Annotated in this window: 50 protein-coding genes and 1 pseudogene (2 of these 51 running past the window's edge); 16 read left to right on the top strand and 35 right to left on the bottom strand. The window is 60.6% G+C overall.

The genetic code is table 11. From position 1 onward, the window contains the following. The 7 genes from FJD34_RS10915 to FJD34_RS10885 all read right to left on the bottom strand — a co-directional run. A protein-coding gene (locus tag FJD34_RS10915) for a fimbrial biogenesis chaperone (protein WP_032860242.1) crosses the window boundary here: on the bottom strand, positions 1-748 show its 5' portion. Its footprint begins 2 nt before the window's first position; the window shows 748 of its 750 coding nt (coding positions 1-748); its start codon is at positions 746-748; its stop codon straddles the left edge of the window (only 1 of its three bases is visible, at position 1). 73 nt (positions 749-821) lie between these two features. Then, a complete protein-coding gene (locus tag FJD34_RS10910; RefSeq protein WP_065943672.1) occupies positions 822-1418 on the bottom strand; it encodes a fimbrial protein in 597 nt (198 codons plus the stop codon). Between the two features lie 136 nt (positions 1419-1554). Then, on the bottom strand, positions 1555-2199 hold the full coding sequence (locus tag FJD34_RS10905; RefSeq protein WP_032860240.1) for a response regulator: 645 nt from the start codon (positions 2197-2199) through the stop codon (positions 1555-1557). 35 nt (positions 2200-2234) lie between these two features. Next, complete coding sequence (locus FJD34_RS10900; protein WP_090290815.1) at positions 2235-5411, bottom strand: hybrid sensor histidine kinase/response regulator; 3177 nt, start codon at positions 5409-5411, stop codon at positions 2235-2237. A 62-nt stretch (positions 5412-5473) separates the two neighbouring features. After that, positions 5474-6661 carry a response regulator cyclic di-GMP phosphodiesterase PvrR gene (gene pvrR, locus FJD34_RS10895; protein ID WP_032860238.1) on the bottom strand — a complete coding sequence of 396 codons (1188 nt, stop codon included), beginning with the start codon at positions 6659-6661 and terminating at the stop codon, positions 5474-5476. Further along, positions 6648-9470, bottom strand: coding sequence for a response regulator (locus FJD34_RS10890; protein ID WP_090290816.1), 2823 nt, complete (start codon positions 9468-9470; stop codon positions 6648-6650). The genes pvrR and FJD34_RS10890 overlap by 14 nt, the downstream gene beginning before the upstream one ends. Positions 9471-9524: 54 nt before the next feature. Beyond that, positions 9525-10496, bottom strand: coding sequence for a fimbrial protein (locus tag FJD34_RS10885; protein WP_050593347.1), 972 nt, complete (start codon positions 10494-10496; stop codon positions 9525-9527). A gap of 196 nt (positions 10497-10692) precedes the next feature. Between FJD34_RS10885 and FJD34_RS10880 the strand changes: the two genes are divergently transcribed. The 3 genes from FJD34_RS10880 to FJD34_RS10870 are packed head-to-tail and all read left to right on the top strand — an operon-like array spanning position 10693 to position 13916. Further along, the gene (locus FJD34_RS10880) at positions 10693-11169 is read left to right on the top strand and encodes a MarR family winged helix-turn-helix transcriptional regulator (protein ID WP_090290817.1); all 477 of its coding nucleotides are present in this window, start codon (positions 10693-10695) and stop codon (positions 11167-11169) included. 15 nt (positions 11170-11184) lie between these two features. Beyond that, positions 11185-12387 carry an efflux RND transporter periplasmic adaptor subunit gene (locus FJD34_RS10875; RefSeq protein WP_090290818.1) on the top strand — a complete coding sequence of 401 codons (1203 nt, stop codon included), beginning with the start codon at positions 11185-11187 and terminating at the stop codon, positions 12385-12387. Next, positions 12387-13916 (top strand): DHA2 family efflux MFS transporter permease subunit, encoded by a 1530-nt coding sequence (locus FJD34_RS10870; protein ID WP_032860234.1) that lies wholly within the window; start codon positions 12387-12389, stop codon positions 13914-13916. The genes FJD34_RS10875 and FJD34_RS10870 overlap by 1 nt, the downstream gene beginning before the upstream one ends. 54 nt (positions 13917-13970) lie before the next feature. Here FJD34_RS10870 and FJD34_RS10865 read toward each other — a convergent pair whose 3' ends face one another. Together FJD34_RS10865 and FJD34_RS10860 are read right to left on the bottom strand one after the other, a co-directional pair. Next, a complete protein-coding gene (locus tag FJD34_RS10865; protein WP_090290819.1) occupies positions 13971-15026 on the bottom strand; it encodes a permease in 1056 nt (351 codons plus the stop codon). A 114-nt stretch (positions 15027-15140) separates the two neighbouring features. Continuing rightward, positions 15141-15845, bottom strand: a complete 705-nt coding sequence (locus FJD34_RS10860; protein ID WP_032860232.1) for a hypothetical protein — start codon at positions 15843-15845, stop codon at positions 15141-15143. Between the two features lie 251 nt (positions 15846-16096). On the opposite strand from FJD34_RS10860, the gene FJD34_RS10855 reads away from it, so the two are divergent. The 4 genes from FJD34_RS10855 to FJD34_RS10840 all read left to right on the top strand — a co-directional run bounded on the left by FJD34_RS10855 (position 16097) and on the right by FJD34_RS10840 (position 20000). Continuing rightward, the gene (locus tag FJD34_RS10855; protein ID WP_065943676.1) at positions 16097-16795 is read left to right on the top strand and encodes a glutathione S-transferase N-terminal domain-containing protein; all 699 of its coding nucleotides are present in this window, start codon (positions 16097-16099) and stop codon (positions 16793-16795) included. A gap of 3 nt (positions 16796-16798) precedes the next feature. Beyond that, on the top strand, positions 16799-17641 hold the full coding sequence (locus FJD34_RS10850) for a PhzF family phenazine biosynthesis protein (RefSeq protein ID WP_032860228.1): 843 nt from the start codon (positions 16799-16801) through the stop codon (positions 17639-17641). A 121-nt stretch (positions 17642-17762) separates the two neighbouring features. After that, entirely contained in the window at positions 17763-18737 is a 975-nt protein-coding gene (gene hemB, locus FJD34_RS10845; protein WP_032860226.1) for a porphobilinogen synthase, read from the top strand. Between the two features lie 177 nt (positions 18738-18914). After that, entirely contained in the window at positions 18915-20000 is a 1086-nt protein-coding gene (locus tag FJD34_RS10840) for a DUF1615 domain-containing protein (RefSeq protein WP_090290820.1), read from the top strand. A 2-nt stretch (positions 20001-20002) separates the two neighbouring features. Here FJD34_RS10840 and FJD34_RS10835 read toward each other — a convergent pair whose 3' ends face one another. Continuing rightward, the gene (locus FJD34_RS10835; RefSeq protein ID WP_090290821.1) at positions 20003-20782 is read right to left on the bottom strand and encodes a DUF4349 domain-containing protein; all 780 of its coding nucleotides are present in this window, start codon (positions 20780-20782) and stop codon (positions 20003-20005) included. A 170-nt stretch (positions 20783-20952) separates the two neighbouring features. On the opposite strand from FJD34_RS10835, the gene FJD34_RS10830 reads away from it, so the two are divergent. Beyond that, positions 20953-21363 carry a PaaI family thioesterase gene (locus tag FJD34_RS10830; RefSeq protein WP_032860221.1) on the top strand — a complete coding sequence of 137 codons (411 nt, stop codon included), beginning with the start codon at positions 20953-20955 and terminating at the stop codon, positions 21361-21363. Between the two features lie 123 nt (positions 21364-21486). Here FJD34_RS10830 and FJD34_RS10825 read toward each other — a convergent pair whose 3' ends face one another. Genes FJD34_RS10825 through FJD34_RS10815 form a run of 3 tightly spaced genes read right to left on the bottom strand, consistent with a single transcriptional unit; the run spans position 21487 to position 24069 of the window. Next, entirely contained in the window at positions 21487-22668 is a 1182-nt protein-coding gene (locus FJD34_RS10825) for an acetyl-CoA C-acetyltransferase (protein WP_032860220.1), read from the bottom strand. 11 nt (positions 22669-22679) lie between these two features. Further along, positions 22680-23339, bottom strand: coding sequence for a CoA transferase subunit B (locus tag FJD34_RS10820; RefSeq protein WP_032860219.1), 660 nt, complete (start codon positions 23337-23339; stop codon positions 22680-22682). Between the two features lie 31 nt (positions 23340-23370). Then, positions 23371-24069 carry a CoA transferase subunit A gene (locus tag FJD34_RS10815; protein WP_010211319.1) on the bottom strand — a complete coding sequence of 233 codons (699 nt, stop codon included), beginning with the start codon at positions 24067-24069 and terminating at the stop codon, positions 23371-23373. A gap of 132 nt (positions 24070-24201) precedes the next feature. Here FJD34_RS10815 and FJD34_RS10810 point away from each other — a divergent pair, with 132 nt between their 5' ends. Continuing rightward, positions 24202-25104 (top strand): LysR family transcriptional regulator, encoded by a 903-nt coding sequence (locus tag FJD34_RS10810; RefSeq protein ID WP_032860218.1) that lies wholly within the window; start codon positions 24202-24204, stop codon positions 25102-25104. A 60-nt stretch (positions 25105-25164) separates the two neighbouring features. Here the strand turns inward: FJD34_RS10810 and FJD34_RS10805 are convergent, their stop codons facing one another. The 5 genes from FJD34_RS10805 to FJD34_RS10785 form a co-directional block, all read right to left on the bottom strand. After that, complete coding sequence (locus FJD34_RS10805; protein ID WP_029296579.1) at positions 25165-25494, bottom strand: hypothetical protein; 330 nt, start codon at positions 25492-25494, stop codon at positions 25165-25167. Between the two features lie 621 nt (positions 25495-26115). Further along, positions 26116-26556 (bottom strand): CBS domain-containing protein, encoded by a 441-nt coding sequence (locus tag FJD34_RS10800; protein WP_032860217.1) that lies wholly within the window; start codon positions 26554-26556, stop codon positions 26116-26118. A gap of 125 nt (positions 26557-26681) precedes the next feature. Next, positions 26682-28631 (bottom strand): DNA topoisomerase III, encoded by a 1950-nt coding sequence (locus FJD34_RS10795; RefSeq protein WP_032860216.1) that lies wholly within the window; start codon positions 28629-28631, stop codon positions 26682-26684. A gap of 229 nt (positions 28632-28860) precedes the next feature. Then, positions 28861-30486, bottom strand: coding sequence for an MFS transporter (locus tag FJD34_RS10790; protein ID WP_090290822.1), 1626 nt, complete (start codon positions 30484-30486; stop codon positions 28861-28863). A 172-nt stretch (positions 30487-30658) separates the two neighbouring features. Next, positions 30659-32305 carry a GMC family oxidoreductase gene (locus FJD34_RS10785; protein ID WP_090290823.1) on the bottom strand — a complete coding sequence of 549 codons (1647 nt, stop codon included), beginning with the start codon at positions 32303-32305 and terminating at the stop codon, positions 30659-30661. 129 nt (positions 32306-32434) lie between these two features. On the opposite strand from FJD34_RS10785, the gene FJD34_RS10780 reads away from it, so the two are divergent. Continuing rightward, positions 32435-33325: a LysR family transcriptional regulator gene (locus tag FJD34_RS10780; protein WP_032860213.1), complete on the top strand. Its 891-nt coding sequence runs from the start codon at positions 32435-32437 to the stop codon at positions 33323-33325. A 72-nt stretch (positions 33326-33397) separates the two neighbouring features. Here the strand turns inward: FJD34_RS10780 and FJD34_RS10775 are convergent, their stop codons facing one another. The 5 genes and pseudogenes from FJD34_RS10775 to FJD34_RS10755 all read right to left on the bottom strand — a co-directional run bounded on the left by FJD34_RS10775 (position 33398) and on the right by FJD34_RS10755 (position 40823). Then, entirely contained in the window at positions 33398-35257 is a 1860-nt protein-coding gene (locus tag FJD34_RS10775; protein WP_090290824.1) for a DUF3857 domain-containing transglutaminase family protein, read from the bottom strand. 151 nt (positions 35258-35408) lie between these two features. Further along, positions 35409-36505, bottom strand: a pseudogene (locus tag FJD34_RS10770) (DNA alkylation repair protein). 114 nt (positions 36506-36619) lie between these two features. After that, positions 36620-37966 (bottom strand): glutamine synthetase family protein, encoded by a 1347-nt coding sequence (locus FJD34_RS10765; protein WP_032860211.1) that lies wholly within the window; start codon positions 37964-37966, stop codon positions 36620-36622. A gap of 22 nt (positions 37967-37988) precedes the next feature. Next, complete coding sequence (locus FJD34_RS10760; protein ID WP_032860210.1) at positions 37989-38546, bottom strand: helix-turn-helix domain-containing protein; 558 nt, start codon at positions 38544-38546, stop codon at positions 37989-37991. 111 nt (positions 38547-38657) lie between these two features. Beyond that, the gene (locus FJD34_RS10755) at positions 38658-40823 is read right to left on the bottom strand and encodes a WG repeat-containing protein (protein WP_090290825.1); all 2166 of its coding nucleotides are present in this window, start codon (positions 40821-40823) and stop codon (positions 38658-38660) included. Between the two features lie 176 nt (positions 40824-40999). Between FJD34_RS10755 and FJD34_RS10750 the strand changes: the two genes are divergently transcribed. Then, on the top strand, positions 41000-42205 hold the full coding sequence (locus FJD34_RS10750) for an MFS transporter (protein WP_032860208.1): 1206 nt from the start codon (positions 41000-41002) through the stop codon (positions 42203-42205). A gap of 106 nt (positions 42206-42311) precedes the next feature. Here the strand turns inward: FJD34_RS10750 and FJD34_RS10745 are convergent, their stop codons facing one another. The 3 genes from FJD34_RS10745 to FJD34_RS10735 form a co-directional block, all read right to left on the bottom strand. Then, positions 42312-42560 carry a DUF1652 domain-containing protein gene (locus tag FJD34_RS10745; RefSeq protein WP_090290826.1) on the bottom strand — a complete coding sequence of 83 codons (249 nt, stop codon included), beginning with the start codon at positions 42558-42560 and terminating at the stop codon, positions 42312-42314. Between the two features lie 11 nt (positions 42561-42571). Further along, positions 42572-42823 (bottom strand): CsbD family protein, encoded by a 252-nt coding sequence (locus tag FJD34_RS10740; RefSeq protein ID WP_032860206.1) that lies wholly within the window; start codon positions 42821-42823, stop codon positions 42572-42574. Positions 42824-42955: 132 nt separating this feature from the next. Further along, a complete protein-coding gene (locus FJD34_RS10735; RefSeq protein ID WP_032860205.1) occupies positions 42956-44452 on the bottom strand; it encodes a PAS domain S-box protein in 1497 nt (498 codons plus the stop codon). Positions 44453-44764: 312 nt separating this feature from the next. Here FJD34_RS10735 and FJD34_RS10725 point away from each other — a divergent pair, with 312 nt between their 5' ends. After that, entirely contained in the window at positions 44765-45733 is a 969-nt protein-coding gene (locus tag FJD34_RS10725) for a hypothetical protein (RefSeq protein WP_090290827.1), read from the top strand. A gap of 87 nt (positions 45734-45820) precedes the next feature. Continuing rightward, positions 45821-46441, top strand: a complete 621-nt coding sequence (locus tag FJD34_RS10720) for a transglycosylase SLT domain-containing protein (RefSeq protein ID WP_223232698.1) — start codon at positions 45821-45823, stop codon at positions 46439-46441. Positions 46442-46479: 38 nt separating this feature from the next. Here the strand turns inward: FJD34_RS10720 and FJD34_RS10715 are convergent, their stop codons facing one another. Together FJD34_RS10715 and FJD34_RS10710 are read right to left on the bottom strand one after the other, a co-directional pair. Further along, positions 46480-47649 (bottom strand): hypothetical protein, encoded by a 1170-nt coding sequence (locus FJD34_RS10715; RefSeq protein WP_090290828.1) that lies wholly within the window; start codon positions 47647-47649, stop codon positions 46480-46482. A 14-nt stretch (positions 47650-47663) separates the two neighbouring features. Beyond that, a complete protein-coding gene (locus FJD34_RS10710; protein ID WP_090290829.1) occupies positions 47664-48551 on the bottom strand; it encodes a nitrilase family protein in 888 nt (295 codons plus the stop codon). Between the two features lie 181 nt (positions 48552-48732). Between FJD34_RS10710 and FJD34_RS10705 the strand changes: the two genes are divergently transcribed. From FJD34_RS10705 to FJD34_RS10695, 3 genes are all read left to right on the top strand, one after another. Continuing rightward, the gene (locus tag FJD34_RS10705; RefSeq protein ID WP_090290830.1) at positions 48733-49077 is read left to right on the top strand and encodes an FKBP-type peptidyl-prolyl cis-trans isomerase; all 345 of its coding nucleotides are present in this window, start codon (positions 48733-48735) and stop codon (positions 49075-49077) included. Positions 49078-49189: 112 nt separating this feature from the next. Beyond that, positions 49190-50410: a putative DNA modification/repair radical SAM protein gene (locus tag FJD34_RS10700; RefSeq protein ID WP_032860186.1), complete on the top strand. Its 1221-nt coding sequence runs from the start codon at positions 49190-49192 to the stop codon at positions 50408-50410. Then, positions 50407-51240, top strand: a complete 834-nt coding sequence (locus FJD34_RS10695) for a TIGR03915 family putative DNA repair protein (RefSeq protein WP_032860185.1) — start codon at positions 50407-50409, stop codon at positions 51238-51240. The genes FJD34_RS10700 and FJD34_RS10695 overlap by 4 nt, the downstream gene beginning before the upstream one ends. Before the next feature lie 71 nt (positions 51241-51311). On the opposite strand, the gene FJD34_RS10690 is transcribed toward FJD34_RS10695, so the two are convergent. The 7 genes from FJD34_RS10690 to ctlX form a co-directional block, all read right to left on the bottom strand. Then, the gene (locus FJD34_RS10690) at positions 51312-51809 is read right to left on the bottom strand and encodes an Lrp/AsnC family transcriptional regulator (RefSeq protein ID WP_029296543.1); all 498 of its coding nucleotides are present in this window, start codon (positions 51807-51809) and stop codon (positions 51312-51314) included. 14 nt (positions 51810-51823) lie between these two features. Continuing rightward, positions 51824-52666 (bottom strand): ABC transporter ATP-binding protein, encoded by an 843-nt coding sequence (locus FJD34_RS10685; protein ID WP_032860184.1) that lies wholly within the window; start codon positions 52664-52666, stop codon positions 51824-51826. Between the two features lie 3 nt (positions 52667-52669). Continuing rightward, on the bottom strand, positions 52670-53383 hold the full coding sequence (locus FJD34_RS10680) for an ABC transporter permease (protein WP_065943687.1): 714 nt from the start codon (positions 53381-53383) through the stop codon (positions 52670-52672). Then, positions 53380-54081, bottom strand: a complete 702-nt coding sequence (locus FJD34_RS10675) for an ABC transporter permease (RefSeq protein WP_065943688.1) — start codon at positions 54079-54081, stop codon at positions 53380-53382. The genes FJD34_RS10680 and FJD34_RS10675 overlap by 4 nt, the downstream gene beginning before the upstream one ends. Before the next feature lie 155 nt (positions 54082-54236). Next, a complete protein-coding gene (locus FJD34_RS10665; protein WP_032860181.1) occupies positions 54237-55016 on the bottom strand; it encodes an ABC transporter substrate-binding protein in 780 nt (259 codons plus the stop codon). 257 nt (positions 55017-55273) lie between these two features. Next, the gene (locus FJD34_RS10660) at positions 55274-56320 is read right to left on the bottom strand and encodes an ornithine cyclodeaminase (protein WP_032860180.1); all 1047 of its coding nucleotides are present in this window, start codon (positions 56318-56320) and stop codon (positions 55274-55276) included. 11 nt (positions 56321-56331) lie between these two features. Next, positions 56332-56848 carry the 3' portion of a citrulline utilization hydrolase CtlX gene (gene ctlX / locus FJD34_RS10655; RefSeq protein WP_032860179.1) on the bottom strand. 410 nt of this gene lie beyond the right edge of the window, so 517 of the gene's 927 nt are visible here — the last part of the coding sequence; its start codon lies beyond the right edge, outside the window; it ends in the stop codon at positions 56332-56334.

The raw sequence follows: 56848 nt of genomic DNA, 5'->3' as shown, positions 1-56848 counted from the left end.
AAGGCGACTCTTTGTCTGGTGTGGCCTGGGAGTCGGCAGTGTTGGACAGTTTCGCGGTATATCGATCTTGTGCGCCGTAATCGTTGATGCTGCTAAATAGCAATGTGGCTGTGTGGGTGCGATCTAGCTGTTTCAGTGCAAACTCTTTTTGTTCGCCGGGTGCAATCATCGTTGAATCAAAAGGCTTATCTTTTAGTTGCCCTGACTCAAGTGTTATATCCGCGATTGAAACGTGATAAAGCCCCGGATTATTGACACGCAGGACGGTTTTGCCAGCACGCTCTTCCAGGCGCCATAACAACGCTACTGGGGCCTGATAGGCGTTGGATTCCAGCCCGGCAGGGCGGAAGAACACCTTGATGCGCTGGCGCACTGCAAGCTGCAAGGTGTTTTGTGTTTTCGAGGCCTGGGGGATTTCCTGGACGTTGAGCCAGACCACCGACTCTTTGTCGGTTGGCATGCCTTTGCCTTCGTAGATCACCCGCAGTAACTGCTGCTCCTGGCCACTGACCCGGGCCAACGGCGGGGTGACTGCAAAAGGCACTGAGTTTGCATCAGCGCTGTCGGTATCGATCCAGGACTGGATCAGCACGGCGTCACCGCTGTTGCGCACGGTAATGCCGGCTTCCTTGTGCTGGCCGTCGAACACCAGGCGGGTGGCGCTCAGGGAAATGCTGGCATGGGCCTGGCTGATGGCGAACAGGCCAAGCAGGCCCAGGCACAATGACCGAGAGGAATGAGAAAACATGATGAGTACCGCTGGTTTGGAAGAAAGGGCGGGGCTGTAAAGCCCCGCACCAGGGTTCAGGCGTGTTGCAGGTTTATTCGTATTGCAGGGTGAACGGCAGGGTAGCGTCAGCACGACCGGCAACCACGGTGTCCAGTGCAGCAGTGGTGACGTAGGCTGCGGAGAACTTCAGCGTTGCGTTGCTATCTTGCAGATTGCTCTCGATCTTGGCCGCGGCTGGCGAGCTCAGGTCGATGATCGCGCCATTGGCGTCGAGCAGGGCAATACCGACGTTCTTGGCAGCGCCCAGACCACCAATCACGTTCAAGACCTTGGTGCCGGCCACGATGCCCGTGCCTGCGCCTCGGGTGGGTTCAAAGAGCATCGCCACTTTGGTACCCGCGTTGCAGTTGATCTTCATGTCGAAGTTTTCAGCGCTCAGTTTGCCGCTGCCAATCGGTGCAGCAGCAGTGCCCATGTCCTTGATGGACACTTCACCCATTTCCACGGAAATGTTTTTGTTGAGGCCAGCGCCTTCAACGGAACATGCGTCGTTGTTGATCACGCCGGTGAAGTTGATGGTGCCGCTGCCAGCCTTGACAGGAGCTACCGGATCACCTCCAGCTGCATAAGCGGCGCCAGTGGCGGCGAACATCGAAAGGGTCAGAAGTGCGAGGGAAAGCTTTTTCATGCTCAATTCCATTGTTTGGGTTAAGAGGTTCTATGAAGTGCCAGAACACGATATAGAACCCCCCCAAAGGGAGGAATCAGACGATCCTTAGAAGCGCGGATTTGAGCGCTGCCGCAGGGTTTTTTAGTTGTTATTGTTAGTTGAAAAGTTTGCGCTCGATACAGTAAGCAAGTAACGCCTGGTCGCTGGTAACTTCCAGTTTGCGCATGGCCGATACTTTTTGCGTACTGATGGTCTTGGCGCTTCTATTCAACCCCCGTGCAATCTCATTGACACTTTGCCCGCTGATGAACAGGCGCAATATTTCGTGTTCCTTGGGCGATAACAGGGTGAAGCGTTCGTCCAGGTCGACGGATTCAATGACCGAAGTCGATTGTGGCCCGGCACTGTGGAAAGGCGTGCCATTGGCGATGGACTTGAGCGCTACCTGGATTTCGTCGTGCAGTTGGTTCTTCTGGATCACCCCGACCACCCCGAGCTCCTGCAAGCGGGTCAGGATCAGCGGGTTGGAGATCATCGTCAGCACCAGGATATGCACCGCAGGAAAGTGCCGCGTCAGGTACTCCACCAGCTTGAGGCCGTCGCCGTAGGGGGAGTCGGCCGGCATATTGAAGTCGGTGATCACCACGTCGACCGACTGCTGCTCAAGCAGGTTGACCAGTTCGGTGGAGTCCAGGGCTTCGCCCACCACGTTGAAGCGCTTATCGCGCTCTACCAACTCGCGAACGCCCACCAGTACGATCGGATGATCGTCGGCAATGACTACGTTTAACTTTTCCATGACGCAATATCCATAAGGGCGAAAAGACGGTGAAGTTACCCAAGCGTATTGATTAAAGCCTCCAGGCGTTCGAGCTGCCCCCGAACCTCCTGTGCCAGGGCGGGGGTGACGCTCAAGCCCATCAACCGGCACTCAAGGTCAACAAAGGCCGTGGCCAGGTTTTCTGCCCGCACCGCGCCCAGGGCGCCGGCCATGCTGTGCAGTTGCTGGGCAACGGCATTGGCATCGGCACGCTCCAGTGCTGCGCGCACACCCTGTATATCGACCTGTAGGGTGCTGGCAAACAGCTCACGCATTTTCGGCGATAACTGCACCTGGTCCATCACGACGATGCCAGGCTCTGCCACGTTTGCCTTGCAATGCAGCAACAGTTGCTTGCGCAAGGTAGACAAGCTCAGTGGCTTGACCATCCAGGCGTTCATGCCGACCGCCGCGCAGTGCTCGCCTTCCTCGCGCAAGGCGTTGGCCGTGACGCCGATGATGGGTATATCGGCATCTTGTTGGCGCAGGGCCTGGGCCAGTTCATAGCCATTCATCAGCGGCATATTGACGTCAGTCAGCACCAGGTCGAACTGCCCAGGCCGCCACTGCACCAGAGCCTGCTCGCCGTTGACGGCGGTCACCACCGAGCAGCCGAGGGCTTCGAGTTGTTCCTTGATGATCGCTGAATTGATCGGGTTGTCTTCGGCCACCAGGACCTTCAGGTTCAGGCGTTGCGTGTGTTCGGGCTGCGCTGGCCGGCTCGGTCCTGTGCTGCCAGCCTGCGCCAGGCACACGGCCCAGGCAATCGCGCGTACATCATAGGCATCGACCTGCCAGGCGCCGCCCGCGTAGGCCGGCGGGTTTGGCCCGTCGGCGCTGGCGATGACCCGTGATCCAGGCCAGGGCGCATCTTTGGCGCTCGGCAATACATCCACCCACACGGCTGACGACAGGGCTGGTGGCAACTGAGGGCTGGCTTCCACGCCCAGGCGATTGAGCCAGGCGCACAGGTGCTGCGCCAACTCCGGCACTGGTGCGCGCACATAAATCGCAGGCGCCTGCGGCGCGAACTCGGGGCAGTCGGCCAGTGTGCCGGCTACCGGTTCAAGGTCCAGTTGCAGGGTAAAGCTGCTGCCCAGGCCAGGCTCGCTGACGACGGTCAGCGAGCCTGCCATCAACTCGCACAACCATTTGCAGATCGCCAGGCCCAGCCCCGCACCGGTTTGATGGCCGGTGCCGTGGACCTGATAGAACGGGTCGAACAACTGCACCTGCTGGGCCTGTGAAATGCCCACGCCCGAGTCGCTGACCTGCCATTGCAGGCGCGCCCGGTCGGCATCCAGTGAGCGTAGCCGCAGCACCACTCGCCCGTGGTCAGTGAACTTGATGGCATTGCTCAGCAGGTTGTTGAGAATCTGCCGGATCCGCAACGGATCGCCCCGCACCCGGTCCGGCACCGTCGCGTCGATGCAGGCATAGAGTTGCAAGCCTTTGGCCCGGGCAAAGGCGCTGTAGGTGCGCACGGTGTCCTCGGTCAATTCCAGGGGGCAGAAGTCCTGGGCTTCCAGGGTCATTTGCCCGGACTCGATCTTCGACACATCCAGCACATCGCTGATCAGTTGGAACAGCGTGGCGGAGGAGCGCTGGATGGTGTGCAGGTAATCCTGCTGGCGCGGTTGCAGCGGCGTCAGTCCGAGTAATTCCAGGGTGCCGAGTACGCCGTACAAAGGCGTGCGGATTTCATGGCTCATGGTCGCCAGGAAGCGGGTCTTGGCTTCATTGGCCGAGTCGGCGGCGTGGCGGGCGTCTTCCAGGGCAATCGCATCTTCGATATGCCGCGTCACATCATGGAAGGCACACAGCCAGGCGTCCTGGCCTTGATAGCGGGTATTGATGAAGGCCACTTGCAGATGGCGCCCGTCGATCTCCAGGTCGGCCTGGCCGGACTCGCTGAGGTTGCAGTGCTGGCACAGGGCATTGATCAGCTTTGGCGTGCCTTGCCACTGCCGCGCGCGCTGGTTTTCCAGCAGCACGTGATGGTCGCTGCGGCGTATCACGCACAGGCCGGCCGGTGCGGTATCGATCACGGCACGGCTGAAGGCTTCGCTTTCGGCAATGCTGGCGTGGGCCTGGTGGGCGGGCAGGATTACATGGTTTTTGTACCAGCGATTGAAGGCTCGGCCGCCGCCCAGGCCTGCCAGTATCAGCACGGCCAGGCACAGCAGCGGCCACAAGGCATAGCTCAAGAAACTCTTGAAACCGATGACATAGATCGCCGTCCAGGGTTGTGCATCGGGGCTGGTCAGCTTGAACACCAGCCCATCACGGGTGAAGTTCACCCCGTTTTCCAGGACTTTTCCTGCGTTCTGGGCCCCGGCCAGCACTTCGCCGGACGGTGCGATCAGGGTGAAGTGGTCGTAGATCGACCACTGCATGAGGCGCTCGATGTTATTGACCTGGGACGGTGCCAGCAGCGAGGCGACCAGTACATGGCTGCTGGCGCCCTGGATATGCAGGCTTGTCGGGGCCAGGTCAATGTGGATATAGGCGAGCAAGGTGGGGGTCACCGCGCTGCTGGAGGCGTCACCGAAGGCTTTCCAGTGGACTTGGTTGTCCGGCGGTTGGCGAGGGTTTTCGTGCAGGCTGGTTTCTACCCGGTGCACCACATCGGCAAAGGCCCCGCCCTGGATCTGCCCTGCATCACGCAGGGCACCGGCTGAAGGTACCGAAATATCAAAGTTGTCCGGCCCGTTGAACAGCAGAACCTGGGGTGACTGATAGTGCGAAGCCGACCAGAAGGCGCTGTAGAAAGCCGTCAGGTGGGCGGCCAGGTCAAACACCTTGGTGCGTTGGCTGGGGGCAATACGTGCCGGGTTGAGCTTCACGCTGTAAGGCAGGGAATAGCTGAACTCCCGGCCTTCATAAATATTCGGCCCCTGCTCGGGCAACGCCCTGGGTGTGGGCTGTGCAGAGGTCAACGGTGGCAACAGGTCGCCCTGGGCACTTTGCTGGGAAACCGTGGCAAGAAAGGCCTGTTGTTCCGCGATGTTTTCCATCAACCGGGCAAAGTGAAAACGCGTGGTGTCGCTCTGTTCGCCGATCATGCGTTGCACGCCCACGTAGCTGATCCCCGCCAGCACCAGCACCAGGGCGCCGAGCACCATCAAGCCTTTGTTCAGGCGCAGTGAACTGCTGGCCAGTTTCTCCAGGAAGGCATTGGGCTGATTCATTACGCGACCCGGCAGGCGGGAAGGGGAAAACGGTCGGACACAATGGCCTCTGAAATAAAGTCTCAATAGGTGCTTGCCGGACCGTCCTGGTTCAGCAACTGCTGGAACTGGTCTGAAGAGACCGCGTGGGAAATCAGGAAGCCCTGGACCTGAGTGCAGTCGATCTTACGCAACAGCGCAAGTTCTTGCGCGGTTTCCACGCCTTCGGCCACTACGGTCAGGCCCAATTGTCGGCCGAGGGCGACAATGCTGGTCAGTGCCTGTGCCAGTTCTTCGTTGTCGTTGCAGCCCTGGACCAGTGCGCGGTCGATCTTCAGTTCGGTAAACGGCGTCGACACCAGGTTCATGTACGAACTGTAGCCCTTGCCGAAGTCATCCTGGGACAGGCCAAAGCCCTTGATCCGCAAACGGCAGGCGCCGGCGTAGAAATTACTGATGTCCTGGGGCACCGAGCACTCCATCAACTCGAAACAAATGCGCCCGGGAATGCCCTGGTGTTCCAGGACGAAAGCGAGGATGCGGTCGGCCAGGTCATAGCTGTTGAGCAGGTGCGTGGGCAGGTTGATCGACACCGGGATGTCATAGCCCTGTACCCGCCAGCGGGCCTGGGCGGCGATGGCCTGTTCCAGTACCCGCCACAGCAGGCGCTCCTCCAGGCTGTAGGCCTTGAGTGCGGGCAGGAATGCACCGGGCAGCAACACGCCGTACTCGGGGTGGATCCAGCGCACCAGGGCTTCGGCGGCGACAATGCGCGCGTTGGCCAGGGCTTTCTTGGGTTGGAACCAGGCTTGCAACTCGCCGTTGTCCAGGGCTTCAAGAATGGCCTGGCGCTCGATGCCCGGCGCCGTTTCGGGCAGTACCACCTGGCGCAGGCCCAGCAATTGCTCGGTGAGGTTGCGCAAGGCTGCGATGTTCACCGGCTTGGATATCAGCCCGATCACATTCACTTGCAGGTTACTCGCCACCAGGCTTGCGCTCATCAGCATGCGTCGGGAGGCGGCGCTCATGATCGCCAGTGCCGGCTTGGCGCGCAGAGTGGCCAGGCCCTGGATAAATTGCACACCGTCCATGCCGGGCATCAGCAGGTCGGTCAGCACCAGGTCGAAAGTGCGCCGGCGTAGACAGGTCAATGCCTCTTCGCCATCGCGCGCCGATTCCACATGGAAATCCCCCAGCTCACTGAACAGATGCTGCAGGTACTGATGCTGGAAGGGGTGGTCTTCGACGATCAAAATGCTACAGCGATTCATGGAGGGCTCGTTCATAGGGAGCCAGTTCATTGAACAAGGCTCGCAGGGTGAAGGGTTTGACCAGGCAGTGATTCATCCCGGCCGCCAGGCATAAGGCTGCTTCGCCACGCATGGCGTTGGCGGTGGCGCCGATGATTGGCACGTTGCAGCCCAGGCGTCGTAGTTCCTGGGCCAGTGCGTAGCCGTTGAGCTTGGGCATGTTGACGTCGCTCAGCACGATGTCGAACGTTCCAGCGCGCCAGCGTGACAGGGCTTCTTCGCCGTCCGAGGTGAGTTCCACGGTGCAGCCCAGCTCTTCTAATTGATCGCGCAGGATCAGTTGATTGATGACGTTGTCCTCGGCCACCAGGATATGCAGGTGCAACTTGCGCAGATGGCGCTGCTCATGGCTCGCCTGGGGTGTCGCCACCGGTATGCCCTGGGCCTGGCTCACCGCGTGGTGAATGGCGTGCAGGTCATTGAGGTTGACTTTGCAGCCGCCCAGCATGATCTGCGGCACTGTGCAGCCGTCGCTGCTGGCCAGCACCAGTGGCCCGTTCCACTGCGGTGCCAGGCGTAGCTCGGCCTGGCCGGGGTGCAGCTCGATCAACAGGCCCGCGCCGGCCGGGTCCATGGCCGATGGCAAGCCGATCTGCGGGCGGGCGCCCCAGCGGCGCAACCAGCCGCTGACGGCCTCGGCCAGTTCGCGGACCGGCGACACCACGTAAATGACGTCTGGCAACAAGGCCGTCATGCTGGCGGGCAACACGTCTTTGGCGCACTCCACCAGCGGCAGGGTCAGGGAAAAACTGCTGCCCAGCCCGGTCTCGCTGACCATGCGCAGGCTGCCATTCATCAAGTGTGTGAGGCGCAGGCAGATCGGCAGGCCCAGGCCGGTTCCGGCCACTACATTGGTGTTGCCGGCGGTCTGGTAGAACGGGTCGAAAATAAACGGTTGATCGTCACCGGCGATGCCTTTGCCGGTGTCCGAGACCTGCCATTGCACGCTGGCGCGTTCGCCATCGCGGCTCAACAACGTGGCCCGCAAGACGATGCGCCCGGAGTCGGTGAACTTCACGGCATTGCTCAACAGATTGTTGAGGATCTGGCGGATCCGGCTGATGTCGCCGATGACCCGGTCGGGCATCTGTGGGTCGATGCAGGCATACAGGTGCAAGCCCTTGCTCTGGGCCGCCGCGGCATAGCCGTGGACCACTTCCTGGACCAGGGCCAGGGTGGAAAACTCGCTCAGTTCCAGGGCCAGTTGCCCGGCCTCGATCTTGGACACGTCGAGCACGTCGCAGATCAATTGCAACAAGGTAGCGGAGGAGCCTTCTATGGCTTGCAGGTAGCTTTTCTGTTGCGGGTCCAGATGGGTGCGGGCCAGCAGTTCCAGGGTGCCCAATACGCCATACAGCGGGGTGCGGATTTCATGGCTCATGGTCGCCAGGAACAGGGTCTTGGCCTCATTGGCGGCGTCGGCCAGTTGCCGCGCCTGCTCCAGCGCCGCTTCGATCTCGGTGCGCGTACTGATGTCGCTGAAGGCGCACAGCAACACGTCCTCACCTTTGTAGCGGGTGGGCGCACAGCTAAGGTACAGGTGGCGGCCGTCGGCGGTTTCAAAGTAATCGGAAAGCGTCGGCGCCTGGGTATCGAAGGCTTGGCGGATCCAGCCAGGGCTCAGCTGTTCGCGTTCACCGCTCTGGCCCAGCCATTGCTGGCACAGGGTGTTTTCCAGCACCACTTGGCCGTCGGTGCGGCGCAATACACACAGGGCCACAGGGGCGGTCTGGATCACGTCACGGCTGAACAGCTCGCTTTCCACCAGGGCCTGGATACGGTGGATCGCGGGCGCAATGAAGCGGTGTTCAATGCGGCGGGTCAGCAGCCACACCAGGCTGATACCAAACACACAGAACGCCAGGGCGCCGAGCAGTTGTGGCCACAACGATAACAGCACCGCACGCAGGTCGATGGAGTAGGTCAGTTGCCAGTCCGAGGACTTCAGCTGTTTGCGCAGCACCAGTTGCTCGGGCAGCCATCCATTGCCGACAAAACCAAAGAAATCATGTTGCAGCAGGCGCGGCAAGGCCTGGCTGGCCTGGGGCCGGGCGCTGTTGCTGAACAACGGCAACCCTTGGGAGTTGAACATGGTGAACTCCCCGGCGCTGTGATCGCTCAGGGTGTTGGAGACTTCGCGGTCATCCATTTCCAGGCCCAGCCAGCCGGAGTCCGCATCGCGCTCGTCCAGGCGAATGAAAATGTACAACTGGGAGTGGCCTTGGGTGCTTTGGGTCAGCCACAGTTCTTGCAGGGCGGGAGGGTTTACCTGTTTCAGGTGGTCCAATTGCTTGAGCAGGTCCTTTGGCAAATCACTCGCTGGCGGGGTGGCGTTGTACAGGCGCAGCACCTTGGCCTCGGCGCCACTGGTGACGTAGATCAGGTTGAGTTGCTTGTCCTTGAGGTAATCGCGCATGCGCTGGGTCAGCCAGATACTCCATTGCTTGGCGGGGCGGGTGCCCAGCAGCAGGTGGATTTCTTCGGCGGACACGGCGCTGTCGGCATTTTTAACGCGCCGGGTGGCCGACAGGCTGAGGCTTTCGAGCAGGGATTCTCGGGTGGTGAAAAACGTATGAGCTTCGGCAATGGCGCTGCTCATATAGCTGCGCCGCTGGGAAATTTCATTGTTGAACGTGAACAGCAGGAAGCTGTACACCCCACCCAGGATGCCCACCAGCACCACCAACGCAAAAATGCGCAACAGGCGGCGGGCGGCGTCGGGGGTAGACAGAATCGGGCTGATCTGGTGCAGGTAGGTCTTCAATCGCATGCCGGCACTTTAGGTGTCGCCGGGTGTAGGGAAAATCAGACGATCCTTAGTTTGCTACAGGTAGTTCACGATAAACGTCACGCTGGTGTTGCCGTTGCCGGCCTTGAGTTCAGTGCTGCCCAGGCGGTAGTAGGCCGCCGACAGCGGGATGTTGAAGCTGGTGCCGCTCGTGGTGAAAGCGTTGAAGGGATAGGTGGTATCCAGTGCCAGGGGCTGTCCGGCCTGATTCATCAATTGCAGGGCGATGTCCTTGGCGTTGGTCTTGTCGTTGCTGAGCGCAACAATGCCTTTGGCTGCGTCGATGACCGGGGTGTTGGCCTTGATCGAGTAGGTCACCTTCTTGATGCCGGTCTGGCACTGTTTCAGGGCAATGTTGAAGGGTACTCGACGTTGGGTGGGACCAGTCCGGGGGAAGTCTTCGAGGGTGTAGTCGATCCCCATGTCCACCGGGACGGAAGGGGTCTGGCAGGAGGCGCTGTTCAAGACGATGGCATTGGTCAGGTTGAATCTTTTCAGGATCAGATCATCGTCTTGCAAAGTGCCCAGGAGGCCTGCACTGATCCTGACTTTATCCGTCAGTTCGCCAGTCTTGATGATTTCCAGGCGCACCGACCCTGCACTGATCCCGTAGTTGGCGTTTGAGGGGATTGGCTGCAAGGAGAGTTCGTAGCGGTTTAACGAATCCATCCAGATACGGTAGGAGAGCCCGCTTTTGCCCAGGGGGAAGATCGATTCCCTGCCAGTGATCGTCCCGTGCGACGGATTGAGGAGTACGCCGTACTGCGAGGTTGCCGTGCATCTCCAGAGGTGAGCGCTTGCGGACAGAGTGTCTTGGTAGACCACGGTGCCATTGGGAGTATCGGCGGGTATCGTCAGGCCGGCGCTGGCCAGGCTGGCGCCGAAGTTGAGGGTTTGCGTGACGGAATCGGTGGCCGTGCAACTGCCCGCCATGGCGACTGAGGAGCAAGCCAGCGTCATCATGACGATGAAGGTGAGCAAGGGGCGCGGAAGTGTTGAACGCTGCATGAGGGGCTATACGTGCTGGCAAAGGAGGGCTACACGGTAATCACGCCATCCGCTGCTGCCTATCAGGTGATCCTTAGAACATACCGTTGAGTAGTCAATTGCCAAGCAAGCTAAGCATTTTGTTTGACATTCACTGCCTAGGCAGTAATATTTAGTCACATATTCGCTGCCTAGGCAGTAATAAGGTGACTTGCCGATGGATCACTTCACCCCGAAAAACTTCCACAACTGCCACCTCGGCCTGTTGCTGGGCCGCGCCGCGATCCTCAAGGACCGCATCATCGATACCCACATGGAACCCCACGGCATCACCGCCGCGCAGTTCAAGGTGTTGATCATCATGGCCCAGTTCGGCGTCGATACCCCGGCAGAACTGTGCCGCAACCTGTCCCTGGACAGTGGCTCGATGACCCGCATGCTCGACCGCCTGGAGCAAAAGGACCTGCTGGCGCGCAAGCGTTCCGAACAGGATCGGCGCCAGGTGCAGCTTGTGCTCACTGCTGAAGGCCAGCGCCTGGCAGACCTGTTGCCGCAGATCGGCGCCCAGGCCCTGAACCAGTTGGCCGGCGTGCTGGAGCCCGGCGAGTTGCAGACCCTGGAACGCATCCTCAAGAAAATCCTTATCGCGGCAGGTGATCCCATCACGCTGCAGCGCGTAGGGCGTACTGATTAACCCAAGGTACTTGTCATGGCGACTGCCCAAGCAAACAACACCGCTGAACCCCAACCCAACGACAGCAACCCGCGCAAACGCAAAATCATGCTGCTGGGCCTGACCCTGATCGTGGTCCTCGGCATCGTCGGTGTGTGGGGTTGGCACGAACTGTATGGCCGTTGGAGCGAAAGCACTGATGACGCCTACGTCAACGGCAATGTGGTGGAAATCACCCCGCTGGTCACCGGTACCGTGGTCAGCATTGGTGCCGATGATGGCGACCTGGTGCATGAAGGCCAGGTGCTGATCAACTTCGATCCCAACGATGCCGCCGTCGGCCTGCAAAGCGCCCAGGCCAACCTGGCGCGTACGGTGCGCCAGGTGCGTGGCTTGTACAGCAATGTCGATGGCATGAAGGCTCAGGTACTGGCGCAAAAAGCCCAGGTGCAAACCGCCCAGGACAACTTCAACCGCCGCAGAATCCTTGCCCAGGGTGGCGCGATTTCCCTGGAAGAACTGTCCCATGCCCGCGACGCCCTGAGCGCGGCGAGCAACTCCCTGGCCAACCTGCAACAGCAACTCAACACCTCCACCGCGCTGGTGGATGACACGGTGATTTCGTCCCACCCGGATGTGCAGGCCGCCGCTGCGCAATTACGCCAGGCCTATCTGGCCAATGCGCGCAGTACCCTGATCGCACCGGTCACCGGCTACGTCGCCAAGCGCACCGTGCAACTGGGTCAGCGTGTCGAACCGGGCACCGCATTGATGGCGGTGATTCCCCTGGACCAACTGTGGATCGACGCCAACTTCAAGGAAACCCAACTGCGCAATATGCGCATTGGCCAGCCGGTAGACATCGAGGCCGATCTCTACGGCAGTGATGTGAAGTACAGCGGCACCGTCGACAGCCTCGGCGCCGGAACCGGCAGCGCCTTTGCCTTGCTGCCGGCGCAGAACGCCACCGGTAACTGGATCAAGATTGTGCAGCGGGTGCCGGTGCGCATTCATATCAATGCCGAGGAGCTGGCCAAACACCCATTGCGGGTGGGTTTGTCGACCCAGGTGGAGGTCAATCTGCACGACCAGAGCGGCCCGGTGCTGGCGCAACAGCCGCCGCAAAAAGCCTCGTTCAGCACCAATGTGTACGACCGCCAGTTGAGCGAAGCCGACGCGATGATCACCCAACTGATCCATGACAACAGCGTGGCCGTGCCCAAGGCAGCGCAACGCTAATGAGCGATAACGCCTCCTTCACACCGCCCAGCTTGCTGATGGCCACCATTGGCCTGTCCCTGGCGACCTTCATGCAGGTGCTCGACACCACCATCGCCAACGTGGCGTTGCCGACCATTTCCGGCAACCTGGGGGTGAGTTCGGAGCAGGGCACCTGGGTCATCACCTCGTTTGCGGTGAGCAATGCGATTGCCTTGCCGCTGACCGGCTGGTTGAGCCGGCGCTTTGGCGAAGTGAAGTTGTTTTTGTGGGCCACCCTCCTGTTTGTGCTGGCCTCGTTCCTGTGTGGTGTCTCCACCTCGATGCCCGAGCTCATCGGGTTTCGGGTGCTGCAAGGCCTGGTGGCGGGGCCGTTGTACCCGATGACCCAGACCCTGCTGATTGCGGTGTATCCGCCCGCCAGGCGCGGCATGGCCCTGGCGTTGCTGGCGATGGTCACGGTGGTGGCACCGATTGCAGGTCCCATTCTCGGTGGCTGGATCACCGACAGCTACAGCTGGCCGTGGATCTTCTTTATCAACGTGCCCATCGGGATTTTTGCGGTGATGGTGGTGCGCTCCCAGCTCAAGAAGCGCCCGGTGGTGACCAGCCATCAACCGATGGATTACGTCGGGTTGTTGAGCCTGATCGTCGGGGTCGGGGCCTTGCAGATCATCCTCGACAAGGGCAACGACCTGGACTGGTTCGAGTCCAACTTCATCATCATCGGCGCGGCCATCTCGGTGATCGCCCTGGCGGTGTTCGTGATCTGGGAAATGACCGATAAACACCCGGTGGTCAACTTGCGGCTGTTTGCCCACCGCAATTTTCGCATTGGCACTATTGTGCTGGTGCTGGGCTACGCCGGGTTTTTTGGCATCAACCTGATCCTGCCGCAGTGGCTGCAGACGCAGATGGGCTACACCGCGACCTGGGCCGGGTTGGCCGTGGCGCCGATCGGGATTCTGCCGGTGTTGATGTCACCGTTTGTCGGCAAATACGCGCACAAGTTCGACCTGCGCCTGCTGGCCGGCCTGGCATTCCTGGCGATTGGCCTGAGCTGCTTTATGCGCGCCGGGTTCACCAATGAAGTGGACTTCCAGCACATCGCCATGGTGCAACTGTTCATGGGCATCGGTGTGGCACTGTTCTTTATGCCGACCTTGAGCATCCTGATGTCTGACCTGCCACCCCACCAGATCGCCGACGGCGCAGGCCTGGCGACATTCCTGCGGACCCTGGGCGGCAGCTTTGCGGCGTCGCTGACCACCTGGATCTGGATTCGCCGGGCCGATCAGCATCATGCCTACATGAGTGAGAGCATGAGCACCTATGACTCCGCCACGCGGGATGCGCTCAATGCCCTGGGCGGTGCCGGGCACAAGGCCTATGCGCAACTGGACCAGGTCCTCACCAGCCAGGCCTATATGATGTCCACCGTGGATTACTTCACGTTGCTGGGGTGGATGTTCATGGGCTTGATCCTGCTGGTGTGGCTGGCCAAACCGCCGTTTACCGCGAAGGCGGGGCCGGCGGCGTCAGGTCACTGATCTTGCAGTGCATGCGGTCAAACATGTGGGGGTGCCCCAACATTCACTGAGTCACTAAAGAACCACCACCGCGACCAACCCACACACCACCCCCATCAGCATGGTCAGCCCAGCCACCGTCACCAGCACCCGCGCATCGAAATCCTTGCGCAGCATCAACAGTGACGGCAGGCTCACGCTCGGCAGGGTCATCAACAGTGCCACCGCCGGCCCGGTCCCCAGCCCGAGGGCCATCATGGTTTGCACAATCGGGATTTCCGCCGCCGTCGGGATCACAAACAAGGTGCCGACAATCGCCAGCGGCACCAGCCACAGCAAGCTGTCGGCCATTGCGCCATCCACATGGGGAAACAGCCACACCCGCGCCGCGCCCAGCAGCAACACCGCCAGGATGTACACCGGGATGGTGCTCCAGAACAACTGCCACAGGGTGCGCAACCAGCGGCTGAGGAACGGCTGGGTCTCGGTGCCACTGACGTCGGCCACGGCCTCCAGCGCCACCTGTGGCACTTGCTCAGGACGAGCGATACGTTGGGCGATCAACGCTACCCCGATCACCAGCACGATCCCGGCCACCAGCCGCAGCGCGGCAAAGTCCCAGCCCAGGACAAAGCCCATGAACACCAGCGTGGCCGGGTTGAGCACCGGGTTGGCCATCCAGAACGCCAGCGCGGCCCCCACCGAAACCTGTTGGCGGCGCATGCCGGCCGCCACTGGCGCGGCGCAGCAACTGCACATCATGCCCGGCAGGGCGAACAGCCCGCCGCGTACCGTGGAGCCAAGCCCGGCGCGGCCGAACAAGCGCAACAGCCAGTCCCGTGGAATCAAGACCTGCAGCAACGAGCCGAGAATCACCGCCAGCACGGCGGCTTTCCAGATCGCGAGGAAATACACCTGGGCATAGGCCAGGGCCGCCGCCAATGGCGAGCCTTGCTGGTCATTGAGAATCGAGTTACCGATGCTATGGCTGTCGGCCGCGACGAAGGCCTTGAAGTAGTAGGGCGACCACTTCACGTAATACAGGCCGACGCAGGCCACCAACAGGAACAGCGCCGGTTTCCACCAGAAGGACCAGCCGCGTGCAGGGCTGGCAGAGGTGAGGTTAGACATGGTCAAGATCCGCAGATAAGTCGATAGCGACGCATCATACGCGGTCATGAACCTTGTAGGAGCCAGCTTGGTGGCGATAGCGGCCTGTCAGACGGGACGCGATCGCCGGCAAGGTCATGCATCGGCGTTGTTTACGTGCGTCGCATCCGGGCACGTGTGCAAGCCGTTATCCAGCCCTTGCTTGTAGTTGCGGCTGAGCAGGCTGGCCTTGCCGTTGTGCCAGGTCAGGGTCAGCACGTACAACGTGTCGAAGTCACCGCCGGACCAGTCTTCGGTGATGGTGTATTTCTCACCGACCGCTTCGCTCGCCACCTTATTGATCAACTCCGGCAGGTAGCCGTGGGACCAGGCCGTGTAGATGGTGGAGTTGTGGTATTTGTCTTCCATCAATTCGTCAGCCAGGTCGCTGGTATCGTTGGCCGAAAACTCGATGTTGACTGGTAGCCCAAGTTTGATCGCGCTGGGGCTGATGGTCATCAATGGACGAATATAGCTGTAGGAATTGTCGAACTCGCCTTCCTCGACATTGCGCGTCGGATTGGCGGCGAACACGAAATCGGCGGCGCCGAATTTTTCCGGCAGCACCGTGGCCAGGTTCATCGCGCGGTTGAGGCCCTGGCAATTGAGCTGGCCCAGGCCGCCGGCGGGTTTTTCGCCATGGCGCAGGAAGACCAGGGTCTGTACGCCGTTCTTCGGCTCGGCACTGCTTTCGCGAGCTTCGAAGGCCAGCATCAAGGCGCCGCCTACGAAGAACATCGGTAGCAGGTAGTAAGCATATCGTTTAAAGCGTTTACCAAGGCACAGAGGCTTGATTGTCATGAGGTTTCGAGTCTTCAGTGCTTCGGATCAAGACCGCAAGGCCCAGCCACAGCGACGCTCCAAGCATCGTGCGGTTTTCCATGAGTATGGCGGTATGCCTCCATTCAACCGTTCAAGCGCTTCTAAGAGTGCGCCATAGCGTTTTGGTTCGCTGAAATCCGAGATTAGCGCGCCGATGTTGCGGATTGAAGACCAATGCAGCCTGGCCGCTAGATGGCTATCATGGGTTTTTCTCAGCTTGGGGTATATCGATGATTTCACTCGCAGCGTTTCCGATTATTACCAAATGGCCAGCCCAGCATCCCGAGCGTTTGCAGTTGTACTCGCTGGCGACCCCCAATGGCGTCAAGGTATCGATCATGCTCGAAGAGGTGGGCCTGGCGTATGAGGCGCACAAGGTCAGCTTCGACACCCAGGACCAGCTTTCCCCGGAGTTCCTGTCCCTGAACCCCAACAACAAGATCCCGGCGATCATCGACCCCAATGGCCCGGGCGGCGAACCGCTGGCGTTGTTCGAGTCGGGTGCGATCCTGATCTACCTGGCTGAAAAAACTGGCCAACTGCTGCCCCAGGCCCCCGCTGCGCGCTATGAAACCCTGCAATGGCTGATGTTCCAGATGGCCGGGATCGGGCCGATGTTCGGCCAGGTCGGTTTCTTCAATAAGTTCGCCGGCAAGGCCTACGAAGACAAACGCCCCCGCGACCGCTACGCCGCTGAAGCCCGGCGCCTGCTCGGCGTGCTGGAAAAGCACCTGCTGGGCCGTACCTGGATCATGGGCGACGAGTACAGCATTGCCGATATTGCTACCTTCCCCTGGATCCGCAACCTGATTGGTTTCTATGAGTCGGGCGATCTGGTGGGCATTACCGACTTCCCTAATGTACTGCGGGCGTTGGATGGCTTTGTCGCCCGGCCAGCGGTGATCCGTGGCCTGAATATTCCGAGCTGACCCATGCCGACTTTCGATTTCAAGCAACTGGACGTGTTCAGCAGGGTCGCACTCAAGGGCAACCCACTGGCTGTAGTGCTGGGCGCCGATAGCCTCAGCGACCAGCAGATGGCCGACTTTGCCCAATGGACCAACCTCAGCGAAACCACCTTCCTGCTCCAGCCCCGGGACCCACGTGCCGATTACCGAGTGCGGATTTTTACCACTGTGCAGGAACTGCCCTTCGCCGGCCATCCGACCCTGGGCAGTTGCCAGGCATGGCTGCAAGCCGGTGGTGTGCCCCGGGGCAGCGAGATCATCCAGGAATGCGAGATCGGCCTGGTGCGCATCCGCCGCGAGGGTGACGAGTTGGCGTTTATCGCCCCACCCTTGATCCGTTCGGGCCCGTTGGATGTTGAGTTGCTGGAGCGTGTACGCCTGGCCCTGAACCTTGAGCCCGAGGCGATCCTTCGCAGCCAATGGGTCGATAACGGCGCGGGCTGGCTGGCCCTGATGTTGACTGATCGGCAGGCGGTACTGGCCTTGCAGCCGGACTATTCAAAGTTGCTGGGGCTGGCGGTGGGCGTGATTGCCCCGTGTGATCCTGCCCGCGATGAGGTTGATGCGCAGTTTGAGGTGCGGGCGTTCATTGCTGGTGATGGGGCGCCGGAAGATCCGGCCACTGGCAGCCTGAATGCCGGCCTGGCGCAGTGGTTGCTGGGCGAAGGCTTGGCGCCCGATGCGTATGTGGTCAGCCAGGGCACTACCATGGGGCGTGTAGGGCGAATCCGTGTCGCCCGGCAAGGTGATGAAGTCTGGATCGGTGGTGCCGTGACGCTCTGCATAGAGGGCTGTCTACGGCTGTAGGTCAATGCAATTGTTACCGCCAGGGGAATAAACTGTTGTTCCCCAGCGTTTGTTCTGATGGGTGCGTAGGGCATAAGCTTTCGCCCCTAGGTTTTTTCGCCTGTTTTTTTCAGGAGCATTCATGTCCAGCCAGTTCCCCGAAACCCGTCCTCGCCGCCTACGTCGTTCCCCCGAGTTACGCAGCCTGTTCCAGGAAACCGAATTCACCCTCAATGACCTGGTGTTGCCGATTTTTGTCGAAGAAGAAATCGACGATTTCGTACCGATTACCAGCATGCCCGGTGTGATGCGCATCCCTGAATCGAAACTGGCCAGTGAAATCGAGCGCTTTGCCCGCGCCGGGATCAAGTCGGTGATGACGTTTGGCGTGTCTCATCACCTGGACGCCAGCGGCAGCGACACCTGGAACGAGCGTGGGCTGGTGTCGCGCATGTCGGCGATCTGCAAGGACGCGGTGCCGGAGATGATCGTGATGTCCGACACCTGCTTCTGCGAATACACCGATCACGGCCATTGCGGCGTGATGCACGGTAATGAAGTGGACAACGACCGCACCCTGGCCAACCTGGGCAAGCAAGCAGTGGCGGCCGCCCGCGCCGGTGCCGATGTGATCGCGCCGTCGGCGGCGATGGACGGCCAGGTCCAGGCTATTCGCCGGGCCCTGGATGCGGCCGGTTTCAACCATATCCCGATCATGGCCTATTCCACCAAATTCGCTTCGGCCCTGTATGGCCCGTTCCGCGAGGCGGGCGGCAGTGCGCTGAAGGGCGATCGCAAAAGCTACCAGATGAACCCGATGAACCGCCGCGAAGCCGTGCGCGAATCCCTGCTCGACGAGCAGGAAGGTGCCGACTGCCTGATGGTCAAGCCGGCCGGCGCCTACCTGGACATCATCCGCGATATCCGTGAAGCCTCGCGCTTGCCCGTGGCGGCCTACCAGGTCAGTGGCGAATACGCGATGATCAAGTTCGGTGCCCAGGCAGGGGCCATTGATGAAGCACGGGTGGTGCGTGAGACCCTGGGCTCGATCAAGCGTGCCGGTGCGGACTTGATCTTCACCTACTTTGCGATGGACCTGGCGCTTTCCGGGATCTGATCCTGACGCTACACCCCTGTAGGAGCCGGCTTGCCGGCGAAAAACTCACAAACAACGCGTTCATTCAGGTGGTACGCGTTACCGTTGACGTTCTTCGCCGGCAAGCCGGCTCCTACAGGGGTGGGTGTGGGTTTGTGAGATAGTGGGTGCTTTCATCGGCTTACAGGACACCCTCGCATGCTTTCATCCCGGCTGATTCTCTGCCTGGCCGCCTTGTTGGTCATGGCCGGCTGTTCAACCCAACGCAGCCAGCAACAGCCCGAGCGCAGTGAGGCCGAGGTCAAGGCGCAGATCGTGCGGCTGATGCCGGCCAAGGTGTCGGATCGCGCCGGTTGGGCCCAGGATATCTACACCGCCTTCGACAGCCAGGACATCTACCCCAGCACCGAGAATATCTGCGCGGTACTGGCCGTGACCGAGCAGGAGTCCACCTACCAGGTCGACCCGCCGGTGCCGAACATGGGCAAGATCGCCCAGGATGAAATCCTCCGTCGTGCAGGCAAAGTGCATGTGCCGGCCGTGCTGGTGCGTACCGCGTTGCAACTGCGTTCGCCCACGGGCAAGTCCTACGCCGAGCGCCTGAGCGCTGCGCGTACCGAAAAAGACCTGAGTGGTATCTTTGATGATTTCATTGGCACTGTGCCGTTGGGGCGCACTTTGTTTGGCAGTTTCAACCCCGTGCATACCGCAGGCCCGATGCAGGTGAGCATTGCCTTTGCCGAGAAACAGGCCAGGGGCTATCCCTACACCGTGGACGGCAGCATTCGCCGGGAAGTGTTTACCCGACGGGGTGGCATGTACTTCGGCATCGCCCATTTGCTCGGCTACCCGGTGAACTACAGCCAGCCGCTGTACCGTTTTGCGGATTTCAACGCCGGTTGGTACGCCAGTCGCAATGCGGCGTTCCAGGCTGCCGTCAGCCGCGCCTCGGGCACGCGTCTGGCGCTGGATGGGGATCTGATCCTGCATGGCTCCATCATGCCCGGCACCACGGAGCTGGCGGTGCGTTCATTGGGCAAGAAGCTGGACATGCGCAACCCGAGCATTCGCAGCCAGCTAGAGCAGGGCGATCGCCTGGATTTTGAAGAGACCACCCTGTACCAGCGGGTGTTTGCCCTGGCCGAGAAAGCCGAAGGCAAACCGCTGCCGCGGGCGATCCTGCCGGGTATTGTGCTCAAAAGCCCGAAGATCACCCGCAACCTCACCACGGCCTGGTTCGCCCAGCGCGTGGATGAGCGTTACCAGCGCTGCATCAAGCGCTGAGGTCAGGGGCGACGCTTGACCAGCTTGCGCCACAACCAGACCCACAGCCACAACACCGGGAACGCGAGGATCACAAACGGCAGCACATAGCTGGAGCGCTCCAGGGCATCGGCGGTGCCATCGACCAGGTTGTCGCCCAGGTTGCCGAACATCCTGGCAAAGCGCGATTGCTGATGTTCGCCGTCTGAGGGTTGGAAGTTCAGGGTCACGCGGTTGGTGTCCAGGCGCCGCTGTTGGCCGGCGGCGATCTGTGCCAGTTCCTGCAGCTCGTTTTCGATGGCGGCCTGTTCCTTGCTGAGGGTGATCAGATCGCCCACGGTGATGTCCTTGCGCGCAGCCAGTTCATCCAGGCGTTTTTGCTGGGCCTGCAAGCGTTCCTGGCGACGGCGCACATCGGCCACGGCGTCGGCCAGGTCCTCGGCGCTGGTGATACGCTGGCCCAGTTGACCGCCCTCGGCCGCCATGCTCACCAACGGCTCGACACCGTTTGGAACAATGCGTAGCACGATCATGCCGCCGTCGCTGTTCTCTTCGATACGCAGGATATTGCAAGCGCCGAACTGCGCCGACTCACAGGCTTGGCGAGTGGCCTGCATGCGCAGTGCCAGCAGGGCTACTGGCATCGCCAGGCTCAACTCATGCTCATAGGCCAGCAGCGCGCCGGCCCGGCCCTGTTCGCCACTGATGGCCGTGGCCTCGGAGTACTCCTTGGGCGAGCAGCCGCCGAGCAGCAGGCCAGTCAATAACAACAGTGCAGTGAATCTGCCTTCCAGATGGCGCATTACAGTTCCTTCAAGTGTGCGGGATAAAGTGCGCGGCGATTAAAGCGGGTTTGCCCGGCGAACGCAAAGCGGGCGTAGGCTTATCGCCACAGATTTGCCGCATTGATCTTGATGGCTGCAACGCGCGCCCAGGGTTAAACCTTGTGTCTGCACACAAGGACGATCCGACCATGACTGTTATTCCTGAAGGTTTTATCCCATTGCCCCGCAGCAGCCCGCTCCTGGACTTGCTTGGTCCGGTGTATTGCCGTGGCGAAGGCCTGCACTTGCAACTGGGGCTGCGCGCCGACAATCGCCATGCCAACGGACGCGGCACGGTCCACGGTGGCGTGCTTGCGACCCTGGCGGATGTTGGCATGGGTTACGCCATGGCGTTTTCCAGCGACCCGCCGTTGCCGTTGATTACCGCGAGCATGACCCTCGATTATCTGGGGGCGGTACAGGTAGGGGAGTGGATCGAGGTGCACTTGGAGCATCACAAGCGCGGGCGGCAGATGGCGTTTGCCACGGTCAGTTTGCAGGTGGGAGAAAAGGTCGTGGTGCGGGCCAATGCGGTCTTCGCCGTACCCCAACCTGGCTGACGATGGCGATCTATTGTAGGCGCTGGCTTGCCAGCTCCTACATTGAAGGACGTTCGCAAATCAGATAGGCAAAAAAAGGCCCGGTTTTCGTGGAACCGGGCCTCTTTCATGTTGCTCGTTGAATCAGTCGCGCTCAAGGGCCAGTGCCACGCCCTGACCGCCGCCGATGCACAAGGTGGCCAAGCCTTTCTTGGCATCGCGCTTGATCATTTCATGCAGCAGGGTCACCAGCACGCGGCAGCCTGAAGCGCCAATCGGGTGGCCGATGGCAATCGCGCCGCCGTTGACGTTGACCTTGCTCGCATCCCACTCCAGTTCCTTGCCCACCGCCAGTGCCTGTGCGGCAAACGCTTCGTTGGCTTCGATCAGGTCCAGGTCGGCCAGTTGCCAGCCGGCCTTGTCCAGGCAACGGCGGGTCGCAGACACCGGGCCAATGCCCATGATTGCCGGGTCGACACCTGCGTTGGCGTAGCTGGCAATACGCGCCAGGACCGGCAGGCCGAGGGCCTTGGCTTTGTCGGCGCTCATCAGCAGCACCGCAGCGGCGCCGTCATTGAGGCTCGACGCGTTGCCGGCGGTGACGCTGCCGTCTTTCTTGAAGGCTGGCTTGAGCTTGCCCAGGGATTCGGCGGTGGTGCCGGCACGGGGTTGCTCGTCCACGGCAAAGGCAATCGGGTCGCCTTTGCGCTGGGGAATCAGGATCGGCGTTATCTCGTCGGCAAAGCGCCCGGCTTCAATCGCGGCGACGGCTTTTTGCTGGGAGGCGGCGGCGAACGCGTCCTGGGCTTCACGGCTGATACCGTATTTGTCCACCAGGTTTTCCGCAGTGATACCCATGTGGTAGTCGTTGAACGCATCCCACAGGCCGTCGGTGATCATGCTGTCGACCATCTTCGCGTGGCCCATGCGCAGGCCGGTGCGGGCGGATGGCAGTACGTAGGGGGCCAGGCTCATGTTCTCCATGCCGCCAGCGATGATCACCTCGGCGTCACCGCAGCGGATGGCTTGCGCGCCCAGGTGCAGGGCCTTGAGGCCCGAGCCGCAGACCTTGTTCAAGGTCAGGCTCGGCACCGCATGCGGCAGGCCGGCGAGGATCGACGCCTGGCGCGCCGGGTTCTGGCCACTGCCTGCGGTCAGCACCTGGCCGAGGATCACTTCATCCACTTGCGCAGGATCGAGACCCGTCTGCTCCAGCAGGCGGCGGATCACCGCAGCGCCCAGTTCCGGTGCCGGGATGCTCGCCAGGGCACCTTGGAAGCTGCCCACGGCGGTGCGGGTGGCAGCAACAATCACGACGTCTTGCATGGAATCTGTCCTCACTGGAAATGCATTTCTGGAACGTGGTCCGGGACGATCAGTTTACCGGCGGTCTTGCTGACAATCTCTTCAACGCTGACGCCAGGTGCGCGTTCCTTGAGGACAAAAGCGCCATTTTCGATTTCCAGGTAGGCCAGGTCCGTCAGCACGCGCTTGATGCAGTTGGCACCGGTCAGCGGCAGGCTGCATTGGCTGAGCAACTTGGACTCACCGTCCTTGGAGGCGTGGGTCATGATCACGATGATGTTTTCTGCGCCGGCCACCAGGTCCATGGCGCCGCCCATGCCCTTGACCAGCTTGCCTGGGATCATCCAGGACGCGATGTTGCCATGTACATCCACCTCAAAGGCGCCGAGTACCGTGAGGTCGACATGCCCGCCACGAATCATGGCGAAGGATTCGGCGGAAGAGAAAATCGAGGCGCCGATGCGTGCGGTAACGGTCTGCTTGCCGGCGTTGATCATGTCGGCGTCGATGGTGTCTTCGGTAGGAAACGGACCCATGCCCAGCAGGCCGTTTTCCGACTGCAGCATCACTTCCATGCCGTCGGGGATGTAGTTGGCCACCAGGGTCGGGATGCCGATGCCGAGGTTGACGTAGAAGCCGTCCTGCATTTCGCGGGCGACGCGTTGAGCCATTTGTTCGCGGGTAAGAGCCATTTTATGTGTCCTTATTATTCGGGCTAGAGGATTACTTGCGGACGGTGCGCTGTTCGATGCGCTTCTCGAATGTGCCGCAGATGATCCGGTCGACGTAGATGCCAGGGGTGTGGATCTGCGCCGGGTCCAACTCGCCCGGTTCGACGATTTCCTCGACTTCAACCACGGTGATCTTGCCGGCGGTGGCCGCCAGCGGGTTGAAGTTTTGCGCCGTGTGGCGGTAGATCACGTTGCCGAAATGGTCGGCTTTCCAACCTTTGACGATGGCGAAGTCGCCGGTAATGGATTCTTCCATCAGATACGGGCGACCGTTGAATTCACGGGTTTCCTTGCCTTCGGCGACCGGGGTACCGACGCCGGTGGCGGTAAAGAAGGCCGGGATGCCGGCGCCGCCTGCGCGCATTTTTTCCGCCAGGGTGCCTTGGGGCGTCAACACCACTTCGATTTCGCCGCTGAGCAGTTGCTTCTCGAACAGGGCGTTTTCACCGACGTAGGAGGCGATGACCTTACTGATCTGTTTTTCTTCCAGCAACACGCCCAGGCCGAAACCGTCGACGCCGCAATTGTTGGAAACCACCGTCAGGTCGCGGGTGCCTTTGCGCTTGATTTCGGCGATGAGATTTTCCGGGATGCCACACAGGCCAAAACCACCGGAGAGTACGGTCATGCCATCTTCCAGGCCTGCCAGCGCTTCTTCATAGGACGCCACGCGTTTATCGAAACCTGCCATATGCACCTCTTTTATTGTTTGTGGTCCAGCCAGTGAACCGAGTGTTGCGCCGACGGATTGATTTGTTAAGTTGTTTTTTAAGGTTGATTGATTTAAAAAACAGCACAATTACCCATGCGTTGGAGCAGCGTCATGACAGTTAAACAGATGCGGGCCTTCCTTGCCGTGGCCCAAAGCCTGAGTTTTGCCGCCGCCTGTGAGCGCCTGCATTTGTCCCAGTCGGCCCTGAGCCTGACCATCAAGGGCCTGGAAGAGGGCTTGGGCGGGCGCCTTTTCAGCCGCAATACCCGTAACGTGGCACTGACCCCTGAAGGTGAATCCTTGTTGCCGCTTGCGCGTCGTCTGATTGCCGATTGGGACAATGCCGAAGATGAATTGCGCCAGCGTTTTACCCTGCAACGTGGGCGGGTAACGGTGGCGGCGATGCCGTCGTTTGCCGGCAACCTGCTGCCGCCGATCTTGAAGATCTTTCGCGCGTGCTTTCCTCAGGTCAACGTGACGGTGCATGACCTGATCAACGAACAAGTGCTGGAAATGGTCCGTGATCGCCAGGTGGAGTTGGGGGTAGCGTTCGAACCGGCGCCGGGGTCGTCGCTGGCATTCACCCCGCTGTACCTGGACCGCTTTATCGCCGTCGTGCCCGGCGATTCGCCATTGGCGCAAATGGCCGAGATCGATTGGAAAACCCTGCTGGTGCAACCTTTTATCACCCTGCAGCGGCCTTCCACTGTGCGGGTGATGCTGGAAGAACACCTCGGTGCCTTGCAAATGAAGTTACCCGTGGCCCTCGAAAGTCATCAACTGGCCACAGTGGGCAAGATGGTTGCCAATGGCTTGGGGGTCAGCGCGGTGCCGGCGTTATGCGCGCAGCAGATGGAGGAGGCGGGCGCTCATTGCATCACCTTGACCGGGCCGGTGATCGAGCGGCCGATTGGTGTGCTGACCAAGCCGGGGCATGAGCTGTCGGCGGCGGCGCAGGCACTGTTCGATATCTTTCTGGCTGAGGCGGGGAAGGGGCATTACCCCAACAGTTGAAGTTGCACATAAACAAATGTGGGAGCCGGCAAGCCAGCTCCCACAAAGGTAGCGTTATTCTTAGTAGTAGCGGTCGATTACTTTAACTTGCGAGTTGTCCTTGAAAGACTCCCAGGCATTGTTAAGTGTATCGAACACTTGCTCGATAAAGTTGCGATCGGCTGCCGCTTTCTTGCCGACATAACCCTGGCCGCGGCGGTACATCTTCAGGCGCGCCGCCAGTTCGCGGTTATTACGGTCGAACTCGGCTTCTTCGGTATGGGGCGCCAGGCAGTCAATTTGCACTTCGCCCGATTTTCCAATCCACAGGATATGGTCGTCGAGTGTGTCTTTCTGCGCTGCGAACATCTCAGCCAATTCGTCGATAGTTGGTTGGTTGTTCAGATTCATGTGTAAGCCCCTTGACCAGTTGGCGATCTTCAGTTGATTCGTTAATACACTTTTAAGTTGTCTCCGGTTCCGAAAACCGGGCGTCAGTAACGGTCTGCCGAATACGGGCAGGGTCTTGAACCTGATGCATGTAGTGTTGCTGATGACCTGCTACGCAATGGTTTCATAACGAAGACAAGCAGCATTTGAGCTTCTTGTACCGATCCTTGCGGGCCGGTCAGCTTCATCAATCTGCCTTGTGGGCAGTGCACATCCGGAAAAACAGCTCGGCGGTCAGACGAGCCTGTTCAAAACGCTTGTTGCCAACGCTCCCGATCCGGGAGACGTCTGAATCATGCAAGGTCAAAATGGTTACGTCAACGGTTATGTAGTGATTATTTTTACTCACTACATAATTTTTTTTGTGCAGGGGAGGATGCGGGGAAAGGTGACTTGTGCGTCACTTTTTGTGCCGGTGGGTCGCATGCAAGGCCGGGTTCAGCAGTGATCCATGTAGGAGCTGGCTTGCCTGCGATGCAGGCGCCTCGGTGCATCAGTTACACCGAGGTGATGCCATCGCAGGCAAGCCAGCTCCTACATAAGCCAGTTCTCACCGGGGGCGTGGTGGTGTCGAGAGTAGGGTCATTCGCCGCGGATGTATTGCTCCAGTTGCTGGATCAGGGCCGCCTGCTCAGCGATGGCTTCCTTGACCAAGTCACCGATGGACAGCAGGCCCAGCAGTTCTCCGTCTTCCACCACCGGCAGATGACGCAGGTGGCCGTCGGTCATGATGCCCATGCAGTCTTCGACGCTTTTGTGGGTGTCCACGGTGATCGCCGGTGAGCTCATCACTTGGTGTACCTGTGTGCTCGTCGAGGACAGTCCGTGGAGAATCAGTTTGCGCGCGTAGTCGCGCTCACTGATGATGCCGACGACTTTGTTGTCCTTGACCACCGGCAAAGCGCCGACGTTCTTCGCTGCCATCACCACCAGCGCTTCAAACACGGTGTGATTCCACTGGATGGTATGCACTTCCTGATTCTTCTGGTCCTTGGACTTGAGCAACTGTGCGACGGTTTTCATGGCGGCCACTCTGGTGTTGTTATTAGGGCTGTGCCTACAGAATCCTAGACCGCAGGCGCTGGAGCAAGACCCAAAGCGGCGTATATCCCGTCAAAAAGCGTCATTTTATGGATTTTTTCACCCAATTAGCCCTTGCTTGCCGGTTTTGCCGCCCGTTTCGGGCTGGTGCCAGTCTTGCGCTTGGCCGGCTTGCGTTTGTTTTTCCAGGGCGTGGCAGCACGACCTGCCGGGCTGGCCGGGCCGCTGATGGTCATTTGCAGGCCATTGCAGCGCGCCACTTGTTTACTCATCCAGGCTGCCTGTTTGGCGACGAATTCCTCCAGGCTCATCTCACCGCTTTGCACCATATCCAGGGCCTGTTCCCAAATGGCGGTGGTGCCAGGGTCGGCAATGGCCCTGGGCACCGCGTCGATCAGGCTGAAGGCCGCCGGTGTGGCTGACAATGCCTTGCCATTTTTTACCAGGTAACCGCGGTCCAGCAGGCCCTGGATAATCCCGGCCCGTGTCGCTTCGGTGCCGATGCCGGTGGTGTCCTTGAGTTTCTGCTTGAGCAGCGGGTCGTCCACCAGCTTGGCGACGTTTTTCATGGCCTTGATCAAGTCGCCCTCGGTGAAGGGTTTGGGCGGCTGGGTCCACAAGTCTTTGAGGTTGACCTTGGCCACTGCGTAGTCCTGGCCTTGCACCAATGGTGGCAAGGGTTGTGGGGCCGGCGCCTCGCGACCCTTGCTTGGCGCCAGGGCTTCGGGCAAGGCCCGCTTCCAGCCTGGCTCCACCACCACTTTGCCCACGGCGCGCAAGGCTTCGCCGGCACAGTTGAAGTCCGCCTGGGTGCGGTCGTATTCGTGGTTGGGCAGGAACTGCGCCAGGTAACGGGCGCGGATCAAGGTGTAGACGGCGCGGTGCTTGCCGGCCAACTGTGCCAGGTCCTTGCCGGCCCCAGTGGGGATAATGCCGTGGTGGGCACTGACCTTGGCGTCGTTCCAGGCGCGGGAGCGGCGTTGCGCATCGATGTGCGGCATCAGCGCATTGACCGCCGGATCGGCCCGGCCCAATGCCGCGAGAATGCTTGGTGCGTCGCCATGCTGGCTGACGGGCAGATAGCCGCAGTCACTGCGTGGATAGGTGATGACCTTGTGGGTTTCGTAGAGGGACTGGGCGATATCCAGGGTTTCCTGGGCGCCGAGGCCGAGTTTTTTCGAGCAGATTTCCTGCAGGGTGCCCAGGTCGAAGGGCAGCGGCGCCACTTCGCGCATGCGCTCTGTGCGCAACTTCACCAGCCGGGCGCTGGCCGCGTTGCTCATCGCGCTGGCGGCCTGTTGCGCGCGTTGCGGGTTGAGGCAGCGGCCCTGGTCGTCGCAGATATCGTCGGCGGCGCGCCATTGCGCGATAAAGCTCATCGACTGATGGCGCAATTCGACATCAATGGCCCAGTACGCCACGGGGACAAAGTCGGCAATGCTACGGTCACGGTCCACCACCAGGCGCAGGGTCGGGGTTTGCACCCGACCCACCGGCAGCACGCCCTGGTAGCCGGACTGGCGGCCGAGCAGGGTAAACAGGCGGCTCATGTTCATGCCGATCAGCCAGTCGGCGCGGGAGCGACCCAGGGCCGAATGGTAGAGGTTGAAGGTCTCTGCGCCAGGCTTCAACGACGCCAGCGCCTTGCGGATCGAGGCATCGTCCAGCGCCGACAACCACAACCGCTGGATCGGCCCGCGATAGCGGCAATGTTCGACCAGTTCCCGGGCGATCATCTCGCCTTCGCGGTCGGCGTCGGTGGCAATCACCAGTTCCCGGGCCTCGCCCAGCAGGCGCTTGACGGCCTTGTACTGGCTGGCGGTCTTGGGCTTGACCGTCATCTTCCATTTTTCCGGGACAATGGGCAGGTCGGCCAGCACCCAGCGTTTGTACTTGGCGTCGTAGGCGTCGGGCGGGGCGGTTTCCAGCAGGTGGCCGATGCACCAGGTGACTGTGACGTCGGTTCCCAGCCAGCAGCCGTCGCCCCGGCGCCTGGCGCCGAGCACGGCCGCGATATCCTTGGCCTGGGAGGGTTTTTCACAGAGGTACAGCCGCATGCTCAGCCCATTCGTTACGCAGTTGAATGGGAAGCAGGATGGGCAAAAGAAGGGGATTGAGCAACCTTTATCTGGATGGATATACAGCAATTTGTGTGGGCGCCGGGAACCAATGTGGGAGCGGGCTTGCCCGCGATGATGCTGTGTCAGTCACTAGATGTATTGACTGATCCACCGCCATCGCGAGCAAGCCCGCTCCCACAAGGGATCTACAGTGTTTGCGGGATATTTAGTTGTTGTCGATATCCACGTTCTTGGTTTCCTTCAGGCACAGCAGCCCGACAATCAGGCTGACCCCGGTAATCACCACTGGGTACCACAGCCCGTAGAAGATATCGCCGGTGTACACCACCAGGGCAAACGACACGGTTGGCAGGAACCCGCCAAACCAGCCGTTGCCGATGTGGTAGGGCAGGGACATGGAGGTGTAGCGGATGCGCGTCGGGAACAGTTCCACCATCAGCGCGGCGAGTGGGCCGTAGCACATCGCAGCGATCAGGATCAGGGCGACGATCAGCACCACCACCATGGTTTTGTTGACCTGGGCCACGTCCGCCGATTTCGGGTAGCCGGCCAGGGTCACGGCGCCGCGCAGGGCGTCTTCGTCATAGCCGTCGATGCGCACATCGCCCACGCTGACCTGCACTGCGCTGCCGGTAGGTGCGGCTTCGCTGCTGTAGGGCAGGCCCTGTTTGACCAGGAAGGTCTTGACCTTGTCGCAGGGGCTGTCAAACCGCGCCTTGCCCACCGGGTCGAACTGGAAGGTGCAGGTAGCCGGGTCGGCCAGCACGGTGATCGGCGCCTGGCGGCTGGCCTGGTCCATCGCCGGGTTGGTGTAGTGGGCCAGGCCCTTGAAGATCGGGAAGTACAGCGCGGTGGCCAGCAGCAGGCCGACCATCAGCACCGGCTTGCGCCCCAGCTTGTCCGACAGCCAGCCGAAGAAGATAAAGAACGGCGCGCCAATCACCACGCTGATGATCAGCAGCATATTGGCCAGGGCCGGGTCCATCTTCAGGAACTGGGTGAGGAAGAACAGCACATAGAACTGTGCGGCGTAGAAGGTCACGGCCTGGCCGGCGTTGATGCTGAACAGCGCAATCAGCACCACCTTGAGGTTTTCCCAGTTGCCGAACGACTCGCGGATCGGCGCCTTGCTGGCCTTGCCTTCCTCTTTCATTTTCAGGAACGCGGGGGATTCGTGCAGGCTCATGCGGATCCAGGTGGAAATCCCCAGCAGCACGATCGACAGCAGGAACGGCAGGCGCCAGCCCCAGACTTCAAACTGATCGCCGGTGAAATACCGGCAGGCCAGTACCACCAGCAGTGACAGCAGCAGGCCGAGGGTTGCGGTGGACTGAATCCAGCTGGTGTGGAACCCGCGTTTGCCTTGTGGCGCGTGTTCGGCCACATAGGTTGCGGCGCCGCCGTATTCACCGCCCAGGGCCAGGCCCTGGAGCATGCGCAACACCACCAGGATGATCGGTGCGGCGATGCCGATGCTGGCGTAGGTCGGTAGCAGGCCCACACAGAAGGTTGCCACGCCCATCAGGACGATGGTGGCCAGGAACGTATATTTACGTCCGATCATGTCCCCCAGGCGGCCGAACACCAGCGCGCCGAAGGGGCGCACCACAAAGCCGGCGGCAAAGGCCATCAAGGCGAAGATAAAAGCCGTGGTGTCGTTGACCCCGGCAAAGAACTGCTTGCTGATGACTGCCGCGAGGGCGCCATAGAGGAAAAAGTCATACCATTCGAACACCGTCCCCAGGGACGAGGCGAAGATGACCTTTTGCGACTCTTTGCTGGTGACAGTGGCGCCGACGGTGGCGTCCAGGGGTTGAGCACGTTCTGACATGGGGTAGCCCTCACAGTGATTATTTATTGTTGTTCCACTGTCGGCGCCAACTTCAGCGCCGCTTTTACCCTGTAGGAGCATGCTTGCTCGCGAAAAGCCTGAGAGCAACGCGTTTATCCAGGATGCCCGCGTTATCGTTGGCGATTTTCGCGAGCAAGCTCGCTCCTACAGGTCATGCCGGTGTTGTCTGTTCTCGTTGGGGGGTGAGGTTCCTCGTTGAAGGGGACAGGATCAGTTGCGCGGCTTTTTCCGCGATCATCAGTGTGGGTGAGCAGGTGTTGCCGGAGGTGATGCGCGGCATGATCGAGGCATCGGCGATGCGCAGGCCGGGAACTCCGTGCACGCGCAACTGGGCATCGACCACCGCGTCCTTATCGTGGCCCATGCGGCAGGTACCCACCGGATGGAAGATCGTGGTGCCGATCCGCGCTGCGGCTTCCTGCAATTGTTCGTCGCTCTGCAGGGCTTCACCGGGCAAGTATTCCACCGGGTTGAAGGGGCGCAGGGCCTGGGCGCCGACAATGCGCCGGGTCAGGCGGATGGCAGCGGCGGCCACGCGTAAATCCTCAGGATGGCTCAGGTAGTTGGGTTGGATCAGCGGCGGCACAGAAGGATCTGCCGAGCGGATATCAATGCGCCCACGACTCTGTGGGCGCAAGTCGCAGACCGACGCGGTAAACGCCGGGAACGCGTGCAGCGGCTCGCCAAAGCGTTCCAGTGACAGTGGTTGCACATGGTATTCGAGGTTGGCCGTGGCCTGTTCCGGCCCCGAGCGGGCAAAGGCGCCGAGTTGGCTGGGGGCCATGGACAACGGGCCGCTGCGGTCATACAGGTATTGCAGGCCCATGCCCAGCTTGCCCCATACGGAGCCGGCGATCTGGTTCAGGGTGCGGGCGTTTTCCAGTTTGTAGATCAGGCGCAGTTGCAGGTGGTCCTGCAGGTTGCCGCCGACTCCGGGCAACTCGTGCAGCACCTCGATGCCCAAGGGCTTGAGGACGCTGGAAGGGCCGATGCCGGAGCGTTGCAGGATGCCGGGCGAACCCACGGCACCGGCGCACAGGATGATTTCCTCGCGTGCTTTCCAGGTGATGGCTTGCCCATGCTGGCGGCCAACCACGGCACTGGCGCGGCCGTCGTTCAATAACACACGATCGACCTCGACTTCGGTCAGCACCGTCAGGTTGGGGCGCTGGCGAATTGGCTTGAGAAACGCCTTGGCCGCGTTCCAGCGCACGCCGCTTTTCTGGTTGACCTGGAAGTAACCACAGCCTTCGTTATCGCCCTGGTTGAAGTCGTCGATATTGGCGATGCCACTTTGCTTGGCCGCTTCGCGGAACGCGTCGAGGATTGGCCAGTGCAGGCGCTGTTGCTCCACGCGCCACTCGCCGCTGTCGCCATGCAGGGGCGAGGCACCGGCAAAATGGTTTTCGCTTTGCTTGAACAGCGGCAGTACATCGTCCCAGGCCCATCCCGGGTTGCCTTCGGCGGCCCAGCCGTCGTAGTCGTTGGCCTGGCCACGCATGTAGATCATGCCGTTGATCGACGAGCAGCCGCCCAGCACCTTGCCCCGTGGATAGCTCAAGGCGCGGCCTTGCAGGCCTTCCTGGGCTTCGGTCTTGAAGCACCAGTCGGTGCGCGGGTTGCCGATGCAGAACAGGTAGCCGACGGGGATATGGATCCAGGGGTAATTGTCGCGGCCACCGGCTTCGAGCAGCAGCACGCGATGGGCGGGGTTGGCAGACAGTCGATTGGCCAGCAGGCAGCCCGCAGGGCCGGCACCTACTACCACGTAATCGTATTGCTCAGTTGCAATAGTCATCTGGGTCTCGCTTGTTTTTCTTATTGGCTCCATCCTAGTTGTTAGTTTTCGTCTTAAAAATGTTAGTTTTTACCCAGCTGCTGTGCGTTTTTAAACAGCGCTGTTCTCATGGCCGGGAAGGGAGGCGACATGTTCGACTGGAATGACCTGCGGTATTTTCTTGAGTTACAGCGCAGCGGGCGCCTGCTGACCGCTGCCCAGCGCCTGAAAACCACGCATGCGACCGTGGCCCGGCATATCGAGGCCATTGAGAAAAGCCTCGGCACTGCGCTGTTTGTGCAGCATGCCCAGGGTTATGAACTGACGCCGTCGGGTGAGGCGCTGCTCAAGCATGCCGAGGCCATGGAAAACGTCGCGCTGATGGCTGAGGAGGAACTGACCCATTCCGCCGCGCCCCTGGGCAAGATTCGCCTGGGAGTGGCCGAAGGGCTGGGGGTGATGTTCCTGGCCGGGCGCATGGGTGGCCTGTTCGAGCGTTATCCAGGGTTGGAAGTGGAGTTGGTGGCGGTGCCGCGGTTTGTCAGCATCCTTAACCGCGAGGCCGAGATCAGCATCCACCTGGAGCGGCCCAGCGTCGACCAACTGGTTACGCGCAAACTCACCGACTACCGCCTGGCGCTCTATGCCAGCCGCAGCTACCTGGCCCGCACGCCGCCTATCGAGAAGCGCGAAGACCTGGTTGCCCATGCCTGGATCGATTACGTCGACGACCTGTTGTTCAGTCAGGAGCTCAAGCTCCTCAGCAGTTTTTGCCGCAACCCCAGGGTGGTGTTCCACAGCACCAGCGTGATCGCCCAGCACCAGGCGGCGCGTTCGGGCCTGGGGATTGCCGTGCTGCCGTGCTTTATGGCCGCAGGCGACCCGGACCTGGTGCCGTTGTTGCCGCAGGAGGGCATCCAGCGCAGTTACTGGATCAGTTCCCGGCGCGAACTGCACAAGTCGGTGCGGTTGCGGGTGTTGTGGGATTACGTGGTGGAGTTGTGTGCCAAGGAGCAGGGGCTGCTGTTGGGCGGACTGTAGGGCGGCTTGCCGGCGATGGCGTCCAATAGGTTTGCGCGGGACTCAAGGACCTCATCGCCGGCAAGCCGGCTCCTACAGTTTCACGGTCTGATGCACCTGTTCACCACACGCACGGGCATCGTTGATCATCTTTTCAAACGGCGCACTGACGATTTCATCATGGCTCAACCAGCGCACTTTCTGGGTCAGCCGATAGTGATAGCGCAAGCCGTCCTTGAGCGGTTCGCCATCGAGCTCCAGGTCATACCAGGGCGAGCTGATCTTGCAGCCCTGCACCGGTTTGTCCATCTTCCCGCCGGTCAAGGTAAAGGTGTAGTCGACAGTGTCCGGATTGCCCAGGTACAGGTCGCCCTGTTGCCCGTTGCGGCGGTAGTTGAACAGGTCATCCCACTTCTCTTTCAGCGATTGGTCGGTATAGACGTAGCCGTTGTCGAGTTTCTCCAGGGCGCGCAGGTCGGTCATGCTGGCGTTGACGGTGTAGGTGTCGGGCACCACGAAACCGGTGGGCAGGCGGGTGACCTGGCAATCGCTGATTTCCCGGCCGAAGTTGTCGCAGATGTTCTGGTCGGTGGCGGTAGCGCCTTGCTCGCGGTCAGCGACGCTCAATTGCATCAGTGTCAGGCGGCTGAAGGTGACGCTGGCGCGGGTCGCACCGTTGCCCTGTTTGTCGTAATGCACCTGTTTGTCCAGGCGGATGCTGGTTTCAGGGCGCGCCAGGGGGATATGTTCCTCGCGTACCTGGCCCTGGGTGTCGTTGACGAGTACCCAGCGATCCTGGATGTCGGGCATGGCCTGGCCCGGGGCGAACACCGGGTTGGTTGGGTCCAGCCACCACACCTGGCCGGCTACTTCGGCACGCACGATGGCGTGGTTGGGCGCGCCGGTGCCCGGAATCAGCAGTGAATCCACCACATCCCCACGGCTGACCCAGGCGGTCTCGGCCTTGATCCCGCTGGCCTTGAGCATGGCGGTCAGGAGGATCGCGAGGTCCTTGCAGTCGCCATAACCGTGCTGTTCGATCTCTGCCAGGTTAAACGGCACATAGCCGCGATCCGTGGCGCGCCAGTCACCCAGGTAACGGTAGTGATCGTTGATGTGCTGCATCAGGCCGGCCACTTGTTGCGCCGGGGCCAAGTCTTTCACCGTAGCCACGGCGGCGGCACTGCCTGCCGGTAGCTTGGCCGCGAGGATCTGGTTGTAGCGCTGGGCAAAACCACCGAAATGCTTTTGCACATCAAGGCTGCTGCCCACTTCGATACGTGGGATCAACCGCAGGTAGGCGTGACTCGATTCGTTGATGTAATTGAGATAGGTCGGCGCCTTCAGTTCGATATCCAGGGTCTTGCGATTGACCGAGGGGGTGATGGTGAAACCGTCCATCAACTCCGCGCGCCACTCGATTGGCCGTTCAGCCGTGAACCGTGCCTTGAGGCGGTCGCGACGGGCAGTGCTGGTGCCGAACTGCAGGGCGTAGTGGAACTCGGTCATCAGCGGCTTGGCGGCGTGATGTTCGCGCACGGTGTAGCGGATTTGCGTGCCGACCCGCAGGTTGGGAAAGGCCAGGGACGTTTGCTTGAGCCGGGAAAACCCCTGGTCAGGGTTGGGCGCGGTGCGCGTATCGATCTGCGCTTCGTCGAGGGGCTGCGGCTTGCCGCCGGGCTGGGTGGACTCGGCGTGCAGTACTTCAAAACCATCGCCCTCGGCATAGTTGAAGTCGATTTGCGACAATATTTCCCGGCCACTGGGCTTGAGGATGGTGTAGCGGTAGGTGGTGGTGCAATCGGTGCTGGCGTCACGGTTGAAGTGGCAGTGCAGCTCGGATTCGTTGGCAAGTGCAGCTTCGGCCATGGGTTGCGGCGCGGCGTAAGCGTGGTGCGAAACAAGCCCCAGACTTGCGCAAATCAAAGGGCGGTAAAACGAAAAACAGTGCATGGGCGCCTCAGGTGGAACGTTGACACAGATACCCTCGCGGGTACCAAGAAGGCGGCAGATGATAATGGATCGCAACACCAAAGACCAGCATTGTAGGACAATAAATATCGCTGAAAGGCCCGAGATAGAGCCTTTTGTTTGGTGGGAAGGGTCAGTCGATCAGCTCAAATTCACTGCTTGCCAGGCGTTCACCGTTCACAAGTACATGCACGGTGTGCTGGCCGGGGTAGTGCTTGCGCGTGGTCATGTCGCGGATGTGTTGGCGACGTAAAACTGTATGCCGCTCATCCGCGCCGAGGGTAAAGGTCTTGAGCTTGAACACCTTGGCGGCGCTATGGCCGGCGCTTTTTACATAGTCGATGGCGTAGTCCACCACCAGTTTTTGTGAGGTGCTGGCCATGGATTGCAGGGTAAACGACAGGTTGATGCGCTCACCCAGGCGAATCACTGCGGGCTCGACCTTCAAGTGCTGGATCTTCACTTCGGCACGCGCGCCTGCGCCCATGATCGTCAATGCGCGGGTATTGCCTTGCTTGATCAGGCTGCGCAGGGCGTGGCGAGCGATCCAGGCGGTGTGAGGGTTGTCCAGTGACCAACTCTCGATAACATCCAGCACCCAGTCCGGATGGTCCTTGGTGATGTCGTTGAGGTGGTTGGCCACGGACTTGCGTACATACAGGCTGTTGTCGGCCTTGAGGTTATCCAGGATCGACGCGCACAGGCGCGGATCGGCCTGCACCCGGGCCAGGCGAAACGACCACGGCAGCCTCGGCCGCGAGCCCTCACTGGCGAGGCGGCGCACGTGCTCATTGTCGTCCAGCGACCACTGCTGCATCACCGCAGCGTGGGTTCCAAACCCTTGAGCAGAAAAGGCCGCACGGCAAACTCGGCAGAACCAAAGGTGGTGAAGTACTTGAGCGCTGCCATCGAGCGCTTGAAGTCATCCTGGCCGTAGCTGGCCACAAAGTGCGGCAGGAACAGGCTGACAAAGCTGCTGTTCAGGCGCGGAGCCAAGGCATACAGATGCTTGAGGGTATGCGCATAGTCCAGGGGGATGACCGCGTGCAGGCTTTCGCTGACACGGGCCATGCGCTGCATCACCGACAACTGGGCCAAACCCTGCATGGCGTGCTTGAGAAACCCCTTGGCGTCAAACGCCGGGTACACCGCACGCATTTCATCGGCGATGTGTTGCAGGCGTTCGAGGTTGAAGATTTCCTTGAGGGCAGGGGGGCTTTGGTCGGTCATGGGCAGTCCGCAGGAGAGGGCGATCATAAGACCTTTGCAAGGTAACACCTTGCTCAAGGCCGCGAAGATCAAAATGTAGGCGCTGGCTTGCCAGCTCCTACAGGGGGGCGGTCGCTACAGATACCAGCGATATTCCCGTGCATTGATCTCCTGCTGGAAGGCCAGGTGATCCTGGCGTTTGTTCTCGCAATACACGTCGACAAACTCCGCGCCCAGGCCCTTGCGCAGGGCCGGTTGTGCCTGCATGGCGCGCACGGCCTCAAGCATTTCCAGGGGGAAGTCGTGGCCGCTGTCACGGTCCTCGTTCAACGGTGCGATGGGTTCGCGCGCAGCCTCCAGGCCATGTTCGAGCCCGACCAGGATGGCCGCCAGCACCAGGTAGGGATTGGCGTCGGCACTGGCCAGGCGATGCTCGATCCGCAGGTTGCGCGGATCAGACTCGGGGATACGCACGCAGGCGTCACGGTCTTCATAGCCCCAGCAGGCCTTGGTCGCTGCGTTGACCGTACCGCCCAGGCGCCTGAAGGCGTTGTGGTTGGGCGAGAAAATCGGCATGCAATGGGGCAGCAGTTCCAGGCAACCCGCCACCGCGTGGCGCAACGGTTGCTGCTGATGCGCCGCCAGCAGGTTATTACCGGCGCCATCGTACAGGCTGACATGCACATGCATGCCGCTGCCCGGATGTTGCAGGTAGGGCTTGGCCATGAAACTGGCGCGATAGCCATGCTTGAGGGCCACGCCCCGGGTACTGCGGCAGAACAGGGCGGCCCAGTCGGCGGCGCGCAGGCCATCGTCGAGGTGGCCGAAATTGATTTCGAACTGGCCGGGGCCCAACTCGGCCGTGATCACCGTAATATCGATGCCCTGTGCCTGGGCGGTCTGCACCATGTCATCGAGCACCGGGGCAAACCGTGACAGCCGCTCGATATGCAGGGTGGGCTGGTCGTCCGGGTCATCGCTCAACGGGTCGCGGGCAAATTGCGGCAGGCCGTCGGCGAGTTTTCTGTCGAACAGGTAGAACTCCAGTTCAAACGCCACCACCGGGTGAATACCCTTGCCGTGCAGGCGTTCGAGGACCTTGGCCAGCACTTCGCGGGGTTCGAATTCGATGGGCGCCTCGGTACCGTCGGAGGTGATCAGCATCTGTCCCAGGGGCTGCGCCTCCCAGCTCACCGGCTTGAGCGTGCCGGGCACCAGGCGGCGGTTGGCGTCCGGGTCGCCGTCATGGAAGCAGTAGTCGCCGATCTTGAACAAACCGCCCTGGGCGCCTAGCAGCACGGCGTTCTGTGGCAGTTTCAGAGGGCTGCCGGCGGCGACTTTTTCCAACATTTCAACCGGGTAGCGCTTGCCGTAGAACCGCCCGGGAATGTCCAGGGAAATCAGGTCGACGTAACGTACATCCGGATGGTTCTGGCGAAAGGTCCGCACTTCGGCCAGTAACGTGGAGGAATGGCTTTTCACGGGTGACGCTCCTTGGTGTGCCTCAGTTGTAGACCCACAGCACGCGGGCCGGCAGGTCAGTCAGGTTGCCGTAGCGGCAGTGGGCGAAACTGGCCAGGTGAAAGCTGTCGCCGGGGCCCAGGGTGACCGCGTCGGCCTCGCCTTCGACCCATAGCGTCAGGTGGCCTTCAAGCACAAACCCGGCCTGTTCGGCGCGGTCGCTCATGGTCTGTTCACCGCTGTTGGCGCCAGGGGCCAACCAGCTGTCGAGCATCGAGAACGCCCCGTTCATGCTCGGTGAGACGAGGATGTCGGTAATGCCATTGGCGTAGTACACCGTGCGCCGCTCGTTGGGCCGCGTGACCCAATCCACGGCCTTGGGCTTGGGTACGCTGTAGAAATAAGTGGTGGGCACATCGAGGGCGTGGCTGATAGCAGTCAGGTCTGCCACGGTGGGGCGCGACAAACCGCGCTCGACCTGGGACAGGAAACCCACCGAGCGTTCGATCTTTTGCGCCAGCTGGGCCAGGGTGAGTTTCTTGTACTTGCGCAGGTCGTGGATCAGGGTCGCCAGGGCGTCCAGTTCTTCTTGTTTGTCCATGGGAGTATTTTCGTGAAATTCTTATCTTTAAATTTCATGAAAAAATACATGATTAATTTCACGGGCGCAACGGACAAGCGCCCTGTCTGGCTTGATTGAACGGTTTGAACCTTACTCGCGCTCAAAACTGCTTGTCTGGTTACCGTCAGCATCGAACACATTGACCCGGTTCGGCACCTGCGCATCCCAAATGCTGTAGGTCGCATCGTTGCTGTTGGACGGGTAGCTGTAGCTGGTATAGGAGCCAAGTTTCTTCGCCACGCGGTTGTTCTTGTCGATCAGCACCAAGCCCTCAAACCCATCCATTTCTGCAGCGGCCAGGTTCTTCTGGAAGGGGGTGAGCTTGGTGTAGGTCACGGGCACGCGAAGTTTGCCGTTCGTATCAATGGCGCCGTAACGGCTGCCTTTTTGCACCACCGCCATGCCGTTGGAGAACGTATTCACGTCATCGAATGGCAGGCTGAACGGCAGCGCCTTGCCCTGTTCATTGATGAAGCTGTATTTGTTGCTTTTACGGTCCTGGATCAATAACGGCTGGCCCTGCACAAACTGTCCGAAGACCGTTGCGCCGGCCGGATTGAGTTTTTTCATGCCCAGGTCGTAGACGTCGGTTTGATGCTTGTCGGCAGAGGTGGCGTAGATAAAGGCTCCCGCGCCGTTAACGCTGGAGTAGCGTGGCGCCAGCAGCTCCTTGCCGCTCAGGTTCCAGGCACCGTATAGCGAGTCCGAGCCATAGGTTTTCTGGCCCGGACGGGCGATGAACACCTCGCCGACGACACTGGGGTTGACGTACTTCATCGGCACCACGACCTGCAACTTCTTGACGTCGTAGACACCGTAGGGGCCATTGGTCTCGCGCTGGACCACCATCAACCGGTCGTTGATCTGCTGTTCGATGCTTTCGAAGGGCAGTTCATTGAGCGTGTGCGTGCCAGGCACAAAGGCAAAGTACTTGAACAGCAACTGGCTCCAGCCCTCGCCAGAGGACTTCTCGCCGACCATCATCTGGTAGACATCAGGCATTTGGGTGTACTCGATACGCTCGAAGCGTGGCTTGACCACCCATTGTCCCTGGTTATCGATAAACCCCTTTTTTTCGCTGGCGCTGTCGAAGGCAATGTAGCGATCACGGGGCGCCAGGTTGTTGCTCATTTCCAGATCAATCGTTTGTGGTTGCGCCGGTTCCAGCAGGTAGATGACCACACTGGCAGGCGTGTCTTCGAACTGGTAAGTCACCTGGACATTGCTCAGGTCGCTGTCTGAGCTGGGCAGGCTGCTGGCGAATTTTTCTAGGTGATCCTGCACGGCTGCGGCATTTTTGAAATCGTCGAAATGGTCTTCCATGCGCAGCAGTTCGTTGTAGTACGCCTTCAGGTTGGCCTTTTGTGCGGCCGTGGGCGAGGTGTTGGAGCTGCTGCCGCCGCTGTACAGGGTCTTGCCGTCGGCGGTCAGGCCCTGGATCACATAGGACTTGTGCTTGGGCGTGGCCAGTTGCAGGGCCGCGCGTGAGTCGCCGAGGGCGGTCAGTTGGTAAGTCTCGCCGTTTTCACCGGTGACTTTCGGGTTGGCCTGGTCCAGCAGGATTTTCTTGAAGCCAGGGTAAGCCTGGTAGTGCAGGGCAACACTGATGCGCTCAACCGGCTTGTTGACCTTCAGCTCGGTGCTGGTGTGGTTTGGTTCTTCTTCGCTATTGGCGTCCTCAAGGACCACCTCGGCAAACGGCTGTTGGGTGCCATCGCGAAAATGCACGGTCTGGATCTGGTAGCTGCCTGTGCTTTCCTGATCCGGCAGCGCGCCAAGCTTGAGGGTGTCGCGGATCGTTTCGACATCCAGATTGAGCCCGGAGCCATAGTCGAAAAACACCTGTTGGAAGTGCAGCGGTGTTTGCTTGAGGGTGGTCAACGCAGCCTTCAATTGCTGATCGGGGAAGGGCACGAACGGCTTGTCGTAGCTCAGTTCTTTGTGCGCCTGGGGTTCGCCGGGCGTGGGGGTGGCCGGGCCGATTTCCAGGCGCATGCTTTCGATCACCGCAATGCGGTTGAGGCTGTCGCGCATATCGAGGATCAGGTAATTCAGGCGCTTTTTCGCTTCCGCCAAGGGCAGGTCCCGAATGCCATCCACACCGCCTTCATTGAGCTGTGCCTCGCTGTACTCGGCGTCTTCAAGCAACTCGGTGTCAGCATTGCGGCCCAGCAGGTAATACGTTGCGCCGCCGATCACCGCGATCACAATCAAGGCGCTAGCCAATAGTTTGGTTCGGGACAGAGCTGTTTTCATCGTGCTTGGACTCGTCAGTAGGCTGGCGCAAGGAGAGTAGTACCGTATACACGTTATTCAGAATTGTGGATTTAATTTTTGCATAAATGCATAAATCAGCATTTTTTGCCGCTCATCCTGCGTTAAGGTAGCGACTGGCCCCATTGCAACGAATGCCTTCAGAGAAAGAGAGCAGGATGCTGACCACAATAAAAAGTTACCCCCGCACCGTGAACCTGCTGCTGTCAGCCACGCTGATTCTGACGCTGGCCAAGGCGATTACCTTTCCGTACATGGTGATCTACCTTACGAGTCACTTTGCCCTAGGCATCAGCCAGGTAGGCCTGGTGATTGGCAGTTCGCTGATCGTCGGCTCCCTGCTGAGTGTGTACGGCGGCTTCCTGGTGGACCGGGTCAACAGTTATCGCTTGTTGCTGGGCCTGAGCCTGCTGTTTGTCCTGGGGTTTGTCGGCACGCTGCTGGCGCGTGACCTGTGGTTGTTCTATGCCTGCCTGATCCTGATCAACCTGGCCTATGCGGTGATCGATATTGCGGTCAAGGCCGGGTTTGCCAGCCTGTTGCCCGAGGATGCGCGCAGCGAAGTGTTTTCCATCAAATACACCCTGACCAATATCGGTTACGCGGTAGGGCCGTTTTTTGGTGCGATGATCGCCAAGGCCGATATCAGCCTGCCGTTTGTATTGTCGGCGGTACTGGGGGCTGGGTTTTTCCTACTCTACTGGCGTTGGGGCGACCGCACCCTGGCGACGGTTGACACGGCGCAAAAACCGGTGTCGTTCCTTGCCGTTGGCCGGGTGTTGCTGCGTGATCATCGGCTGGTGTGCTTTACCGTGGGCGGCTTGCTCAGCGCAGTAGTCTTTGGACAGTTCACTGCGTACCTGTCGCAGTACCTGGTGACGACCTCAAGTGCGGAGTACACCTACAAGGTCATCAGCGCGATTCTGACCACCAACGCACTATTGGTAATCGCCCTGCAATACGTGATTGGCCGGCAGATCAGCCACCGTCACCTGAGCCGCTGGCTGATTCTCGGGCTGGGCATGTTCATGCTGGGGGTGATTGGCTTTGCGCTGTCCACCAGCGTGTGGTGGTGGGTGGTGTCGATGGCGATCTTTACCGTGGGGGAAATCATCGTATTCCCCGCTGAATACATGTTTATCGACCGCATTGCCCCGGATCACCTGCGGGGCATGTACTACGGCGCGCAAAACCTCTCCAACCTCGGTGCCGCCCTGGGGCCGGTGTTGTGCGGGCTGGTGCTGGCCAGCCTGCCGGCGCACTACATGTTCTATATGCTGGCGGGGTTTATCGTGGCCGGCGGGCTGTTCTATTTTATCGGCGCGTCGTTGAAACCGCGTCCTGACACCGCACACCCCCTGTAGGAGCCGGCTTGCCGGTGAAGGGGGTGAGCGATGATGAGCACAACCAGGCAAAACGCGGTGCCCTGGCGTTTTTCGCTGGCAAGCCAGCTCCTACAGAGGTGGGGTGTCAGATGGACAATGTCTCGCCCACGGTGTTGCTGTGCAACTCATAGCGCAATTCCTCGACCATCGTCGCGACGTCCTGCGGGGTCTTGAGCTTATTCACGCTGATCCCGGTGACGACCAGGTCCACCCGGCCGCTCTCGGCGTCAAACACCTTCAAGGTCAGTGACGAGTCGCGACACAGGGTGAACTCGCAGGTCAGCGGCAACAAGGCTTCCTCGATGCAATTGCGCAGTTGGGCCAAGGTAAACATGCCAGCCCCCATTAACGACGACGCAGCAACAGACCCAGGAGCAGACCCACGCCCGCCACGATTGCCACAGTGGCCAGGGGTTTGCGTTGGGCAAAGTCACCGACATTGTCCAGCACATCGCCATAGGTCTGTTGCAGTTGGCCGGCCGCCTGGCGCGCTACGCCCTTGGCCTGGAGCTGTTCGTCGTCGGTCATGTCGCCGAGAAAGTCCTGAGCTTTGCCCGCCGCTTTTGCGATGCGGCCTTTGACCTGTTCACTGTTCATGATGCCTCCTTGAAGGGCAAAAAAATCGCCATGGCACAGGGCGTCAAACCCAGTGCCTACCCTTCAAGGTTAAGCAGCGCAGCGGTGTGCAATAAGGCGAATTTGCACTGGTAGTCCTAGTGCATTTGCACCTTATTTCGGGTTTTTTGCCCGCCGCTCCCCGGCAAACAACCCTCGTTCGCGGGCCCAGACGATGGCGGCACTGCGGCTGTGTACGTTGAGTTTGGAATAGACCGTAGCCACATGATTGCGCACGGTGTTGGGCGCCAGCTTCAGGCGCGAGGCGATTTCCTTGTCGGCCAGGCCTTCACAGATCAGCCCCAGTACATCCCGCTCACGGGCGGTCAAGTCGGTGAACGCGATGTTCGGCAGGTTGGGGCTGTTGACGCTCTTGGCGTTGGCCAGTTTTTCAATCAGGGTCTGACTGAACCAGGACGCGTCCTTCATCACTTCTTCGATGGCCGATACCAACTCCAGCTCCGAGCGTTTGCGTTCGGTGATGTTCATCATCACCAGCAGGTAACAGGTGGTGTCCTGAATGCTCACGGTGTCGGCCGACACCACGCAATCAATCACTTCGTTGCCTTTCTTGCGGATCTTCAGATCCTGGCCATCGAGGTTGCCGGCCTTTTCCAGGGTGGCGAACAACTGCGTGCAGGCCTCGCTGCTGTCGATAAAGTTGATCTCGGTGATGGACTTGCCGATCAGTTCTTCACTGGTGTAGCCGGTGATGCTCATGAACGCGTCGTTGACGTCCACCACTTGCTGATTGCCCGCATCGCACACCAGGGTCGGCACCGGTGTCAGGCGGAAGGACTTGGCAAACCGCTCCTCGCTCTGGCGCAGGGCGGTTTCGGCCTTGCGCCGGGGCTCAAGGTCAGTGAAGGAAAACAACATGCATTCCTCATCGTTCATATCCAGCGGCTGGCCGGCGACAATCACCAGCTTGCTGCCGCCTTCAGGCAGCTTGAGCTCGGCTTGCATCTGCGGGATGGTCGCCCCTTCGCCCAGGCGCTGGATCGCCAGCTCCTTGCGTTCGGCCTGTTCCAGCACATCCAGTTCGTATACCGAGCGGCCGATCACCTGATCGCGGTTGTGACCGGTCATTTCGAGGAAACCCTGGTTGACCTTGATATAGCGCAAATCGCTCAAGCGGCAGATCACCGCCGGTGCCGGGTTGGCGTTGAAGGTCTTTTCAAAGCGCTGCTCGGCGCTGGCCCATTCGGTGGCGTCGCTGAGGATCAGCACCAGCAGTTCCGGCTTGCCGGCGCTGTCGGTGAGCGCCAGGCTGCGCAAGCGATGAACCCAGGTGCGGTCGGCGTCGGCGGTGGGGGTGACTTCGACTATCACGTCACTGAACGCTTCGCCGTTGGCCACCCGGCTCAGCGGATAGGCCTCCAGGGCCAGCGGGTGATTGTTGCGATAGCGCAGGGCAAAGCGCTCGGCGTATTCGGCGGTGTTGGCACCGAGCCCGGCAATGTCATCCAGGCCATGCATGGCCAGCGCGGCTTCGTTGGCCCAGAGAATGCTCTGGTCGACCTCGGCGAGAATCACCCCATCGGACAGCCCGGAGATGATCTGCTGCAATTGGCGGCGATTGGTTTCTTGGGCGAGGACGGCCTGGCTCATGGTTTCTCCAAAATGGGTAGGTAAGGACAACCGTGTCTCCTGTAGGCGCGAGCTTGCTCGCGAAGGTCTCCAACGGTAACGCGCGCGCCCTGGAAGAACGCGGCGCCCTCAGGTTCTTCGCGAGCAAGCTCGCGCCTACAAAACAGGGCGTGTCTGGCACATGTGGAGTACGACAACAGAGCCTGAGCATAGTGCAGAGCCAATCACCCTGGCAGGGTGCGAATGCACCAGTGTACCTAGTGCAATTGTGCCGAGACCGCAGCCACCGACCTGGACACACTGAAGGCCTACTCATTTGTCCAAGGATCGATCATGACCACCCTCTATGAAACCAACCGTTCGCCGTTTCGCGTGTCTTGGGGCTCGGTACTGGCCGGTAGTGCAATTGCCCTGGTGACCTCTCTGGTACTGAGCGTACTGGGCACCGCCATCGGCGCCAGCGCGGTCGACGCGATGCAGGCCGGTAACCCGTTGAGTGGCTTTGGTACCGGCGCTGGTATCTGGCTGTTTGTCTCCACGCTGCTGGCGATTGGCGTGGGTGCCTTCGTTGCCGGGCGCACGGCCCCGGATCGCGGTGGCCTGCATGGCATCCTGAGCTGGACCATCACCACCTTGCTGACCACCTGGCTGCTGGCGGCGTTGGCCACCAGCGTTGTCGGCGCAGCGGGCAATGTCGTAGGTAAAGGCCTGTCGGCGGCGGGCAGCGGGATTGCCGCCGTGGCGCCGGGTATCAGCGACAGCGTCAAGCAGCAGTTGAACGAAAAGGGCATCAGCCTGGATTGGGACAGCTTGCAGGGCGAACTCGACACCTTGCTCAAGCAAAGCGGCAAGGCTGAGCTGGATCCGGCCACGGTCGAGCAGAAAGCCGAGCAGATTGGTGCTGATGGCAAGCAATCGGCCACCGATGCAGCAACCGACCCGGCCCAGGCTGCGACCGAACTCAAGCAATGGTTCGAGCGCGTCAAGGCTTCCGGTGAGCCTGCGTTGAATGCGGCGGACAAAGAAGCGCTGGTCAACATTGTCGCGGCCCGCACCGGCAAGAGCCAGGCCGAGGCCAGCCAGATTGTCGAGAACTATGCCCAGGCATATCAGCAGGCCGTGCAGAAAGTCGAAGAGCTCAAGGCCCAAGCTGAACAAAAGGCCCGCGAAGCCGGTGAAATCGCGGCTAAGCAACTGTCCCGCGCGGCCTGGAGCACATTGCTGATGTTGCTGTTGGGGGCTGCATTGAGCTTTGGTATGGGGCGCCTGGCCATTTCGACTCGTAAAGTGCCAATGGCTTGATCAAGGCCAATTGATGTCTTAGCGGCATCACCTTGCGTGAGCGCGTAAACTGTCGACCTTTTACGCGCATCACGCAAAGGTATGCTTTTGACCCTGCTAAAAACCACAACCCTGCTGTTACTCACCCTCCTGCTGGCAGCGTGCGGCACTTCACCGCCACGCACGCCCAATGACATCTGTGGCATCTTCCGCGAAAAGGATGACTGGTACGACGCGGCCAAAGTCACCCAGAAGCGCTGGGGTGTGCCGATCCAGGTGCCGTTTGCCATCATGTATCAGGAGTCGGGCTTCCGGCAGAACGCCAAGACCCCGCGCAAATACCTGTTGTGGATCATTCCCTGGGGCCGTGTCAGCACCGCCGCCGGCTACGCCCAGGCCAAGGATGAAGTGTGGGGCGACTACCAGAAAAGCACCGGCCGCAACTGGGCCAGCCGCCAGGACTTCGACGATGCCATCGACTTTGTCGGTTGGTACATGGACAAGACCGCCACCATCAACGGCGTGTACAAATATGACGCCTATGGCCAATACCTGAACTACCACGAAGGCTGGGGCGGTTACCGTAACCGCACCTATGCCAGCAAGGCGTGGCTGTTGCCGGTTGCCGGCAAGGTCAAGGCCCGCTCCGATATGTATGCACGCCAATATGCGGGGTGCAAGGCGGACCTGGAGCGGGGGTTCTGGAGCCGGTTTTGGCGGTGGTTGTGAGTGAGCGCGGGTAAGGCTCATGGGCCTTACCCGCGTGTTTACGCGACCAATCTTCCAACCAAAGGCACAATCAACAAGGTGCTCAGCGCCATCGAAATCACATTGCCGATGTAAGGATGAAAGTGCGCCGGCATCCGTCCTGCAATTGCGCAGGCCAATGGCGGCGCAACCAGCGCCCCGAGCAATGCACTTGAGCCGATCACCATCCAACTGCCGCCATGGGTCAGCACTGCCGCTGGCACGACCGACACCAACGGCACATAGGTGGGATACCAACCGCGCTTGATCCACTGGCTGCGCCAGATCACCACGCCCAGTGCCGAAGTCAGCGCCTGGGCGCCGACCAGTTGCAGCACCAATCCCGAGCCATAGGCGGCGCTCACGGGGTTCAAGGCATACGCCAGCATGACCCCGGCCAGCAGGCCGAGGCTGGCCCACTCATTACCGAAAAACGGCGCTTCGGAAAAATCAGCCAACACCCTGCGCAGGCTCCAGGCCACGCCATAAGACGGTGGCTTGGCCGGGGCCGGCCTGGGCGGGGCGATATAGCCGGAACGCACCAGCACCGGTACGCGTCGGCACACTACAAAGGCAATCACGCTGCCCACCGCCATGCCCAGTACGTTGCCAATCACGACAGGCAAACCCAGCGGGACACAGACAAAATTGACGATCAGCAAGCACGTTGGCGTGACCAGTAGCGCACCCAGCAACGCGCCGTTGAGCGTGACCTTCCAGCCGCCGCCAAACATCAGCACCATTGCCGCCGGCAATGACACAAACGCCGCAAAGGTCGGCTGCCAGGTAGCGGCGGTGACCGTCCACCCCCACAGCAGGTTACTCAGCAGCAGGCCCAGCAGGGAACTGGTTACCAGCCACGGCCATAACCCACTGCCGTAGCAAATCGCAAAACCCTGCCAGCGCTTGCCGGTTCGGCTGGCCCACCAGGCCAGGTATGCACCCGCCAACAAACCGAGGGAGGCCAGTTCATGTTTGTAGAAGGCCACCTCGCTGATATCCCCCACTACCCAGCGTAGCCAGGCGATGGGCTCCGGAAAGCCCTCCACCATATCGTTGTAGCCGGGCCAGGAGTCTGGGTGTGTGAATGCAATCCAGAGGATCAGCAAGGCGCTGATGAGCCCTAGTGTGATGACCGCCTTATCGACCGATGATCGTTCGGTGCCGGGTTTCAGGAACAGGTTTTCCATGATCCACCGTCCTTTTAGCGTGGCAGGGCGGGGTGTTGGGAATACCCGAGCATCTGATCGTAAAGATCATTGCGCCGGTCACGTTGCAGGTCATTGAGGCTGTTCCAGATCGGCGCACTGCGGGCACTGGTCAGGTCGATATCGGCGAACAGAATTTCCTGGCGATCAGCTGACGCCACTTTGCCGATGGGCCAGCCATTGGTCCCGGCAATCAACGAGCAGCCCAGGTAGCGCGCGTCGCGCTCCTCACCGATACGGCTGGCGGCGGCGATGAACACGTTGTTGACGTGTGCCGCAGTCATGGTCAGATAGGACGCCATGCATTTGCCTGCCTCATCGAACAGCGGCGGCGGTGTCCACACCCAGTTGTTGAGGCTGCAAATAATGTCGGCGCCTTGTTGGCTGAGGATGCGTGGTACTTCCGGGAACCAGATATCCCAGCAGATCAACAGGCCAATCCGCCCGATAGGTGTTTCAAACACCGGAAACCCCAGGTTGCCGGGGGTGAACCAGAGTTTTTCCAGGTTCCACAGATGAGCCTTGCGGTATTTGCCGATCAACCCATCCGGCCCCAGCAATACCGCGGTATTAAACAGTTGCCGGCCATCGATCTCATTCAGGCCCGTCACCAGATACACCTGGTGCGTGGCGGCAAACGCCATCCAGGCCTGCACACTGGCGCCGCCTGGAATGACCTCGGCATGCTCGAATGCATCCTGGCGACTGCTGAAGAAATAGCCGCAGTTCGACAACTCGGGCAGTACGATCAGGTTAGCCCCACCGTTGACGGCCTCGGCGGCCAACGCCAGGCTGTGGCGTAGATTTCTTTCGCGGTTATCCAGGCCGACCTGGGGGGCGAACTGCACGACAGCGACGCGGACAGGGCTTGTTGGTTCGCTCATTGCGGGTGACCTCTTATTGTTATGCAACCGGGGTGGTTGGTTTTTCATAAGAGGGGAAAAAATGGGTGAGGTTAAGTCAGATGCTTCTGGCTGAGCTGTAGCCTGGATCCTTTAGAGGGCGCTTGCCAAAGGCGCTTGATTCTGGGAAAAAGCCAGCCTGTATGAACCCAACGAGACCCCCATGAGCAACGAAGAACTGCAAATCACCGACCTGCGCCAAGGCGACGGAAAAACCGTGGTCAAGGGGGCGCTGATCACCACCCAATACACCGGCACCCTGGAAGACGGTACGGTGTTTGATTCCTCCTGGGAGCGGGGCAAGCCGTTCCAATGTGTGATCGGTACCGGTCGAGTGATTAAGGGTTGGGACCAGGGCTTGATGGGCATGCAGGTCGGTGGTGTGCGCAAGCTGTTTGTACCGGCGCATCTGGCCTATGGCGAGCGGGCGATGGGTGCACATATAAAGCCCCATAGCAATCTGCATTTTGAGATCGAGTTGCTGGAAGTGCTGACGCGCGATGATTGAAGGTCCAAGACCCGACTCCTACAGTGATTTGTCCTACCGTTCGCCTGTCTCCCCTTGAATGGCGGGTGCTGCTGCTGATACTGTATAAAAATACAGTATTTGGTAGCCCGCCATGCAGTTGATCGAAAAACTCAGCATCCTCGCCGATGCCGCCAAGTACGACGCGTCATGCGCCAGCAGCGGTGCGCCCAAGCGCAGTTCCGAGGGCAAGGCGGGGCTGGGCTCGACCGACGGTATGGGCATCTGTCACAGCTACACCCCGGACGGGCGCTGTGTGTCGTTGCTCAAGGTATTGCTGACCAATTTCTGCCTCTACGACTGCCAATACTGCGTCAACCGCCGCTCCAGCGACGTGCCCCGTGCGCGGTTCAGCCCGGAGGAGGTGGTGACGCTGACCCTGGACTTCTATCGACGCAATTGTGTCAGCGGGTTGTTTCTCAGTTCGGGGATCATCCGTTCGGCGGACTACACCATGGAGCAACTGGTACGGGTCGCCAAGTTGCTGCGCGAGGTGCATGACTTTCGCGGTTATATCCACCTCAAGACCATTCCCGAAGCGGATCCTGCATTGATTGCCGAGGCCGGGCGTTACGCCGATCGCTTGAGCGTGAACATTGAACTGCCCACCGATAAAAGCCTGCAGATCCTAGCGCCGGAAAAGCAGATCGGCTCGATCAAGCAGGCGATGCAGACGATTTTCACCGGCGAGCAAACCGTGCTCAACGAACCCCGTGCACCGCGTTTTGCGCCAGCGGGGCAAAGCACGCAGATGATTGTCGGTGCCGATGACACGGACGACAGCACCATCCTCCACGGCGCCGAGGCGTTGTATGGCAACTTCAAGTTGCGCCGGGTCTATTACTCGGCGTTCAGCCCGATTCCCAATAGCCCGAAAAGCGTGCCTCTGGCGGCGCCGCCGTTGATGCGTGAGCACCGCTTGTATCAAGCGGATTTCCTGCTGCGCAGTTATGGTTTTCGCGCCAATGAACTGTTCGCGGGGCCGGGGGATCTGGCGCTGGATATCGACCCCAAGCTGGCCTGGGCCCTGGAGCATCGCGAGGTGTTCCCGCTGGACCTGAACCGTGCCGAGGCGACCTTGATCGCGCGTATCCCGGGGATTGGCCTGCGCACCACCGAGCGTCTGGTGGAACTGCGCCGGCAACGCAAGATCCGCTTTGAGGACCTGGCGCGCATGCGCTGCGTGCTGACCAAGGCCAAGCCGTTTTTCATCACCAGTGACTACCATCCCCAGCAGGCCGAAAGCACCAGCGTGCTGTTGCGCGAGCAACTGCGTGATCGTCCGCAACCGCAACAGATGGGGTTATGGGGATGATCAGCCTGGAGTGCGACAACCTGTTCAGCACCTGGCGCGAGCAGGCGCGCTGGTTGCTCAGCCATCAGATCGACCCCAGCCATGTGAGTTGGGGCGAAGTGGAAGTGGCCGACCTGTTCGCCACCGATGAGCACTATCCGACCCACAATGGCCCGTTCCAGGCGCGTATTCCCAAGGCCCTGCTGGAGCTGCTGGAAAGTGCCGCCTGTTACCACGGCGAACAACGCTGGAGCCTGCTGTACGAAGTGCTGTGGCGTGTCAGCCATGGCGACCGCACGGCGATGATGGCGGGGGATCAACTGGGCAGCGAACTGCAACGACGGATCAAGCAGGTACGACGCGAAGCCCACCACCTGCATGCGTTTGTGCGCTTTATCGCCCTGCCGGCGGCAGTGGGCCCGCAGATGCCGGAGTACGTGGCGTGGCATGAGCCGGCCCACGATATCCTGCACAGCGCCAGCCAGCACTTTGTCGGGCGCATGGGCCGTCATCGCTGGATGATCGCCACGCCACTGGATGGGGTGTATTACGACGGTGAGCAGTTGATTCATCAACGCCAGTGCCCGGAGCAATGGCAGCAATTGGCACGGAATGTCGAGGATCCACACAGTGCCATGTGGCTGACCTACTACAGCCATATCTTCAACCCGGCGCGGTTGAATCCCAAGGTCATGGAAGGGCACTTGCCGAGCCGGTTCTGGAAGAATCTGCCGGAGGGCAAGTTGATACCGGGGTTGATCAGCGAGGCGCGGACGGGGAAGCAGCGGGATGGACAGGCGAGCCTCGTGGCGGCTCGGCGAGGTAAGAAAATATCAAGCGGGCACAGTTAAATGTGGGAGCGGGCTTGTGTGGGAGCTGGCTTGCTCCCACAGTTGATCTCTGTTGTGTCAGGGGGTGGTGATTAGGCCAACTCAGTCGCGGTGTTTTTCACCACCGCCAACTCCGGATGTGCCACCAATTTATCAATGTGCAGCTCGTCATTGTTCAACCAGGTTTCCGTCAACACGCGGTAGTGCTCCATGTCCCGGCAACGCATGCGCAGGCTGTAGTCGAACGGCCCGCTGATCAACTGGCATTCGAACACCTGCGGGCACGCCTTGACGCAGGCTTCGAAGGCCTTTTGCGCCGAGCGCCCGCTCTGGTTGGACAGGGCCACCAGCACCAGCAGCGACAACCCCGGCGAGACCATCTGCACATCGATGATCGCGCCATAGCCACGAATCACCCCGCGTCGCTCCAGCTTGCGCACCCGTTCCAGGCAGGGCCTGGGCGTCAGATGCACCAGCGAAGAGAGCTTTTCGTAGGTGATACGCCCCTGATGGCGCAGGACATCGATGATGGCTTCATCAATGCGATCCAGCGCAGGGGAGGAGTGGGGTCCGTTGGCCTTGGTATCCATGGTCGATTCTGTATTCACTTCAAGCGGTTGGAGAGAAATTGCTGCAAGCGTTCGCTGTTGGGATGGTCGAGGATCTCGGCACTGCCTTGCTCTTCGACGCGGCCCTGGTGCAGGAACAACACCTGGCTGGAGACTTGCCGGGCGAAGCCCATTTCGTGGGTGACCATGAGCATGGTACGACCTTCCTCGGCCAACGTCTGTATGACTTTGAGGACTTCTCCTACAAGTTCTGGATCCAGCGCCGAGGTCGGTTCGTCGAACAGGATAATCTCCGGCTCCATGGCCAGGGCCCGCGCGATAGCCACCCGCTGTTGCTGGCCACCGGAGAGAAACGCCGGGTATTGATCAGCGACCCGGCCCGGCAGGCCGACTTTGTCCAGGTACATCCGTGCGCGTTTTTCCGCTTCGGCGGCGCTCACGCCCAGCACCCGGCGCGGCGCCATGCAGATGTTTTCCAGCACCGTCATGTGGCTCCACAGGTTGAAGTGCTGGAACACCATGGCCAGGCGCGTACGCAGGTTCTGCAGTTGTGCCTGGTGCGGCGCCTGTACACCGGCGCGGCCCCGGCGCATTTCAATGCTGATGCCATCCAGGGTAATCACCCCGGCGTCGGGTTGTTCGAGGAAGTTGATGCAGCGCAGCAGGGTGCTTTTGCCGGAGCCGCTGGCACCGATCAGGCTGATCACATCGCCCTTGCTGGCGTTGAGCGAAACGCCCTTGAGCACTTCATGCTCGCCGTAGCTTTTATGCAGGTCTTGGACCTTGAGCTTGACGCTGGCGCTGGCCGCAACAGCCGTCGGGCGGGAGACGGCAAGGTCAGCAGGGTGAGCGGCCAGGGCCTGTGCGGACTGGTTCATGGGTTAGCCTCGGGTCGGGACAAGAAAGCGCATCCAGCGTCGTTCGGCCAGTCGGAACAGGCCCACCAATGCAAAGGACAGCAGCATGTACAGCAGCGCGGCAATGCCGAAAGCCTGGAACGTCATGAACGTCTCGGCATTGGCATCGCGGGCCACCTTGAGGATGTCGGCGATGGTTGCGGTAAACGCCAGGGACGTGGCGTGCAGCATCAGGATCATTTCGTTGCTGTAGGCCGGCAACGCGCGGCGCAGTGCAGCGGGAATCACCACGAACAGGTTCATCCGCCAGCCGTGCAGGCCATAGGCCCGCGCGGCTTCAATCTCGCCATGGGGAATATTGCGAATGGCCCCGGCGAAGATCTCCACGGTGTAGGCACAGGTATTGAGTACAAACGCCAGCAGCGTGCAGTTCAGCGCGTTGCGGAAAAACTGATTGAGCAGGGCGTTGTCCTGCACCATTTCCAGGCTGTACAGGCCGGTGTAGCAAATCAGCAATTGGATATACAGCGGCGTGCCGCGAAACAGGTAGGTGTAGACCTCCACCGGCCAGCGCAGCCAGAAGTGCTCGCTGACGCGGGCAATCGCCAGCGGGATCGACAGGAAAAACCCGAGGATCACCGACACAATAAACAGCCACAAGGTCATGGCCACCCCGGAAAAGCCCGAGCCATCGGTCCACAGGTACGCCAGGCCGTATTGCTGGATCAGTTCGATCATCGCGCGAGCCCCTTGATGCCGACGTTGTAGCGCCGTTCCAGGCGTTTGAAGATGCGGTTGGAGAGGGTGGTGATCAACAGGTACACCAAGCCCGCGAGGATCAGGAAGTACAGCGGGTCATTGGTGGTCTTGCCGGCGTTCTGCGCGGCCTTGACCAGGTCTGCCAGGCCGATGATCGACACCAGCGCCGTGGACTTGAGCAGCACCAGCCAGTTATTGCCCAACCCCGGCAGCGCAAAGCGCATCAATTGCGGGAACATCACCAGCCTGAAGCGCTGCCAGCGACTCAAGCCGTAGGCCGTTGCCGCTTCCAGTTGGCCCACAGGCACACTGAGCATCGCGCCGCGAAAGTTTTCGGTGAAATATGCCCCGTAGATAAAGCCCAGGGTGATCACGCCGGCAGTGAACGGATCGATTTCGAAGTAGTTCCAGCCGAGCATTTCGGTCAGGTCATTGAGCCACAGTTGCAGGCTGTAGAAGATCAGCAGGATCAGCACCAGGTCCGGCACGCTGCGGATCAAGGTGGTGTAGAGCGTGGCCGGGATACGCAGCAGTTTGTGGCTGGACAGCTTGGCACCCGCAGCGATCAGGCCCAGGGCCAGGCTCAGCACCAGCGCCAGGAACGCCAGCTTGATGGTCATCCAGGCGCCCTGGGCCAGCAGCGGGCCGAAGCCTTGCAGGTTGAGGAGTTCATTCATGGAGGGAGATCTCGATGGGCACGGTTTCCCTTTTGTAGGAGCGAGCTTGCTCGCGAAGAACTCAAGGGCACCGCGTTTAATCTGGTTTTACGCGTTATCGTTGACGTTTTTCGCGAGCAAGCTCGCTCCTACAGGGGAGAGGCGATTTGAGGACGTTATTCGTGGTAGATATCGTCGTCGCCGAAGTACTTCTTCTGGATCAGCGCGTAAGTACCATCAGCCTGGATGGCAGCAATGCCCTTGTTGATCAGCGCCAGTAGCTCCTGGTCGTTCTTGCGCAGGCCCATGGCAATGTCCAGCGGCAAGGTCGGATCCTTGAAGGCCGGGCCGGACTGGTAGTCGGCGCCTTCAGGCTTGGACAGGAAGTTGAGCTGGGCTTCGAGTTTGTCGGTCAGCGTCGCGTCGAGGCGACCGTTTTGCAGGTCGGCATAGTTCTGGTCCTGGGACTGATACGCCTTGACCTGGGCGCCGAGCTTGGCCAGGTGCGCGCGGGCGTAGGCTTCCTGCAGCGAGCCCTGAAGTACACCGACCTGCTTGCCTTTGAGCGATTCCGGGGTGTCGCCGAAGCCGGCGCCCTTACGGGTGATCACCGAGGTGGGGCTGAGGAACAGGCGGTCGCTGAAGTCGATCTGTTTTTGCCGGGCCGGGGTCACGGCCATGGAGGACATGATGGCGTCGAACTTGCGCGCACGCAGCGCCGGGATCATACCGTCGAATTCGTTGTGGACCCAGGTGCATTTGACTTCGAGCTTGGCGCAAATGGCGTTGCCCAGTTCAATGTCGAAACCTTGCAGGCTGCCATCGGCGGCCACGGATTCAAAGGGTGGGTACTCGGGGAACACGCCGAAACGGATTTCTTTCCATTCCTGGGCCTGGACGGCGGTGGCGCACAAAGGCAGGAGCAGCGCGGCGATGAGTGATCGGAGCGGAGTCATGGTGTTTTCCCTATATTTTGTAATTGATGTCAGGGCAGTAGAAAGGGTGCTGCATGCATTCATTTGCTGACTCTTTGGTCGCGCTCAGAATGCTTCATGGTGGTGCGTTTTTTGTGTCGTTTACCGGGGTGTTGGCATGCGGAATACGCTGTTAAAACGCGGGCGGCAGCGGAATCGGCTGCAAGACCCGGTATATCGGCTTTTCAAACCGCCTATCTCGGCCTGCTACTTGCGCAAAGCAGCAGGCCAGAGCGGTTTCAGGCGCGCTTTTTATGCTGTGCGGCCGGTTGCTGCGCCAGGCGTGCGAACAGGTCCTTGGGGTCGGCCAGGTCTGGCACCAACTCCAGCTCGCTGCCCACGTCGAGGGCCTTGGCCACGTCCAGCACATAACGCAGGGCCGAGTAGTCTTCGAGGGCAAAACCCACCGAGTCGAACAGGGTGACCTGGCGTGCGTTTTCCCGGCCCGGCTTCTGGCCGTTGATGACTTGCCACAGCTCGGTGACTGGCGAATCCTCGGGCATATGCTGGATTTCGCCCTCAATACGGCTTTGTGGTTCGTACTCGACGATCACCCGCGCGCGCTCGACGATACGGCGGTCCAGCTCGGTCTTGCCGGGGCAGTCGCCGCCGACGGCATTGAGGTGCATGCCCGGCTCGATCATCTCGTCGGTGAGGATGGTGGCGTAGGCCTTGTCGGCGGTGACGGTGGTGACGATATCGGCGCCTTTGACCGCTTCGGCCACGCTGCCGGCCAGGATCACCTTGATCGCCGGGAAGGCCTTGAGATTGTTTGCCAGTTTGGCCATGGCCTTGGCGTCGATATCGAACAGGCGGATTTCTGTGATCCCGAGCATGGCGTGGAACGCCAGGGCCTGGAATTCACTTTGCGAGCCGTTGCCGATCAGCGCCATGCTGCGGCTGTTGTCGCGGGCCAGGTAGCGCGCGACCAGGGCCGAGGTGGCGGCGGTGCGAATCGCGGTGGTCAGGGTCATCTCGCTGAGCAATACCGGTTTGCCCGTATCCACATCCCCCAGGGCGCCAAAGGCCATGACGGTGAGCATGCCGCTCTGGGTGTTTTTCGGGTGGCCATTGACGTATTTGAAGGCATACAGCGAAGCATCCGAGACCGGCATCAGTTCGATCACACCCTCGGGCGAGTGGTTGGCCAGGCGTGCGCATTTCTCAAAGTCATTCCAGCGCAGGTAGTCGGCGCGGATGTACTCGGCCATCTCGGTGATGCAGGTTTGCAGGCCCTTTTGCGATACCAGGTAGCTGAGGTCGTTGACGTCGATATAACGGGTCATGGGGAAACTCCTTATTGGAATGAGGCGCGGGCCGGCAGATGCACTTCGGCCAACATGCAGCGGGCACTGCCGCCGCCGATGCGTTCGATATTGTCGATATTCACCACCACCGGGTGGGTATGGCGCTCCACATGCTGGCGCTGCGCGGGCTTGAGCGATTGCCAGGCGCTGTTGGACATCACCAATAGCGGCTGGCCGTCGCGGTCGTGGACTTCCAGCATGTTGCCGGCGAAGGCTTCCAATTGGTCGAAGTCCAGGGGCAGGATGTCCTTGCCGGTATCGCGCAGGGAGCGTTCCAGGCCCTGGCGTTCGTGCTCTTCGGGCAACGCTTGCAGGCACACCACCGACAGGTCGCGGCCCACGCTCATCATCACGTTGCTGTGATAGATCGGCGCGTGATGACGGTCGACGGCATGGAAGGCGCAGACCTGATAGTCCAGGCGCTCGGCGAACTGGCGCAGGGCGTCATGGTGGGTGCGCCCGGAATGGCAGGCATAGCTGATGCGATGCTGGCGGTCGAGGACCATG

It is taken from the genome of Pseudomonas brenneri (genome assembly GCF_007858285.1).
In the GTDB taxonomy this organism is placed as follows: domain Bacteria; phylum Pseudomonadota; class Gammaproteobacteria; order Pseudomonadales; family Pseudomonadaceae; genus Aquipseudomonas; species Aquipseudomonas brenneri.
Note: the sequence above shows the minus strand (reverse complement) of the source record. Positions and strands in the feature narration are given on the sequence as shown.

Bases quoted from the DNA above. Each gene is read 5' to 3' on its own strand.
- FJD34_RS10910 (WP_065943672.1), bottom strand. From the start codon at position 1,418: ATGAAAAAGCTTTCCCTCGCACTTCTGACCCTTTCGATGTTCGCCGCC.
- FJD34_RS10905 (WP_032860240.1), bottom strand. From the start codon at position 2,199: ATGGAAAAGTTAAACGTAGTCATTGCCGACGATCATCCGATCGTACTG.
- FJD34_RS10900 (WP_090290815.1), bottom strand. From the start codon at position 5,411: ATGAATCAGCCCAATGCCTTCCTGGAGAAACTGGCCAGCAGTTCACTG.
- pvrR (WP_032860238.1), bottom strand. From the start codon at position 6,661: ATGAATCGCTGTAGCATTTTGATCGTCGAAGACCACCCCTTCCAGCAT.
- FJD34_RS10890 (WP_090290816.1), bottom strand. From the start codon at position 9,470: ATGCGATTGAAGACCTACCTGCACCAGATCAGCCCGATTCTGTCTACC.
- FJD34_RS10885 (WP_050593347.1), bottom strand. From the start codon at position 10,496: ATGCAGCGTTCAACACTTCCGCGCCCCTTGCTCACCTTCATCGTCATG.
- FJD34_RS10880 (WP_090290817.1), top strand. From the start codon at position 10,693: ATGGATCACTTCACCCCGAAAAACTTCCACAACTGCCACCTCGGCCTG.
- FJD34_RS10875 (WP_090290818.1), top strand. From the start codon at position 11,185: ATGGCGACTGCCCAAGCAAACAACACCGCTGAACCCCAACCCAACGAC.
- FJD34_RS10870 (WP_032860234.1), top strand. From the start codon at position 12,387: ATGAGCGATAACGCCTCCTTCACACCGCCCAGCTTGCTGATGGCCACC.
- FJD34_RS10865 (WP_090290819.1), bottom strand. From the start codon at position 15,026: ATGTCTAACCTCACCTCTGCCAGCCCTGCACGCGGCTGGTCCTTCTGG.
- FJD34_RS10860 (WP_032860232.1), bottom strand. From the start codon at position 15,845: ATGACAATCAAGCCTCTGTGCCTTGGTAAACGCTTTAAACGATATGCT.
- FJD34_RS10855 (WP_065943676.1), top strand. From the start codon at position 16,097: ATGATTTCACTCGCAGCGTTTCCGATTATTACCAAATGGCCAGCCCAG.
- FJD34_RS10850 (WP_032860228.1), top strand. From the start codon at position 16,799: ATGCCGACTTTCGATTTCAAGCAACTGGACGTGTTCAGCAGGGTCGCA.
- hemB (WP_032860226.1), top strand. From the start codon at position 17,763: ATGTCCAGCCAGTTCCCCGAAACCCGTCCTCGCCGCCTACGTCGTTCC.
- FJD34_RS10840 (WP_090290820.1), top strand. From the start codon at position 18,915: ATGCTTTCATCCCGGCTGATTCTCTGCCTGGCCGCCTTGTTGGTCATG.
- FJD34_RS10835 (WP_090290821.1), bottom strand. From the start codon at position 20,782: ATGCGCCATCTGGAAGGCAGATTCACTGCACTGTTGTTATTGACTGGC.
- FJD34_RS10830 (WP_032860221.1), top strand. From the start codon at position 20,953: ATGACTGTTATTCCTGAAGGTTTTATCCCATTGCCCCGCAGCAGCCCG.
- FJD34_RS10825 (WP_032860220.1), bottom strand. From the start codon at position 22,668: ATGCAAGACGTCGTGATTGTTGCTGCCACCCGCACCGCCGTGGGCAGC.
- FJD34_RS10820 (WP_032860219.1), bottom strand. From the start codon at position 23,339: ATGGCTCTTACCCGCGAACAAATGGCTCAACGCGTCGCCCGCGAAATG.
- FJD34_RS10815 (WP_010211319.1), bottom strand. From the start codon at position 24,069: ATGGCAGGTTTCGATAAACGCGTGGCGTCCTATGAAGAAGCGCTGGCA.
- FJD34_RS10810 (WP_032860218.1), top strand. From the start codon at position 24,202: ATGACAGTTAAACAGATGCGGGCCTTCCTTGCCGTGGCCCAAAGCCTG.
- FJD34_RS10805 (WP_029296579.1), bottom strand. From the start codon at position 25,494: ATGAATCTGAACAACCAACCAACTATCGACGAATTGGCTGAGATGTTC.
- FJD34_RS10800 (WP_032860217.1), bottom strand. From the start codon at position 26,556: ATGAAAACCGTCGCACAGTTGCTCAAGTCCAAGGACCAGAAGAATCAG.
- FJD34_RS10795 (WP_032860216.1), bottom strand. From the start codon at position 28,631: ATGCGGCTGTACCTCTGTGAAAAACCCTCCCAGGCCAAGGATATCGCG.
- FJD34_RS10790 (WP_090290822.1), bottom strand. From the start codon at position 30,486: ATGTCAGAACGTGCTCAACCCCTGGACGCCACCGTCGGCGCCACTGTC.
- FJD34_RS10785 (WP_090290823.1), bottom strand. From the start codon at position 32,305: ATGACTATTGCAACTGAGCAATACGATTACGTGGTAGTAGGTGCCGGC.
- FJD34_RS10780 (WP_032860213.1), top strand. From the start codon at position 32,435: ATGTTCGACTGGAATGACCTGCGGTATTTTCTTGAGTTACAGCGCAGC.
- FJD34_RS10775 (WP_090290824.1), bottom strand. From the start codon at position 35,257: ATGCACTGTTTTTCGTTTTACCGCCCTTTGATTTGCGCAAGTCTGGGG.
- FJD34_RS10760 (WP_032860210.1), bottom strand. From the start codon at position 38,546: ATGGACAAACAAGAAGAACTGGACGCCCTGGCGACCCTGATCCACGAC.
- FJD34_RS10755 (WP_090290825.1), bottom strand. From the start codon at position 40,823: ATGAAAACAGCTCTGTCCCGAACCAAACTATTGGCTAGCGCCTTGATT.
- FJD34_RS10750 (WP_032860208.1), top strand. From the start codon at position 41,000: ATGCTGACCACAATAAAAAGTTACCCCCGCACCGTGAACCTGCTGCTG.
- FJD34_RS10745 (WP_090290826.1), bottom strand. From the start codon at position 42,560: ATGTTTACCTTGGCCCAACTGCGCAATTGCATCGAGGAAGCCTTGTTG.
- FJD34_RS10740 (WP_032860206.1), bottom strand. From the start codon at position 42,823: ATGAACAGTGAACAGGTCAAAGGCCGCATCGCAAAAGCGGCGGGCAAA.
- FJD34_RS10735 (WP_032860205.1), bottom strand. From the start codon at position 44,452: ATGAGCCAGGCCGTCCTCGCCCAAGAAACCAATCGCCGCCAATTGCAG.
- FJD34_RS10725 (WP_090290827.1), top strand. From the start codon at position 44,765: ATGACCACCCTCTATGAAACCAACCGTTCGCCGTTTCGCGTGTCTTGG.
- FJD34_RS10715 (WP_090290828.1), bottom strand. From the start codon at position 47,649: ATGGAAAACCTGTTCCTGAAACCCGGCACCGAACGATCATCGGTCGAT.
- FJD34_RS10710 (WP_090290829.1), bottom strand. From the start codon at position 48,551: ATGAGCGAACCAACAAGCCCTGTCCGCGTCGCTGTCGTGCAGTTCGCC.
- FJD34_RS10705 (WP_090290830.1), top strand. From the start codon at position 48,733: ATGAGCAACGAAGAACTGCAAATCACCGACCTGCGCCAAGGCGACGGA.
- FJD34_RS10700 (WP_032860186.1), top strand. From the start codon at position 49,190: ATGCAGTTGATCGAAAAACTCAGCATCCTCGCCGATGCCGCCAAGTAC.
- FJD34_RS10695 (WP_032860185.1), top strand. From the start codon at position 50,407: ATGATCAGCCTGGAGTGCGACAACCTGTTCAGCACCTGGCGCGAGCAG.
- FJD34_RS10690 (WP_029296543.1), bottom strand. From the start codon at position 51,809: ATGGATACCAAGGCCAACGGACCCCACTCCTCCCCTGCGCTGGATCGC.
- FJD34_RS10685 (WP_032860184.1), bottom strand. From the start codon at position 52,666: ATGAACCAGTCCGCACAGGCCCTGGCCGCTCACCCTGCTGACCTTGCC.
- FJD34_RS10680 (WP_065943687.1), bottom strand. From the start codon at position 53,383: ATGATCGAACTGATCCAGCAATACGGCCTGGCGTACCTGTGGACCGAT.
- FJD34_RS10675 (WP_065943688.1), bottom strand. From the start codon at position 54,081: ATGAATGAACTCCTCAACCTGCAAGGCTTCGGCCCGCTGCTGGCCCAG.
- FJD34_RS10665 (WP_032860181.1), bottom strand. From the start codon at position 55,016: ATGACTCCGCTCCGATCACTCATCGCCGCGCTGCTCCTGCCTTTGTGC.
- FJD34_RS10660 (WP_032860180.1), bottom strand. From the start codon at position 56,320: ATGACCCGTTATATCGACGTCAACGACCTCAGCTACCTGGTATCGCAA.